At 70.0% G+C, this 55,451-nt stretch carries 45 protein-coding genes, 1 tRNA gene and 1 pseudogene (1 of these 47 cut by a window edge); 26 read left to right on the forward strand and 21 right to left on the reverse strand.

Going from position 1 to position 55,451, the window contains the following annotated elements; genetic code table 11:
- A protein-coding gene (locus HGG74_RS04415; protein WP_168485204.1) for a UPF0182 family membrane protein crosses the window boundary here: on the forward strand, positions 1-2,055 show its 3' portion. It extends 891 nt beyond the left edge of the window; 2,055 of the gene's 2,946 nt are visible here — the last part of the coding sequence; the start codon falls outside the window, past its left edge; its stop codon occupies positions 2,053-2,055.
- A 53-nt stretch (positions 2,056-2,108) separates the two neighbouring features.
- Positions 2,109-2,185 (forward strand) — tRNA-Met (locus HGG74_RS04420).
- Positions 2,186-2,325: 140 nt separating this feature from the next.
- On the opposite strand, the gene HGG74_RS04425 is transcribed toward HGG74_RS04420, so the two are convergent.
- Together HGG74_RS04425 and HGG74_RS04430 are read right to left on the reverse strand one after the other, a co-directional pair.
- Entirely contained in the window at positions 2,326-3,078 is a 753-nt protein-coding gene (locus HGG74_RS04425) for a PspA/IM30 family protein (RefSeq protein WP_168485112.1), read from the reverse strand.
- Between the two features lie 97 nt (positions 3,079-3,175).
- On the reverse strand, positions 3,176-5,296 hold the full coding sequence (locus HGG74_RS04430) for a TPM domain-containing protein (RefSeq protein WP_246262614.1): 2,121 nt from the start codon (positions 5,294-5,296) through the stop codon (positions 3,176-3,178).
- Between the two features lie 203 nt (positions 5,297-5,499).
- Between HGG74_RS04430 and HGG74_RS04435 the strand changes: the two genes are divergently transcribed.
- The 4 genes from HGG74_RS04435 (at position 5,500) to HGG74_RS04450 (ending at position 9,799) form a co-directional block, all read left to right on the forward strand.
- Positions 5,500-7,011: a trypsin-like peptidase domain-containing protein gene (locus HGG74_RS04435; protein ID WP_312856732.1), complete on the forward strand. Its 1,512-nt coding sequence runs from the start codon at positions 5,500-5,502 to the stop codon at positions 7,009-7,011.
- Positions 7,012-7,271: 260 nt separating this feature from the next.
- Positions 7,272-8,063: an electron transfer flavoprotein subunit beta/FixA family protein gene (locus HGG74_RS04440; RefSeq protein WP_168485206.1), complete on the forward strand. Its 792-nt coding sequence runs from the start codon at positions 7,272-7,274 to the stop codon at positions 8,061-8,063.
- Positions 8,064-8,076: 13 nt separating this feature from the next.
- The gene (locus tag HGG74_RS04445) at positions 8,077-9,030 is read left to right on the forward strand and encodes an electron transfer flavoprotein subunit alpha/FixB family protein (protein ID WP_168485114.1); all 954 of its coding nucleotides are present in this window, start codon (positions 8,077-8,079) and stop codon (positions 9,028-9,030) included.
- A gap of 7 nt (positions 9,031-9,037) precedes the next feature.
- Positions 9,038-9,799, forward strand: coding sequence for a PIG-L deacetylase family protein (locus tag HGG74_RS04450; protein ID WP_312856733.1), 762 nt, complete (start codon positions 9,038-9,040; stop codon positions 9,797-9,799).
- 76 nt (positions 9,800-9,875) lie between these two features.
- Here the strand turns inward: HGG74_RS04450 and HGG74_RS04455 are convergent, their stop codons facing one another.
- The 6 genes from HGG74_RS04455 to HGG74_RS04480 form a co-directional block, all read right to left on the reverse strand.
- Positions 9,876-10,466, reverse strand: coding sequence for an anti-sigma factor (locus HGG74_RS04455; protein WP_168485115.1), 591 nt, complete (start codon positions 10,464-10,466; stop codon positions 9,876-9,878).
- Positions 10,467-10,566: 100 nt separating this feature from the next.
- Complete coding sequence (locus HGG74_RS04460) at positions 10,567-11,034, reverse strand: tRNA (cytidine(34)-2'-O)-methyltransferase (RefSeq protein ID WP_168485116.1); 468 nt, start codon at positions 11,032-11,034, stop codon at positions 10,567-10,569.
- A 51-nt stretch (positions 11,035-11,085) separates the two neighbouring features.
- Entirely contained in the window at positions 11,086-12,012 is a 927-nt protein-coding gene (locus HGG74_RS04465) for a J domain-containing protein (RefSeq protein WP_168485117.1), read from the reverse strand.
- A gap of 97 nt (positions 12,013-12,109) precedes the next feature.
- Positions 12,110-12,898 (reverse strand): pyrimidine reductase family protein, encoded by a 789-nt coding sequence (locus HGG74_RS04470; protein WP_168485118.1) that lies wholly within the window; start codon positions 12,896-12,898, stop codon positions 12,110-12,112.
- A complete protein-coding gene (gene folP / locus HGG74_RS04475) occupies positions 12,895-13,800 on the reverse strand; it encodes a dihydropteroate synthase (protein ID WP_168485208.1) in 906 nt (301 codons plus the stop codon). Before folP ends, HGG74_RS04470 begins: the two co-directional genes overlap by 4 nt.
- Before the next feature lie 38 nt (positions 13,801-13,838).
- Positions 13,839-15,065 carry an NAD(P)/FAD-dependent oxidoreductase gene (locus HGG74_RS04480; protein ID WP_168485119.1) on the reverse strand — a complete coding sequence of 409 codons (1,227 nt, stop codon included), beginning with the start codon at positions 15,063-15,065 and terminating at the stop codon, positions 13,839-13,841.
- A 145-nt stretch (positions 15,066-15,210) separates the two neighbouring features.
- On the opposite strand from HGG74_RS04480, the gene HGG74_RS04485 reads away from it, so the two are divergent.
- The 4 genes from HGG74_RS04485 (at position 15,211) to HGG74_RS04500 (ending at position 19,628) form a co-directional block, all read left to right on the forward strand.
- Positions 15,211-16,434 carry a cysteine desulfurase family protein gene (locus HGG74_RS04485; protein ID WP_168485120.1) on the forward strand — a complete coding sequence of 408 codons (1,224 nt, stop codon included), beginning with the start codon at positions 15,211-15,213 and terminating at the stop codon, positions 16,432-16,434.
- Positions 16,435-16,497: 63 nt separating this feature from the next.
- Positions 16,498-17,631: a tRNA 2-thiouridine(34) synthase MnmA gene (mnmA, locus tag HGG74_RS04490; protein ID WP_168485121.1), complete on the forward strand. Its 1,134-nt coding sequence runs from the start codon at positions 16,498-16,500 to the stop codon at positions 17,629-17,631.
- Positions 17,632-18,169: 538 nt separating this feature from the next.
- Positions 18,170-18,565: a chorismate mutase gene (locus HGG74_RS04495; RefSeq protein WP_168485122.1), complete on the forward strand. Its 396-nt coding sequence runs from the start codon at positions 18,170-18,172 to the stop codon at positions 18,563-18,565.
- Positions 18,555-19,628, forward strand: a complete 1,074-nt coding sequence (locus HGG74_RS04500; protein WP_312856734.1) for a uroporphyrinogen decarboxylase/cobalamine-independent methonine synthase family protein — start codon at positions 18,555-18,557, stop codon at positions 19,626-19,628. Before HGG74_RS04495 ends, HGG74_RS04500 begins: the two co-directional genes overlap by 11 nt.
- Positions 19,629-19,639: 11 nt before the next feature.
- On the opposite strand, the gene HGG74_RS04505 is transcribed toward HGG74_RS04500, so the two are convergent.
- The 6 genes from HGG74_RS04505 to HGG74_RS04530 are packed head-to-tail and all read right to left on the reverse strand — an operon-like array spanning position 19,640 to position 25,789.
- Positions 19,640-20,239 carry a DUF4166 domain-containing protein gene (locus HGG74_RS04505; protein WP_168485123.1) on the reverse strand — a complete coding sequence of 200 codons (600 nt, stop codon included), beginning with the start codon at positions 20,237-20,239 and terminating at the stop codon, positions 19,640-19,642.
- Positions 20,240-20,269: 30 nt separating this feature from the next.
- Complete coding sequence (locus tag HGG74_RS04510) at positions 20,270-21,562, reverse strand: DUF58 domain-containing protein (RefSeq protein ID WP_168485124.1); 1,293 nt, start codon at positions 21,560-21,562, stop codon at positions 20,270-20,272.
- 21 nt (positions 21,563-21,583) lie between these two features.
- The gene (locus tag HGG74_RS04515) at positions 21,584-22,615 is read right to left on the reverse strand and encodes an AAA family ATPase (RefSeq protein WP_168485125.1); all 1,032 of its coding nucleotides are present in this window, start codon (positions 22,613-22,615) and stop codon (positions 21,584-21,586) included.
- Complete coding sequence (locus tag HGG74_RS21880) at positions 22,612-23,877, reverse strand: DUF4350 domain-containing protein (protein WP_168485126.1); 1,266 nt, start codon at positions 23,875-23,877, stop codon at positions 22,612-22,614. The genes HGG74_RS04515 and HGG74_RS21880 overlap by 4 nt, the downstream gene beginning before the upstream one ends.
- The gene (locus HGG74_RS04525; protein ID WP_312856735.1) at positions 23,874-24,509 is read right to left on the reverse strand and encodes a DUF4129 domain-containing protein; all 636 of its coding nucleotides are present in this window, start codon (positions 24,507-24,509) and stop codon (positions 23,874-23,876) included. Before HGG74_RS04525 ends, HGG74_RS21880 begins: the two co-directional genes overlap by 4 nt.
- Positions 24,510-24,562: 53 nt before the next feature.
- On the reverse strand, positions 24,563-25,789 hold the full coding sequence (locus HGG74_RS04530; protein ID WP_168485127.1) for a DUF7847 domain-containing protein: 1,227 nt from the start codon (positions 25,787-25,789) through the stop codon (positions 24,563-24,565).
- A 161-nt stretch (positions 25,790-25,950) separates the two neighbouring features.
- On the opposite strand from HGG74_RS04530, the gene mtrA reads away from it, so the two are divergent.
- The 7 genes from mtrA to secA all read left to right on the forward strand — a co-directional run bounded on the left by mtrA (position 25,951) and on the right by secA (position 36,164).
- Entirely contained in the window at positions 25,951-26,628 is a 678-nt protein-coding gene (gene mtrA / locus HGG74_RS04535) for an MtrAB system response regulator MtrA (RefSeq protein WP_168485128.1), read from the forward strand.
- Positions 26,629-26,682: 54 nt separating this feature from the next.
- The gene (gene mtrB, locus HGG74_RS04540) at positions 26,683-28,341 is read left to right on the forward strand and encodes an MtrAB system histidine kinase MtrB (protein WP_246262647.1); all 1,659 of its coding nucleotides are present in this window, start codon (positions 26,683-26,685) and stop codon (positions 28,339-28,341) included.
- 55 nt (positions 28,342-28,396) lie between these two features.
- Positions 28,397-30,106, forward strand: coding sequence for an LpqB family beta-propeller domain-containing protein (locus HGG74_RS04545; protein WP_168485130.1), 1,710 nt, complete (start codon positions 28,397-28,399; stop codon positions 30,104-30,106).
- A 127-nt stretch (positions 30,107-30,233) separates the two neighbouring features.
- On the forward strand, positions 30,234-31,181 hold the full coding sequence (locus HGG74_RS04550; RefSeq protein WP_168485131.1) for a hypothetical protein: 948 nt from the start codon (positions 30,234-30,236) through the stop codon (positions 31,179-31,181).
- Positions 31,182-31,319: 138 nt separating this feature from the next.
- On the forward strand, positions 31,320-32,027 hold the full coding sequence (gene hpf, locus HGG74_RS04555) for a ribosome hibernation-promoting factor, HPF/YfiA family (protein WP_168485132.1): 708 nt from the start codon (positions 31,320-31,322) through the stop codon (positions 32,025-32,027).
- 64 nt (positions 32,028-32,091) lie between these two features.
- Entirely contained in the window at positions 32,092-33,357 is a 1,266-nt protein-coding gene (locus HGG74_RS04560) for a winged helix-turn-helix domain-containing protein (RefSeq protein ID WP_168485133.1), read from the forward strand.
- A gap of 44 nt (positions 33,358-33,401) precedes the next feature.
- On the forward strand, positions 33,402-36,164 hold the full coding sequence (secA, locus tag HGG74_RS04565; protein ID WP_168485134.1) for a preprotein translocase subunit SecA: 2,763 nt from the start codon (positions 33,402-33,404) through the stop codon (positions 36,162-36,164).
- A 177-nt stretch (positions 36,165-36,341) separates the two neighbouring features.
- On the opposite strand, the gene HGG74_RS04570 is transcribed toward secA, so the two are convergent.
- Together HGG74_RS04570 and HGG74_RS04575 are read right to left on the reverse strand one after the other, a co-directional pair.
- Complete coding sequence (locus HGG74_RS04570; protein WP_168485135.1) at positions 36,342-36,869, reverse strand: Rv3235 family protein; 528 nt, start codon at positions 36,867-36,869, stop codon at positions 36,342-36,344.
- Positions 36,870-36,897: 28 nt separating this feature from the next.
- The gene (locus HGG74_RS04575) at positions 36,898-37,614 is read right to left on the reverse strand and encodes a LysM peptidoglycan-binding domain-containing protein (RefSeq protein WP_168485136.1); all 717 of its coding nucleotides are present in this window, start codon (positions 37,612-37,614) and stop codon (positions 36,898-36,900) included.
- Here HGG74_RS04575 and HGG74_RS04580 point away from each other — a divergent pair.
- From HGG74_RS04580 to HGG74_RS04590, 3 genes are all read left to right on the forward strand, one after another.
- Positions 37,599-37,892: a MinD/ParA family ATP-binding protein gene (locus HGG74_RS04580; protein WP_168485137.1), complete on the forward strand. Its 294-nt coding sequence runs from the start codon at positions 37,599-37,601 to the stop codon at positions 37,890-37,892. The genes HGG74_RS04575 and HGG74_RS04580 overlap by 16 nt on opposite strands.
- Before the next feature lie 71 nt (positions 37,893-37,963).
- Positions 37,964-42,796, forward strand: a complete 4,833-nt coding sequence (locus tag HGG74_RS04585; RefSeq protein ID WP_168485138.1) for an NAD-glutamate dehydrogenase — start codon at positions 37,964-37,966, stop codon at positions 42,794-42,796.
- 1 nt (position 42,797) lies between these two features.
- On the forward strand, positions 42,798-44,273 hold the full coding sequence (locus HGG74_RS04590; protein ID WP_168485139.1) for a sensor histidine kinase: 1,476 nt from the start codon (positions 42,798-42,800) through the stop codon (positions 44,271-44,273).
- 104 nt (positions 44,274-44,377) lie between these two features.
- Here the strand turns inward: HGG74_RS04590 and HGG74_RS04595 are convergent, their stop codons facing one another.
- Positions 44,378-44,626 (reverse strand): WhiB family transcriptional regulator, encoded by a 249-nt coding sequence (locus HGG74_RS04595; RefSeq protein ID WP_026818945.1) that lies wholly within the window; start codon positions 44,624-44,626, stop codon positions 44,378-44,380.
- A gap of 358 nt (positions 44,627-44,984) precedes the next feature.
- Here HGG74_RS04595 and HGG74_RS04600 point away from each other — a divergent pair, with 358 nt between their 5' ends.
- Positions 44,985-45,338, forward strand: coding sequence for a hypothetical protein (locus HGG74_RS04600; RefSeq protein WP_168485211.1), 354 nt, complete (start codon positions 44,985-44,987; stop codon positions 45,336-45,338).
- Positions 45,339-45,367: 29 nt separating this feature from the next.
- On the opposite strand, the gene HGG74_RS04605 is transcribed toward HGG74_RS04600, so the two are convergent.
- The 3 genes and pseudogenes from HGG74_RS04605 to HGG74_RS04615 form a co-directional block, all read right to left on the reverse strand.
- Complete coding sequence (locus HGG74_RS04605) at positions 45,368-46,930, reverse strand: hypothetical protein (RefSeq protein WP_168485140.1); 1,563 nt, start codon at positions 46,928-46,930, stop codon at positions 45,368-45,370.
- Positions 46,931-47,096: 166 nt separating this feature from the next.
- Positions 47,097-47,888, reverse strand: a pseudogene (locus HGG74_RS22230) (FtsK/SpoIIIE domain-containing protein); the annotation flags it as partial.
- A gap of 197 nt (positions 47,889-48,085) precedes the next feature.
- Entirely contained in the window at positions 48,086-49,393 is a 1,308-nt protein-coding gene (locus tag HGG74_RS04615) for an FHA domain-containing protein (protein WP_168485141.1), read from the reverse strand.
- A 230-nt stretch (positions 49,394-49,623) separates the two neighbouring features.
- Between HGG74_RS04615 and HGG74_RS04620 the strand changes: the two genes are divergently transcribed.
- From HGG74_RS04620 to HGG74_RS04640, 5 genes are all read left to right on the forward strand, one after another.
- Positions 49,624-50,913: a nucleotide sugar dehydrogenase gene (locus HGG74_RS04620; RefSeq protein ID WP_168485142.1), complete on the forward strand. Its 1,290-nt coding sequence runs from the start codon at positions 49,624-49,626 to the stop codon at positions 50,911-50,913.
- Between the two features lie 63 nt (positions 50,914-50,976).
- A complete protein-coding gene (locus HGG74_RS04625; protein WP_168485143.1) occupies positions 50,977-51,591 on the forward strand; it encodes an acyltransferase in 615 nt (204 codons plus the stop codon).
- Positions 51,588-52,682, forward strand: coding sequence for a DegT/DnrJ/EryC1/StrS family aminotransferase (locus HGG74_RS04630; RefSeq protein ID WP_168485144.1), 1,095 nt, complete (start codon positions 51,588-51,590; stop codon positions 52,680-52,682). Before HGG74_RS04625 ends, HGG74_RS04630 begins: the two co-directional genes overlap by 4 nt.
- Before the next feature lie 3 nt (positions 52,683-52,685).
- Positions 52,686-53,753, forward strand: coding sequence for a Gfo/Idh/MocA family protein (locus tag HGG74_RS04635; protein WP_312856736.1), 1,068 nt, complete (start codon positions 52,686-52,688; stop codon positions 53,751-53,753).
- A gap of 16 nt (positions 53,754-53,769) precedes the next feature.
- Positions 53,770-54,918, forward strand: a complete 1,149-nt coding sequence (locus HGG74_RS04640; RefSeq protein ID WP_168485145.1) for a glycosyltransferase — start codon at positions 53,770-53,772, stop codon at positions 54,916-54,918.
- 83 nt (positions 54,919-55,001) lie between these two features.
- On the opposite strand, the gene HGG74_RS21365 is transcribed toward HGG74_RS04640, so the two are convergent.
- On the reverse strand, positions 55,002-55,451 hold a 450-nt coding region (locus HGG74_RS21365), incomplete at its 5' end, for an Ig-like domain-containing domain (protein ID WP_246262615.1).

Below are 55,451 nucleotides of genomic sequence, written 5' to 3' on the forward strand. Positions count from 1 at the left end.
TGGGTCGTCCAGCGCTTCCAGGTCACCCCGTCCGAGCTGAGCATGGAACGGCAGTACATCGAGCGCAACATTGCCCTCACCCGCCAGGCGTACGGACTGACGAACACCGAGGTCACCCCCTACAACGCGACGGTGACGGCCGAGGCCGGCGCGCTGCGCGCCGATGCCGAGACCACCGCGAACATCCGCCTGCTCGACCCGAACCTGGTCTCGGACGCTTTTGGCCAGCTCGAGCAGTTCCGCCAGTACTACCAGTTCGCCCCCACCCTGAACGTGGACCGGTACCCGGTCGAGGGGGACGTCCAGGACACCGTCATTGCCGTACGCGAACTGAACATTGCGGGCGTGCCGTCCGGCTGGGTCAACGAGCATGTGCTGTTCACCCACGGCTACGGCGTGGTGGCGGCCGCCGGTTCCCGGGTCCAGGCCGACGGCAAGCCGGCCTTTATGCTCTCCGGCATTCCGTCCACCGGCGTGCTGGGCAACGACGAGACCTACGAGCCGCGCATCTACTTCGGCGAGTACTCCCCGGACTACTCGATCGTCGGCGCCCCGGAGGGGACCGATCCGGTGGAGATCGACCGTCCGCAGAGCGAGAATTCCGACACCGAGTCGAAGAACACCTTCGAGGGCAACGGCGGCCCCAACGTGGGCAACTGGTTCAACCGGCTGGTCTACGCCCTGAAGTTCCAGTCCACCGACCTGATGCTTTCGGATGCGGTCAATTCCGAATCGCAGATTCTCTACGACCGCAACCCGCGCGAGCGGGTGGAAAAGCTCGCCCCGTACCTGACGGTCGACGGCAACGCCTACCCGGCAATCGTCAACGGCCGGGTCAAGTGGATCGTGGACGGCTATACCACCAGCAAGCACTTCCCGTACTCCACCCCGCAGCAGCTGGCCTCGGCCACGGAAGACTCCCTGACCGCCGGCGGCCGCACGGTGGCCCTGCCTCCGCAGGACGTGAACTACATCCGCAACGCGGTCAAGGCCACCGTGGATGCCTACGACGGTTCGGTGACCCTCTACGCGTGGGATGACCAGGACCCGCTCCTGAAGGCCTGGCAGAAGGTCTTCCCGACCACGCTCAAGCCCTACAGCGAGATGTCCGCCGAACTGATGGCCCACGTGCGCTACCCGGAGGATCTGTTCAAGGTCCAGCGCGAACTGCTCGGGCGCTACCACGTCACCAACGTCGACCGGTTCTACTCCAACTCCGATGCCTGGAGCGTTCCGACCGATCCGACCCTCGGGGCCCAGACCGATGTGAAGCAGCCGCCGTTCTACCTGTCCCTGAAGATGCCGGGCCAGGACAGCGCGGCCTTCTCCCTGACCACGCCGTTCATTCCCTTCGTGGCCGACGGCGAGGAGCCGCGCAACGTGCTCTACGGCTTCCTGGCGGCCGAAGCCGATGCCGGCACGGGCGAGGACGGGGTGAAGTCCCCGGACTACGGCAAGCTGCGGCTGCTGGAGCTGCCGCGCTCGGTCACCGTCCCCGGCCCCGGCCAGGCGCAGAACCTGTTCAACTCGGACACCACCGTGTCCCAGGCGCTCAACCTGCTGCGCCAGGGTGCCTCGGAGGTCATCAACGGCAACCTGCTGAGCCTGCCGGTGGGCGGCGGCATGCTGTACGTCCAGCCGGTCTACGTGCAGTCCTCCGGTGCCTCGTCCTACCCGACGCTGCGCCGCGTGCTGGTCAGTTTCGGCGAGCAGGTGGGCTTCGCGCCCACCCTGTCCGAAGCCCTGGACCAGGTCTTCGAGGGCAACTCCGGGGCGACTACCGGGGACGAGGGCAACGTTGGCCAGACGCCGGAGGAAACCCCGACGACGGAAGTATCCGCCCAGGAGAAGCTGCAGTCCGCGCTGCAGGCTGCCCGGGCAGCCATCGAAGAGGGCCGGACGGCCCTGGCCGACGGCGACTTCGCGGCCTACGGTGCGGCGCAGCAGAAGCTTCAGCAGGCGCTTCAGGAGGCCCTCGACGCCGAAGCGGAGCTCACCGGAGAGGCCCCGGCCGGCGGCAGCACGCCGTCGCCGTCGCCGACGACCGGAGGCTGAGCCCGGCCCGATTTGCATCCGCTTTCCGCGGCCGGTAAAGTTACTCAGGTCGCCGCGGGGTGGAGCAGTTCGGTAGCTCGCTGGGCTCATAACCCAGAGGTCAGAGGTTCAAATCCTCTCCCCGCAACCAGGGAAGCAGCGCGGTCCCGTCCAGGCATCAAGCCTGGACGGGACCGCGCTGCTTTTGCATGTCCCCGGTGCGGCGCCGGACGGTGCCGTACCCGGGCCGCGGTGTCCGGCCCGGACGGGCCGGACACCGCGGGACGCGTGCTACTGGCCGGACTCCAGCGATGATGCCGCCGACTGCTGGCCGCCCCCGGCCTTGAGGGCAGCCAGGCGGGCTTCGATCTCCGTCTGTTCGCCCAGGTCCTCCAGGCTCTCGAACTGGGCGTCGAGACTGGAAGCAGCGAGCTCGTTGGCCCCGCGGACCTTGGCCTCTTCGCGCCGGACCTTCTCCTCGAACCGGCTGACCTCGCTGGTCGGATCCAGGATGTCGATGCTCTTGACCGCCTCGTGGACCTGCTGCTGCGCCTGGGCGGTCTTGGCACGGGCAATCAGTTCGTCGCGCTTGTTCTGCAGCTCACCGAGCTTGGCCTTCATCTGGTTCAGGCCGGTCTTGAGCTTTTCCACGATCTCGGTCTGCGAGGCAATGGTCGGCTCGGCACCCTTGGCCTCGTTCTCGGCAGCGATCTGCCGCTGGAGCGCCACCTTGGCCAGGTTGTCGAACTTCTCGGCATCGGCGGTGTTGCCGGCGGCCCGGAACTCATCGGCCTTCCGGCTGGCAGCCAGGGCCTTGTTGCCCCAGTCCCGCGCAGTGGCCAGATCCTCGTTGTAGTCGTCCTGGAGCATGCGCAGGTTGCCGATGGTCTGGGCCACGGCACTCTCGGCCTCGGCAATGTTGTTGGCGTAGTCGCGGACCATCTGGTCCAGCATCTTCTGCGGGTCCTCGGCCTGGTCCAGCAGCGCGTTGATGTTGGCCTTGGCCAGTTGTGCGATGCGGCCGAAAATAGACTGCTTTACCACGATGTTGCCCTTCCTTTTGGGTATTCATTGGAAAAGTGGGGTCCCGCAGGCAGGCCGTCCAGGTAGCACCGGACCGGCGGGAGGCTGTCGTGAGCTGCTAGAAGTTGCCGCCGGCGCCTCCGCCGTCGCCGAAACCGCCGTCGCCGAAGCCCCCGCCGAAGCCCCCGTCATCGCCCCCGCCGAAGCCACCGAAGCCGCCGCCGCCGAAAAAGCCGCCGTTGTGGTGGCCGCCGTGCAGGATCGAATCGATCAGGATGCCTCCGAGGACGGCACCACCGAAGCCGCCGCCAAAACCGCTGCCTCCGCGTCGGCCGAAGCCACCCATCCCGGCGAATCCGTCCACGTCCTGCTGTGCCATCCGGCTGGCCTGTTCGGCCAGGACGTTGGCCTGGTGGGCGTAGTTGAGGGCCGTTTCCGGATCCGATTTGGCCAGGCCCATGGCTTGCTCCAGATGGCGTTCGGCCTCGGCCAGCCGGGTGCGGGCCTGGCTGCCGACGCCACCACGGCGGGCCCGGATGTAGTCGGAGGTCCCGGAGATCTGTGCCTGGGCGGACATGATGGCGTGCTGCAGGGCCTCGCGTGCCCGGCGAGTGCGTTCCTGCTGGTCCCGGACGCCGGCCAGGGCCTGGTCCAGCTGCCGCTGGGCCGACTCGAGCTGCTGCAGGATGGCCAGGGGATCGGTCCGCGCGCCTGCCGCGGTCCGCCGTGCACTGGCCAGCGCGGACTCCAGGGCCGCCGCGGGACCGGCCAGCTCGGGAAGCCTCCCGCGGTCCAGCAGGGCCTTGGCCTCGGCCAGGTCCTGGGCTGAGCCGGCCATGGCAGACTCCAGGGATTGCCGGGCCGCGGCGAGGTCCCGGGCGGTCTTGGCGATCGCGTCGAGGAGGACGCCGGCCTGGTGGACGCCTTCCTCGCCGGCACGGATGGCGACGACGGCGCCGCTGCGGTCACCGGCATCCAGTGCTTCCTGGGCGGCCCGTGCCCTGTCGTCGGCGAAGTCGAGCCGCTCCCGGGCCTGGGCGACATTGTCCGCCACCTGGGCCAGCGCTGGTTCTGAGTAGCTGGCCTGCATTTGCGCCAGCTGGCCATCGCCCTCCCGGAGCCGGCCGCGGGCGGTGCGTGCGGCCGCCACCAGCGCCGCCAGTGCCTCCGGTGCCGTCGACTCCAGCTTGCGCAGCGCGTCGAAGTCCGCCTTGTGCCGCTGCAGGGAGGCGTTGACCGCCTCGCACCGCCGGATGATGTCGCCCAGCCAGGCGCGCTGCTGCTGCTCGGTGTCGGGGATGTGGTCGTCCAGCTGCTGCTGGAGCTTGAAGGACTCGCCCATGTGGATTTTGGCGGCGTCGATGTCCTCGCGGAAGGGCCGTACTGCCGCGTCCCCATACTGGGCCAGTGCAAAGCCGATCTCCTGCTCGCTGGACTTGATCGCGTCGTCGGCAGCTATCAGCAGGCTCGAGGCCTTCCGGCGCAGATCCTCGACGCTTAGCGCGTCATTGGGGTTCGGAGGCTGCCCGCCAGGGCCGGCTGCGGCCGGCGCGCCGGGGGCCTGCCGGGAGCGGCGGTTGCGCACATACAGATAGGTGCCGACGCCGCCGGCAGCGACAGCGCCGCCCACCAGCAGCAGCGGCACCAGCGAGCCGGCACCGCCGGAGTCGATCGAACCGCTGCCTCCAGTGGCGGCATCCTCGACGGCGGCCACCGCGTCCAGCCCGGCCTGCGCCCAGTCACTGCGGCTCAGGGCGGGGGTAACGGATTGGAAGATGGCCTGCTCCTTGCCTGCGAGCGGACCGCCTTGACCCGACTGGAAGTGCGCCGCGCGCTGCTCCACGGCCACGGCCAGGATGCTGTCGGAACTGCCCAGGCCCTTCCGGTTGGCGGTATCCACGACCCATTGGCGGGCATTCGCCGGATCGGTGAAGCTGTCGACATAGATGAGGTACAGGCTCAAGCCGCGGTCCTGCTGCAGTCCGCGCACGGCCTGCTCCACTTCACCGGCCTGCCCGCCAAGGACCCCGGCCTTGTCCACCACGAACTGCCCGGGCGGAATGGCCACGGGAGGTTCCGCGCGGGCGGCCGCCGGAACGGCCACCAGGGCTGCCAGCAGGCCGGCCACTGCCGCCAGCCGTGCTGCCAGCGGCACCTGCCGCGCTGCAAGGGGACGGAGCAGAGATCGCATATTCAACCCTTCGGCAGCGATCCGGCCCGCCGGGAGCCGGATGGTCATGGGCGGATGCCTGCATGGCGCGCCTGCACCCGGTTTTGATTCTATGGGCCAGTACTGGGAGCGTCCACCGCAGCCGGCAGCCTTAGGGTGTCCGGGACCCGCCCGATGCTTTCCGGCAAGCTCCCAGATTTCTTCCAGCAAACGTATGCGCACGTCACAGCCTGGGCAGGCATAGTGGAATTAGTTCGATGAAAGGAATGACCATGAGCGAGAACCAGGATCCCGCGGCCCGGCGCGTGCCGCCGCCGCCGCAGAATCCGCCCTCCGCCCCGGCCGGGTCGGGTGCGCCGCGCGTTCCGTCACCGGGGCAGCACGCAACCCAGCCCATCGGGCCGGTGCCGAACCAGACCCAGCCCATCGACCGCCTCTCCGGCGAACGTACAGCAGCGCCGCAGCAGGAAGGGGCATGGTACCGGCCCGAGCCTCCCGCGCACCCGGCCCCGCAACCTTCCCACGGTTCCGCACCCTTCGCGCCGGGCGCCGCCTTCCACACCGCCGGCAACGGGCAGGCTCCCGGCCCGGCCAAGCCGGCGGCCCGGAAGCGTTTTGGTGCCGGCACCCTCGTGACCGGCATGCTGCTGGCCGGCCTGGCCGGCGGCGGCGTCGCGGTGGGAACCCAGGCCCTGTCCGGTAGCTCCACCGTCGCGGTCGCGCCGGCCGGCGAGTCCGGGCAGCTGATCATTAACAACACGGATTCGGTCAACGAAATCACTGCGGCTGCCGCCAAGGCCTCGCCCAGCGTGGTGACCATCTCGGTCAGCGGCGGCGGCAGCGGGGGATCCGGCTCGGGGATCATCCTGGACACCGAGGGACACATCCTCACCAATACCCACGTGGTGACCTTGGGCGGCACCGTGGCCGACCCGTCCGTGCAGGTGCGTACCCAGGACGGCAGGGTCCACCGTGCCTCCATCGTCGGCACCGACCCGCTCTCGGACCTGGCCGTGATCAAGATCGACGCCGGGGGCCTGACCCCGGTGGCGTTCGCCGACTCCGACAAGCTCAACGTCGGCGACACCGCCATCGCCATTGGTTCACCGCTCGGCCTCAGCGGCACGGTGACGGACGGCATCATTTCCACGCTGAACCGGACCATCAGCGTGTCCTCCTCGGCCGTTCCGGAAGATACCGGGGACAGCAGCCAAGGCAACCCCGAGGACCAGTTCAACTTCCAGTTCCCCGGCCAGGAACAGGGCAGGTCGGGCGGCCAGGGCAGCATCTACCTGAACGTGATGCAGACGGACGCGGCGATCAACCATGGCAACTCCGGCGGGGCTCTGGTCAATACTGCCGGCGAGCTGATCGGCGTCAACGTAGCCATCGCGTCTTCCGGCGAAGACAGCGGCAACATCGGCGTCGGCTTCGCCATCCCGAGCAACTACGCCAAGCGCGTGGCCGAGGAACTGATCGCCGACGGCGAGGCCAGCCACGGCTACCTCGGCGTCAGCATCACCGACCAGGCGGCACAGGATTCGTCCCAGTTCTCCGTCGGCGCCGCGGTGGCCGACGTTGTCTCCGGCTCCCCGGCGGACGAGGCCGGGATTCGCAAGGGCGACGTGATCACCGCCGTCGGAAAGCGGGTCATCGAGGACAGCCAGTCCCTGACCGCGGCCATCCGTGAATACAGCGGTGGCTCCAAGGTCACCGTGGAGCTGCTGCGTGACGGTGAGCAGCGCAGCGTCGAAGTGACCCTCAAGGAAGCTTCCGAGAGCTGAGATTGCGGGGCACTCTGCGGTCGCTCCGACGTCCGGGCGGGTCCTGCCGGAGGCAGGACCCGCCCGGCGCCGCTTAACATGTCCCGTCCGAGGGATAACATGCCGTCTTCCTCGTTAACCTGCCGTCTTCCCCGGTCACATGGACGCTGCCGGCGGGCGCGGAGTCCGGGTTCTGCCGCCCAAACGGTAAGGTTAGCTACGTTTGCAGCCTGCGCCAGACCGCGGAAGGAAGACACGCAACGATGGACGATGCAGCCACGCTGAACATTGTGGTCCTGGTCAAATACGTCCCGGACACCCAGTTCGACCGGCAGCTGGACAGTGGAACCTACACCACCGACCGCTCCGAGAGCATCCTGTCCGAACTGGACGAGTACGCAGTCGAGGCTGCCCTGCAGCTGATCGAGGCCCGCGGCGGTGCCAAGGCAGGCAACAAGGTCATCGCATTGACCATGGGCCCGGCCCCGGCTGTCAACGCGGTGAAGAAGGCCCTGCAGCTGGGCGCCACCGAGGGCGTGCACCTGGTGGACGACGCGCTCGCCGGCTCCGATGCCGCCGGCACCTCGCTGGCGCTCGCCGCGGCCATCCGGCGGCTCGGTCCGGTGGACCTGGTGATTGCCGGCATGTCGTCCACGGACGGCGAAACCTCGCTGGTTCCGGCCCAGTTGGCAGAGCGGCTGGGGCTGCCGCAGGTCACCTTCGCCGCCTCGCTCCAGGTCGAGGATTCAACCGTTACTGCCCGCCGCGATGGCGAGCGGCAGGCGGAGACAGTGCAGGCGCAGCTGCCGGCGCTGGTCTCCGTGACGGACCAGATCAACGAGCCGCGGTACCCGAATTTCAAGGGCATCATCGCGGCGAAGAAAAAGAAGATTACCGAACTGGCGCTGGCGGACCTGGGCCTGGAGCCGGCCCAGGTCGGTGCCGCGGGCGCGTGGACGGCGGTGCTTTCCGCCGAGCCCCGGCCGGCGCGCAGCCAGGGCATCATCATCACGGACGAGGGCGACGCGGGAATCAAGCTGGTGGATTTCCTCGCTTCCCGGAAGCTGCTCTAGGAGGACGCGGAACATGACCGATACGGCCCGGATCCTGGTATTCATCGACAACCTTGCCGGTGCACTGCACAAGGTGCAGCACGAACTGCTCACGCTGGCCCGTTCCCTGGGCGAACCGGTGGCAGCCGTCGGCGGTGTGCCGGACGAGGCGTTGCTGGCCGAACTGGGCAGCCATGGTGTGGCCACGGTCTACCGCCCGGCGGCGGACCTGGAGGACAGCCTGGTGGCGCCCAAGGCGGCTTTCCTGGCCAACGCGGTGCGCGCCGCGGCTCCGTCCGCGGTGCTGCTGGAGAACGGTTTCGGAGGAAAGGAAATTGCCGCCCGCCTGGGCATCAAGCTTTCGTCCGGCGTCATCACCGACGCCGTCGCCGTGGCACCTGACCTGTCGGTGACCAAGAGCGTGTTCGCCGGCGCCTACACGGTGGTGGCCAAGGTGACCACCGGCACTCCGGTCATCACGGTCAAGCCCAACACCATTGAGGCCGCTGCCGCCGGCACCGGCGGAGTTCCGCAGGTGGTGGAGGTGGACCCGGGGGATCCCGGTCCCGCTGCCCGGATTATCGAACGCAGCCCCAAGCCTGCCACCGGACGTCCGGAGCTGTCGGAGGCCCGCGTGGTCGTGGCCGGTGGCCGCGGAGTGGACGGGGACTTCGGTCCCATCGAGGAACTCGCCGACGCCCTGGGCGGAGCCGTGGGTGCTTCCCGGGCCGCCACGGACGCCGGCTGGATCGAGCACTCGGCACAGGTCGGGCAGACCGGCACCACGGTGTCGCCGCAGCTGTACATCTCCGCCGGCATCTCCGGGGCCATCCAGCAGAAGGCCGGCATGCAGACGGCCCAGGTCATCGTCGCCGTGAACAAGGACCCCGATTCCCCGGTCTTCGAGATCGCGGACTTCGGCATCGTCGGCGACCTGTTCAAGGTGCTGCCGCAGGCCGCCGAGGAAATCCGGAAGCGGAAGGGCTAAGGCCGGGGTGGAACTGAGCCGTTTCGAGCCCGGTGCGGCAGGCCTGCAGCAGGTGCTGGTCTTCGCCGCCCACCCGGACGACGTGGACTTCGGCGCCGCCGGCACCATCGCCGGCTGGACCGCCGCAGGTGTCAAGGTCACTTACTGCATCATGACCGACGGCGATGCCGGTGGCTTCGATGAATCCCATCGTGCCGGGATCGTCGCCATGCGGGCACGCGAGCAGAAAGCCGCCGCAGGCCTTGTCGGTGTGGAGGACATCCGCTTCCTGGGCCAGCGCGACGGCTACCTGGAGCCCACCCACGACGTGGTGAAGCAGGTGGTCGAGCTGATCCGCGAACTCCGGCCGGACGTGGTGCTGTCGATGCACCCGGAACGCGCCTGGGACCGTATCCAGAAGAGCCATCCGGACCATCTGGCCTGCGGCGAGGCGGTGACCCGCGCGGTCTATCCCGCGGCGGAGAATCCCTATGCGTTCCCGGAGCTGGTCGAGGCAGGACTGACGGCTTACAAGGTTCCCTATCTGTGGTTCTACGGGGGGCCGCGGGAACGGGACAACCACTTTGTGGACGTGACCGACCAGGTCGAAGCCAAGCTGGCGGCCATCCGGATCCATGCCAGCCAGCATCCGGACCTGCCTGCGATGGACGCCATGGTCCGGGCGAACCTGAAGGAGAATGCCCGGCGCTGCGGCCTGGCCGAAGACCGCAGCGCCGAGGTGTTCCACGTCGTGGGGATCAATACGCCGGTGACGTTCGCCGGCTTCTAGCGGCCGGGCAGCTGCCGGAACGTGAGCTGCCCGGGTCCCCGTCCCGAACCTGCAAGGGCGGGGAAGCCACTGAGCGCTACTTCTGCAGCGGGATAGTCACCGCGAAGGGCGGGGTCGGCGACTCCGAGCCGCCGCTGGGTTCCAGCGTGACGGCCAGTTCCTTGAAGCCGCCGATGTGCTCGATCACCACCGGCCGGGCACCGGAGATGTTCTCCTGCGTGAGCATGCCGGCGGAGACCGGCGCCGACCCGTCGGCCGGAATCTTCCACAGCTGGTAGACCCCGTTCCGGCCCGGGGAGGCCAGATCGTCGAACCCGACGACGGCGGCATCCCGGCTGGCGGATACCGCCACCGAGGCGGTGCCGCCGGGGGCCTCGACCGATGTGCTGGCGACATCAGGTGCCTGCCGGACCGCTTCCTCTACGGAACCGCCGCCGAGTGTTTTGACCAGGGCGAATCCGCCGACGGCCAGGACGATGGCGGCCACCACGGCGAGCAGTCCCTTCACCGCCGGGCTCGTCGGACGTCCGGGGGCGGCGGCATCATCGTCGGCAGTGAGCTGGTCCGCGTGCAGGACCGAATTATCCTCGAACTCCGGCTCCTGTCCAGCGGATTCCCCGCTGTTGCGTCGTGCGTTCTTGCTGTCCCGTGATACTGGCGTTTCCATATAGTTCCAGCATACGGGCCGGTCGGACGCGGGTGGCGGAAGCTGGCGGGCGCGGCTCGGGTTCGGGAAGGGCCGGCACGCCGGGCGCGGGGGCCCGCTCCTAGATCCGGGCGCCGGCGAAGCCGTGCTGCCGCCACGCTTCGTAGACGGCAATCGAGGCCGAATTGGCCAGGTTCAGCGAGCGCAGCGACGGCAGCATGGGCAGCCGGACCCGCGCGGTCACATGCGGGTCCTGTTTCACGGCCTCGGGCAGTCCCACGGACTCGGGGCCGAACATCAGCACGTCCCCCGGGGCATAGCTGATGTCCGTGTAGGAGCGTTCCCCGTCCGAGGTGAAGGCGTAGACGTTCTCCGGCTGCAGTGCCTGCCACGCATCCTCGAGGTTCTTGTGGACGTGGACGACGGCGAGGTCATGGTAGTCCAGCCCGGCCCGCCGGAGCTTGGCGTCCTCGAAGCTGAAGCCCAGCGGTTCGACCAAATGCAGTTCGGCGCCGGTGATGGCAGCCAGCCGGATGGCGTTTCCGGTATTGCCGGGGATTTCGGGAGTGTAGAAGAGGATGCGGAACACGGCTTCCATCTTATGCCCGGCCTGGCCGGGCGGCGTCCGGCCCGCTCCCGGTCAGCGGTGCATGCCGGCCAGCAGCCGGGCCAGGGAGGGCACATGGACAGTGTTCGGTGCCGGACCGGAGGAGAGGAACTGCTTGAGTTCGCGTACCAGCCGCGCGGCGTTGACCACATGGACCGGGCCGTATCCTCCCGGGTCGTAGCCCCTGGCATAGTCCACCACCGGCTCGTGCAGGTTGCCGTCCGGGCTGTGGATGACCGTCCAGCCCTGCACATTCAGTTCGGGGAAGAGATCCTGCATGCGCCGGACCGCGGGAGCCAGCCGCGGAGGCTCGACCACCCGGCCGTCCTTGTGCAGGGTGGACCCGTCCCAGCGGAAAATCCCTTTGGGCAGCAGCATCGAATCGATCAGCGCCAGGCGGTAGCCGGCGAGCAGGGCATGGTCGATGTAGCCGTGCTCGCCGGGGGTGTGCAGCCCGTTGATTAGCCGTGCCGACGGCATGACGGCGACGATTTGCTGGGCAAGCAGCGCGACCGTGCGGGCCTCGCGCTGCAGGCGGGAGGTGGCGCCGAAGATGCCGCGCTTGCGCGGCACGCCGTGGATCTGCTGCCGGGCCACCGACAGCGGCACCACGGCGGAGGCCTCGGCCGAATCGTAGGACGGGACATAGACGGCCGGCGCGGCAGCTGCGGCCCGGTCCCCGGCCGCACCGGTCCGGCTGCTGAAGCCGGCCTCCCGCCCGGGTGCCGTGCCCGCCGCCCGCGGCACCTGGGCCGGGGGGCCGTAGGAACGGTCGTACTGCTGGCGCGCCTGCGGGTCGCTGAGGACCTCGTAGGCCAGAGTCACCTCGTGGAAGTGGGCAGCATCGCCGCCGTGGTCTGGGTGGGTGGCCCGGGCAGCCTTCCGGTAGGCGGCCTTGATCTGGCGCACGGTGGCATTCGTGGGCACTCCCAGGATCTCGTAGTGGGACGGGGGAGTCACACTGGCCCCTTTCCATGCGGCAACTGTCGTGCAAGTCTGAGGAATCCAACGTCTGCGCGCCCGCGCCGGTTCCGCGGGCGTCTCCGGGCGGACCGGGTCACGACCCGGGCCGGGCGGCCTTGTAGCGCAGCAGGAGCATGCCCGCCGACTCCAGGATGTGCACCAGTTCCATCCCCTGGAGCGTCTGTTCGGGTCCGCCGTCGGCAATCCGCTTCCCGGTGCCGCCTGCCAGCACCGGGGAGAGGGTCAGGCAGAGCTCGTCCACCAGCCCGGCCGCTTGGAAGGCGCCGAAGAGGACGGGACCGCCCTCGCTGTGGATGCTGTGCCAGCCGCGTCCGGCCAGCGCTTCCACTATGCGGGCGGGCTCGGCGGAGCCGGTGCCGACGTCGATGACGTCGGCGACCTCGCTCAGCGCCTGCCGCCGGGCGGCGCCGGCCCGGGCCGAGGTCAGCAGCACCGGCCGCACCGGGGCCTGCGCGAAGAATCCGCCCGCCGGGTCCAGGTCCAGGGATCCGGAGACGACGGCGATGGCCGGATGGGCGGGCAGGCCCCGTCCGGCGCGCCAGGCCAGGTCTTCTTCGGACAGCAGCGGTCCCGCGTAGCCTTCCGCCCGCACGGTACCGGCGCCGACCAGGATCACGTCCGCCTGGCGGCGCAGCAGGGTGAAGACGTGCTGGTCCACTACGTCGCCCAGGCCGCCGGCGCGGCCTTCGTAGGTGGCCGCGCCGTCGAGGCTGGACACGAAGTTGAACCGCACCCAGGGCCGGTCTCCGTCCGGAACCGCGTACCAGTCCAGCAGTTGCCCGTCGGTGGCATCCGGGATGTGCTCCGGGAAAACCTGGTTGATCGCACGCAGGGCGCCGGAGCCGCTCACGCCTGCGCTCATGCCTGCCCGAAGGGCTCGTTGACGTCCCCCATGTTGTGCTTCAAGTAGGCCGGTTCCCGCCAGCCCAGGGCAGCCTCGGCCAGCCGGACGGCTGAACTGGCTTCGGGGATGTTATGCATCCGGACAATCCGGGCACCGTTCATAATGCACATCACGGCCGCCGCCAGGGACCCGGCCAGCCGGTCCTGCTTGGGCTGGTTCAGCGTCTCGCCGATGAAGTCCTTGTTGGACACCGCGGCCAGCGCAGGGAAGCCCAGGGCGGCGATCTCCGCGAAGCGGCGGGTGATTTCCAGCGAGTGCAGGGTGTTCTTGTTCAGGTCGTGGCCCGGATCGATGATGATCTTCTCCGGCGCGATGCCCAGCTGCACGGCCAGGTCCACCTTCCGGCGCAGGAAGTCGGCGACCTCCCGGACCACATCCTGGTACTGCGGCCGCGGATACACCGTGCGCGGGGCCGCCAGAGAGTGCGTGATCACCAGGTGGGCGCCGCTGCCGGCCACCACCGCAGCCATGTCCCTGTTGTGCAGCCCCGTGGTGTCGTTGATGACATTGGCCCCGGCCCTGATGCTGGCCTCGGCGACCTTGGGGTCGAAGGTATCGGCCGAGATGACCACGTCGGAGGCGGCGCGGACCGCCTCGATGACCGGCACGATCCGCTCCGCCTCCTCGGCCGCCGGCAGCGCCGGGCCCGGGGCAAACGGCACCCCGCCGATGTCGACCCAGTCCGCGCCATCGTCCACCGCCTGCAGCGCGGCGCCGACGGCGGCCTCCAGGGCGAAGGTGCGGCCGCCGTCGTAGAACGAATCCGGCGTGCGGTTGATGATTGCCATGACCGCCACCTGCCGGCTGAAGTCGATCCGCCGGCTCCCGAACGTGTGGACAGGATGCTGCAGGGCGGGCATGAACGCGCCCGGACACCCTTCGGCGGCGGCAGGTACTGTCACAGGCTGGTCAGCTCCTTGGACTCGTCGGACAGCTCCGCAGCACTGACGGGGCGCCCGGAACGGATCAGGTCCTGGATGGCATCCTGCACATCCCAGACGTTTACATTCATACCAGCCACCACCTTCGAATCCCGCAGCCAGAACGCAATGAACTCCAGCTCTGCCGCATTTCCGCGGATCACCGGCTCGCCGGTGGCCCAGGGGAAGAATCCCGAGTACTCCATGCCGATATCGAACTGGTCGGTGTAGAAGTACGGGATATCGTCATTGACCGGCTCCTGCCCGAGCATCGCCTTGGCCGCCGTATTGCCCTGGGCGATGGCATTGGCCCAGTGCTCGCTGCGCAGCCGGGCGCCGAAGACCGGATGGAAGGCATTGGCCGCGTCCCCGGCAGCATAGACGTTGGCTGCGGAGGTCAGCAGCGAAGCGTCCGTGTCGATACCCCGTGAGCAGGCCAGCCCGGACGCCTCCGCCAGCGCCGTGTTCGGCTCGGCGCCGATGGCCACCAGCACCAGGTCGGCGTCCAGCTGCCCGCCGTCGTCGAGCACGACGGCGGCTGCCCGGCCGCCGGAATCGGCGGTAATCCGCGCGGGCCTGCGGCCGGTGCGGAACTGAACCCCTTCGGCCCGGTGCTTGTCGGCGAACAGCGAACCGATCTGCGGCCCCAGCGCGCCGGCCAGCGGGATCCCGCCCGGACCCACCACTGTCACGTCATTGCCCAGCTGCCGCGCCGTGGCGGCCACCTCCATGCCGATCCAGCCCAGGCCGATGACGACCAGCCGCCGGTCCCCGCGGATCAGCTCATCATGCAGGGTGCGGCTGTCATCGATGGTGCGCAGGTAGCGGACCCCTTCGAGGGTGGAACCGGGAATCTCCAGGCGGCGCGGGGAGGCACCGGTGGCGACCAGGAACTTCGAATAGGCCAGTGAGCCGCCGCGGGAGAGTGTGGCCCGGCAGGTGGTGGTGTCGATGAAGTCCACGGACTCGTCGAGCTTGACGTCCACATCCTGCTCGTCGTACCACGCCGGGGTCTCGATCCTGCCGTCTTCGGCCAATTCCTTGCCCGCGAGGAAGGCCTTGGACAGCGGCGGACGCAGGTACGGATAGTGCGTTTCGGCCCCGACCAGGGTGAGTTTGCCGTCGAAGCCCTCCGCCCGCAGCGCCTTGGCAGCGGTCGCACCGGCCAGCCCCGCGCCGGCAATGATGATGTGGTTCGGGCCCATGGTGTGCTCCTTTGTCCGGAACTGCCCCCGGTGGCTTGCTATGACCATAGGAACCGGTCCCGGGCAAGTCAACGCCGCCGCCGGCCCCGGTCCGGCCCGGTTCCCGCCGGCACGGATCGAGCGCACCACCCGGTAAAATGACTTCGTGCCCGTGTATTTTGACCACGCGGCGACCACGCCCCTTTCGGCGCAGGCCCTGGCCGCACTCACCCGTGAACTCAGCCGCTGCGGAAACCCTTCCTCGCTGCACGGCTCCGGCCGGCGTGCCCGCCGGGTGGTGGAGGACGCCCGCGAAACGCTCGCCGCCGCCGCCGGCGCCCACCCCTCTGAGGTGGTGTTCACCTCCGGCGGCACCGAGGCGGACAACCTGGCCGTCAAGGGGCTGTACTGGTCGCGGCGGGACGAGGACCCGCGGCGGCGCAGGATCATCTGTTCACCCGTGGAGCACCATGCGGTGCTGGATACCGTCGAGTGGCTGGAACGGCACGAAGGCGCCGAGGTGTGCTGGCTGCCGGTCGACGGCGACGGCGTGGTCTCCGTGCAGGACGTCCGCGCCGCGATCGAAGCCGGCCCCGGCTCGGTTGCGCTGGTGACGGTCATGTGGGCCAACAACGAAGTCGGCTCGGTGCAGCCGGTCGCCGACATTGCCCGGCTCGCGCACGCCTACGGCATTCCGGTGCACTCGGATGCGGTGCAGGCATTCGGGGCGCTGCCGCTGTCCTTTGCCGGTTCAGGCCTGGACACCATGGCCATCAGCGGGCACAAGATCGGCGGCCCGGTAGGCGTCGGGGCGCTGCTGGTTGGCCGCAGCGTGAAGCTGACGCCGGTGCTGCACGGCGGCGGGCAGGAGCGGGACATCCGCTCCGGCACCCTGGACACGCCGTCGATCGCCGCGTTCGCGGCGGCGGCAGAAGCCGCCGTCGCCAGTCTGCCCGAGGAAAGCCTGCGGCTGGCCCGGCTGCGTGAAAAGCTCATCGCCGGCGTCGCCGCCGCCGTTCCCGAAGCGGTGCTGCGCGGCACCCCCGACCCGGACCTGGCCGGGCTGCGCCTGCCGGGCAATGCGCATTTCACCTTCCCTGGATGCGAAGGCGATTCACTGCTGTTCCTGCTGGACCTGGCCGGGGTGGAGTCCTCCACCGGGTCCGCGTGCACCGCGGGCGTGCCCCGTCCCTCGCACGTGCTGCTGGCCATGGGGCTGACCGAGGAGCAGGCCCGCGGGGCGCAGCGGTTCAGCCTCGGGCATACTTCGACCGACTCCGACGTTGAAGCACTGGTGGCGGCATTGCCGGAAGCCTACGCGCGTGCCCGGAAGGCCGGCATGGCCGGGCATGAGTCGACGATCCGCACCGCCGGCACCCAGGACCTCTAACCCGGCGGCACCTGCAGCACCCGGCCGCACGGCGGGGCATCAACGAGAACACAAGGATTGGTTATGAAGGTACTGGCAGCGATGAGCGGCGGCGTGGATTCGGCCGTGGCGGCGGCACGGGCCGTGGAGGCCGGGCACGACGTCGTCGGCGTCCACCTGGCGTTGTCCCGCATGCCCGGAACGCTGCGCACCGGCAGCCGCGGCTGCTGCACCATCGAGGATTCCCGGGACGCCTGGCGGGCCTGCGACATCCTGGGCATTCCCTACTATGTCTGGGACTTTTCCGAGCGGTTCAAGGAAGACGTCGTCGACGACTTCGTCGCCGAATATGCCGCCGGGCGCACTCCGAACCCGTGCATGCGCTGCAATGAGCGGATCAAGTTCGCCGCTCTGCTGGAAAAGGCGCTCGCCCTCGGGTTCGACGCCGTCTGCACGGGCCACTATGCCAAGGTCATCGAGGACGAACACGGCAACCGGGAACTGCACCGGGCCGCGGACTGGGCCAAGGACCAGTCCTATGTGCTCGGCGTGCTCACGCACGAACAGCTCAAGCACTCGATGTTCCCGCTGGCGGACACCCCGTCCAAGGCCGAGGTGCGCGCCGAGGCGGCGCGCCGGGGCCTGTCCGTGGCCAACAAGCCGGACAGCCACGATATCTGCTTCATTTCCGACGGCGATACCCGCGGCTGGCTGGCCGAGAGGATCGAGATGCAGCCGGGCGAGGTCGTGGACGAAACCGGTGCCGTCGTGGGCGCGCACGAGGGCGCCAACGCCTTCACCGTGGGCCAGCGCCGCGGCCTGAAGCTCGGCCGGCCGGCCGCGGACGGCAAGCCGCGCTTTGTGCTGGAAATCCGGCCGAAGGAGAACAAGGTGGTGGTGGGGCCCGAGGCCCTGCTGGCGGTGGACCAGCTGCGCGGGATCAAGGTGTCATGGGCCGGGCTGCCGATCCCCGCCGTTCAGGCGCAGGCCGAGTTCGACTGCATGGTGCAGGTGCGCGCCCACGGCGATCCGGTGGCTGCCACGGCCCGGGTCCAGCTCGACGGCGGCCGGCAGCAGCTGGTGGTGACACTGGTCGAACCGATGCGCGGCGTGGCTCCGGGCCAGACGCTGGTGCTCTACCAAGGCACCCGTGTGCTGGGACAGGCCACCATCGATTCGGCGCGCTCGCTGGACTGGGACCCGGCACGGGTCTCCTGACCCCGGTCCGCTGACGGCCGGGGCAAAACGGTCGGAGCCGGCCGCTAGCCTGAATCCACTGGAGAGCAGGGGACCGGCGGCTGTTGTGTCGGTAGCAGGCAGTACTGTTCCTGCCAGGACAGTTCCGATGGTGGAGCGTCTGCCCCGGACGGCCGAGGAAGGTGGGCGGTTGTGGAAATTACCCCGGACTATGCCAGGCGCGTGGTGGCTGCCCTTGCCGCCAAATGCTCTTTGCCCGACAGCCCGCCTCCGCCGCAGCGGAAGGCCTCCCGAAAGGTGCCTGTCCCGGCCCGGCGTGCCGCACCGCAGGCCGACCGGGGCAGGCAACCGGACGGTGCGGCCCGGGCCGGGACCGGCCGGGGGGACCAGGGGCGCCGGGAACGCAGCGAAGGGCAGTAGCCGCGCCGGCTGCGGCGGCCGGCCAACGGCAGCGAAGCCGGCCGCAGGCGGGTTCGGACACAGGCCTGCCGTGCCGTGCGCAGCTTCATAGAGGGCAGGCTCTGCGCATCGGACCGCGGCAAAACAATAGACTGGACGCATGACTGAACCGCACGCCGCAGCCGACTTCGACCCCTCAGCCAGTTCCCTTGCCGGGCAGGTGGCTCCGGAAGTAATGGAAGAGCTGCTTGCCGTACGGGGCAGTATCGACAACATCGATGCCACCTTGGTCTACCTGCTGGCCGAACGGTTCAAGGCAACGCAGCGCGTGGGCTACCTGAAGGCCAGGCACAAGCTGCCGGCCGCCGACCCGGACCGGGAAGTGGCCCAGATCGCGCGCCTGCGCCGCCTGGCGGAAGAGGCGCACCTTGACCCTGCCTTCGCCGAGAAGTTCCTGAATTTCATCATTTCCGAGGTGATCCGCCACCACCAGGCCATTGCCGAAAACCACGGGCCGGCCGCGGATCCGGTCGAGGAACCGACAAGTGGCCGCTGAGGCCCCCGCGTCCGTCCAGTGCACCGGGTCTGAACGTCCGCTGCTCGTCTCCGCCACGGCCCTGGGCAGCTGGCCGGGGACGGATCCGGTGGAAGCGACCCGGACGGTGCGCGGCGAACTGGGCGAGCCGAACCTGCCGCACCTAGTGGAGCTGCCGGACCGCGGGACCGGCTCGGACCCGGTGGGCCGGACCGCGGCGATGCTGGTGGAGCTGGCCGTGGACGTCCAGCCGCATGGGTGGCGCCTGGTGGACCGCCCCGGCCAGGACCACCGCCGCGCCGTCTCGGCGCTGGCCACCGACCTGAACGTGCTGGCCGATGTGGCCGGGGCGGAGGAGAACCCGGGCCGGCAGTTGAAAGTGCAGCTGCGCGGGCCGCTGTCCCTGGCCGCCAACCTTTACCTGCACAACGGCGAGCGGGCACTGCTTGATGCCGGTGCCCGCCGGGACCTGGTCCAGTCGCTGGCCGCCGGCGCCGCAGGGCATCTGGCCCGGGTGGCCGCATCGGTTCCGGCTGGAACTCAGCTGGTGGTCCAGCTCGACGAGCCGGAGATCGACCGCGTGCTCGCCGGCTCGATCCCGACAGCCAGCGGCTACCGCACCCTGCGTTCGGTTCCCGGCCCCGAGGTTTCCCAGGCCTGGCAGACGGTGATCGGCGCACTGCGCGATGCCGGGGCCGTCGAAGTCGTGCTGGCCGTTCCGGCTGCCGGCACGGCCCTCGAGGCAGTTGCCGGCGTCGACGTCGACGGTTTCGCTGTCCCGGCGTCCGGGTTGGACACGCGGCGGTGGGAAACCGTCGCGTCGGCCGTGGAAGCGGACCGCAGGATCTGGCTGGGCGCCCTGGACACCGCCGACCCTGCGGCGCAGGTGCCGCAGGTCAGGCAACTGGTCGAAGGGGTGCTGCGCCCCTGGCGCCAGCTCGGCCTGCCGGCAGCCAGCCTGCCGCAGCTGCGCATTACCCCCTCCACAGGCCTGGCCGGGCACACTCCTGCCGCCGCCCGGCAGGTCCTGACCCGGCTCGGCCAGGTGGCCGACGCCCTCAACCAGGTCGTCGCCGACGCCTGAGCCCGGCCCTGTTACCCGGGCCGGTAGCTGAAGGCGCCGTCGTATTCGAGCACCGTGCCAAGCTGGCGCTGGATGACCTTGGTGCGGATCCGGAACCGGCCCTCGGCCCGGTCCCACCACTGTTCGGTGAACGCGGCGGCCTCCAGCAGCCTGGGCACCGGCAGCGGCAGCGGGCCCGCCAGCAGGCGGGCGCGGCGGGAGACCAGGCGCATCCGGCCGCCGGCACCTACGCTGCAGACCAGATCCGTCGCGAGCCGGCCGCTGCGGCCCAGCCGGTCCACCAGCAGGCCGCTGGCGGCATCCCAGGACGTCGTGTCCTCCAGGATCCGCGTGCGGCCGGCGAAGTCCAGCGTGCGCAGGGCGGTCAGCGCCGGCCCCCCGGACCCATCCAGCCGGGCCAGATTCACGATGCTGAACGGCACGTCGCGCCCATAGTCCGGGAAGAGCGAGCGGTCCCGGGCCGTCAGGGCCAGCAGCGGCCGCAGCACCGGCAGGGGGCAGCCGGCGACGTCGAAGGTTCCGCTCCCGGTGCCGCGGGAGCGGGGCCCGGACGGTTCCAGGCCGAAGTACTCCTGAAGTTCGGGTTGCAGCTGGAAGAAGCGGGCCCCCATGGCCTGCCGGTAGATGGACGTGTCCGCCTCCTACAGCCGGCCGGCCGCCTTGAGCTGGATGTATTTATCGGCCAGGGCCGGCGGCAGTTCATGCGGCGTGGCATCGACCACTTCGGCGCCCAGCTGCCGGATGGCGGCCGAAACGGCGGCCCGCTCCAGCAGCGCCCGCTCGGCGGCGGCGGCCCGGAAGGTCTCGGAGGCGGTCGCGCGTGCCTGCCGGAGCTCGTCCAGGTGCGGATCCCTCACCGAGGCCACCAGCACCATGTGCCTCGAGGCCAGCTGTGCCAGCACCGGCAGCAGCCCCTCCTCGGCGGCGCCGGAATCCAGCGCGGTGAGCAGCACCAGCAGCGACCGGTGCGAGGCGACGGCCTGGACCTGGGCCGGGAGCTGGCTCCAGTCGGTTTCGATCAGCTCCGGCTCCAGCGGTGCCATCGCAGTGACCAGCTGGTTGAGCATGTTGGACTTGTCCGAGGACTTCACCCGCGCCCGCACCCGCCGGTCAAAGGCGAGGAAATCCACGCGGTCCCCGCCGCGCTCGGCCAGCACGGCCAGCAGCAGCGCCGCTTCGATGCCGGTATCCAGCCGCGGCTCGTCGTCGATCCGGGCAGCGGACGTGCGGGAGGTGTCCAGCACAATGACCACGCGGCGGTCCCGCTCCGGGCGCCAGGTGCGCACGACGACAGCCTGCCGCCGGGCTGTGGCCCGCCAGTCGATCGAACGCACGTCGTCGCCGCGCACGTAGTCGCGCAGCGAGTCGAATTCCGTGCCGGCGCCGCGGATCTGCACGGCCGCCTTGCCGTCGAGTTCGCGCAGCTTGCGCAGCTTTGACGGCAGATGGCGCTTGGCGCGGAACTCCGGGAGCACGCGCAGCGCGCCCGGCAGCGGCAGCGTGCGCTGCCGGGCCGCCATCCCCAGCGGCCCGAAGGACCTGATGGTCGCATGGTGGGCCCGCAGGTCCCCCCGGCGCTGCGGCCGCAGCCGCACGTACATGAACCGGCGCTCGCCGGCCGGGATCAGCAGCTGCTGCACGGGATCGGCCGCCCCGGCCGAGGGCTGCCAGCCGTCCCTGATCCGGGCGCGCAGGGTCCGCGTGCCGGAGTTGATCAGTTCCAGCCGCCCCGTGCAGTCTTCGCCGAGCCGGACGCTGCCGGGCAGCGTCCGGTGGGCCAGCATCTTGCGCGGGGACGCCGCCAGCAGCAGGTCGGCGGCCACCACCGCGGCCAGCAGCAGCAGCCACCACAGCGCCGTTGTGCCGGAGGGGAAGAGCAGCAGCGGGATGATGCCGGCCAGCGCCAGCAGGATGAATCGTCCGGTCAGTGCCATCTGGATCCCGGAACCGGTCCGTCAGCGGGGCACCGGCACGGTGGCCAGGATGCTCTGCAGCACGTCGTCGGCCTGGACGCCGTCCATCTGGGCCTCCGGCCGCAGCAGCACCCGGTGGCGCAGGGCGGGCAGGGTCAGGGCCTTGACATCGTCAGGGGTGACGAAGCCGCGTCCGCTGAGCCAGGCCCAGGCCTTGGCGGTGTTGAGCAGAGCGGTGGCGCCGCGGGGTGAGACGCCGAGCTGGAAGGACGGGGCGGAGCGGGTGGCCCGGACCAGGTCCACGATGTAGCCGAGCACTTCCGGTGCGATCTCCACGCGGGCCACGTCGGCCCGGGCCAGGGCCAGGTCGGTGGCCGAGGCGACCGGCCGTACCCCGGCTGCGGCCAGGTCGCGGGGATTGAAGCCGAGGCTGTGGCGCCGGATGATTTCGATCTCGGCGCCGCGGTCGGGCAGCGGCATGGTCAGCTTGAGCAGGAAGCGGTCCAGCTGCGCCTCGGGCAGTGGGTAGGTTCCCTCGTACTCGACCGGGTTCTGGGTGGCCGCGACGATGAAGGGCTCGGGTAGCTTGCGGGCGACGCCGTCGGCGGAAACCTGCCGTTCCTCCATGGCTTCGAGCAGCGAAGCCTGGGTCTTCGGCGGGGTGCGGTTGATTTCGTCGGCGAGCAGGATGTTGGTGAAGACCGGGCCCTCCCGGAAGGTGAACTCGGCCGTGTGCGTGTCGTAGACCAGCGAGCCGGTGACATCGCCCGGCATCAGGTCGGCGGTGAACTGGATCCGCTTGGTCTGCAGGCTCAGGGCCGCCGAGAGTGTGCGCACGAGCAGGGTCTTGGCCACCCCGGGCACTCCCTCAAGCAGCACGTGGCCGTTTGCGAGCAGCGCGATCAGCAGGCCCGTGACGGTCGCATCCTGGCCCACCACCGCCTTGGCCACCTCCGCGCGGACATCGAGCAGCGCCTGCCGGGGCCGGTCCCGTCCGCCGGCAGGGGCGCCGGACCCGCCTGCGGCCTCCTCCCGGGCGGCTTCAAGCTGCGGGTTGGGGTGGTGCTCGCTCATCGGCGGATTACCTCTTTCTCTAGGGCCAGCAGGTCCCGGGCCCAGGCGGCCAGCTGGGCCTCGGTTCCGGGGGTGTAGGTGAGCAGCAGGTGCTCGAGCTGCGGGGGGCTGTACCGGGCGGAGGGGCCGGAGGGCCCGGCCGCGCCGGGCTGCCCGGACGGCAAGGACCCGGCGGCGGTCCCCAGGGCGGCGGCGGTGGCATGGACGACGGCGGCCGCGTCGGCTCCGGGACCCAGTCGAAGGTGCGCCGCCAGCCGGGCCAGGGTCCCGGCGCGAAGGTTGGCCGCCGCGCGGGCCACCGCCTTGGACTGCTGGTAGAGCCGGGCCCTGCCCTGCGCGGTTTCCGCGGCGGGGACGACGACGGGCAGCGGCTCGGTGACCAGCGGGCCGAGCCGCCGGCCGCGCCACAGCATGGCCAGCACACCGGTGCCCAGCAGCCAGAGCGAGACCGGGTGCACCCACGCCGGCAGCAGGCTCAGCGGCTCCCGCGGCTGCTCCGTCAGCTGGACGTCATCCGCGCTGGGCTGGTACCAGATGAGCCTTGCGGTGCTGCCCAGGGTGTGCAGGGCCAGCGCGGCGTTGCCCTGTTCGGTGATCCGTCCGTTGCTGAGCACGTGGCCGGCACCGAGGACCACCGTGCTGCCGCCGCCGGTGGTGGCGTAGGCTCCGGCCGGGTCTGCCGGGGTATCGAAGGTGAAGCACAGCGAGTCCGCCCGGTAGGCCAGCCCCCCGCGGGAGATGGCCGAGGCGGCCGCCGGGCCGGGGACGCTGCAGTCCGCCGGCAGCGGTCCGCCGTCGCCGGGGACCAGCCCGGCAGGCAGGACACCGGGGGCAAGCGCGCGCAGCTGCGGCAGTGACGGTTCCACCAGGACCAGCCGGGCGGCCTTGTCCTCCAGCAGTTCCAGCTGCGCCGGCTGCAGGTAGCCGTCGGCGTCGTGCAGCAGCAGCGTGGCAGGTTCCCGGCCGGCCAGCAGCCCGCCGGCTTCCTCCAGGGACTGCGGAACGAGGACCTGCACGCCCTGGGCACGGAGTACCTCGGCCACCGCCTTGGCCCCGTCCGGGGCCGCATTGCCGGGGGAGAGCCCGCGGGTATCGCCGGCCGAGCGGACCAGCTGCAGCACCACCATGCCGGCCAGCAGCAGGAACAGGAGAAACCAGAAGCCCCAGCGGCGCAGCACCTGCCGGAGGGGACTGCGGGTACCGGAAGGTGCGGTGCCGTCGGCCGGTGCCGTGTCCGGCAGGACTCCCGCCGGCGCCGTCACTGCGGCACCGCCGGCTCCGCAACAGCCCGGGGGTCAGCCCCGGGCGGCGATGACGCCAGGGCGGCATCCAGCCCCCGCACGGCGAGGTAGCCGTCTTCGTCCGCGGGAAGGTTGCCGTAGCGGACCGTGTCGAAGATCCCGGCAGCCCGGCGGAGCCCGCCGGCGTGTCCGGGGAAGACGGCGGCGAGCCGTGCGGCGACTTCGTCGGCGGTCCGGCCGGGCTGCTCCTCGAGTACGGTCCGCTCCTCCGCGGCACGCACGAGCGCGCGGAACTGTTCGGTCACGGCGGTGTTCCAGTCGCCGCGGGCGGCGGCAGCTGCCGCCAGGCTGCGGTGCTCGGCGGCGGTCCGGGTGTAACCGGCGTCGAACACCTCGGCCCGGTGCCGCCGCCGGCGGTCCAGCCGCGGCTTGACGATCCAGATCATGGCCGCGATGAACAGCAGGACGGCCAGCCCGATCACCAAGGTGCCGGCATTCGGATCCAGTCCTGCCAGCGAGGAGAGCGTTTCCTCCAGCCACCGGAGGAAGCCCTCCAGCAGCTCTTCCAGGAGACCGGGCTTGGCGTCCTGGTATTGCTGCCTGGCCAGTTCCCGGATCAGCAGCTCGCGCGCCTCATCCGGGTCCGGTGCCACGGGAACGCCAAAGCCGGAAGGTCCGGGGATTGCGGCCGTTGCCAGCCCCTGGATCAGCGGGCCCACGGGCTGCCCGAGGCATCCGGCGGCCCGGCCGGACCCGGGGACAGGCCCGGAATCGTGCGGGTCTCGGATCCTGCCGCCTGCTCATGCTCGTGTGCGAGGATGACGTCGAAGCCTTCGCGGCGGATCCGCAGGTCGATGTACACCAGGGCGATCACGGCGGCCTGGAAGGCGTAGCCGATCGCGGAGAAGATGGATGAGACCAGCATCGACGCCAGGGTGAGCGGCCCCATCACGGCCAGCATCTCCTCGGGCGAAGCAGTTTCCCCCGTCAGCGGGGCCACCAGGCCCAGGGCGAAGGAGATCGGCATGCTGATCACCGAGGTAATGACCGAGACGATGACCGTGCACAGCAGCACGATGCCGAAGGTGCGCCACCAGTTGCCGCTGGTCAGCTGCCACGAGCGGCGCAGCGAACCAGGCAGCGACGCCCGTTCCAGGACCATGGCCGCCGGCGCCAGCATCAGCTTGATGCCGATCCAGACCGCGGCCAGGACCAGCCCGACGGCCACCAGCACGATGATCAGGGCCGACGCCGCTCCCAGCAGGTCCGCCAGGACGACGGCGCCGGCAACGATGGCGGCCAGCACCAGGACGGTCAGCAGCAGGTACAGCAGGCCCAGGACGACCAGCGCCCCGGTCCGGCCACGGGCCAGCGACCACATCAGGGCGAACCCGGTCCGCTGGTTCACCGCCGCCCGGGCGGTGGGAATGGCGAGCACGCCCTGCAGCAGCAGGACACCCACGCTGGAGAGCAGGCCGAGCACGGCCGAGGAAACCAGCAGGGATGCCCCGAGGGACAGCGCCGATTCCTCCGGGAGTTCGTTCCCGGCCAGCACCTGGGTCCCGCCGAGCACGCCCAGCAGCAGGGCGCCGGCCAGCCAGGCCAGCAGGGTGACGGCGACCTGGAACAGCACGGCGGTGCCGAAGACCGCGGCGGCATTCTTGCGGGCGGCCTGGAAGGCGCCGTCGAGGATTTCCCCGACGCCAAGCGGGCGCAGCGGAATGACTCCCGGCTTCGGCGGCGCCGTATAGCCGGGGTATCCGGGGTAGCCGGGATGTCCCGGCTGGCCGCCCGGCCCGGGGCTGGACCCGGGGGGCTGCTGCCAGCCCGGGACCTGCCCCCACTGTGGCTGCTGCCCCCATTGCGGCGGTTGGCCCCACTGAGGTTGCTGGCCCCACGGTGGCTGTCCGCTGCCAGCTGGACCCTGGCTCAAGAAAATCCCCCTGCACTGGTCAAAATGTCAAAGTGTTAGCCTTCCAACAGCCTATAGTTTCCGCCTGACAGTTCATAGGACGCGCACCGGCGGGGTGTGGGCGGCGGGCCGGCGGCAGGGAATACCGGAGGATGGCCGGGTATGCGGAAGAATAGGGAGATATGAAGGCACGCATTCTGGTCGTAGATGATGATGAGGCGCTGGCCGAGATGATCGGCATCGTCCTGCGCAACGACGGGTTCGACCCGGTATTCTGCGCTGACGGCGCCAAGGCAGTCGAGGTGTACCGCAGCACGAAACCGGACCTCGTCCTGCTGGATCTGATGCTGCCCGGCATGGACGGAATCGAAGTCTGCCGCCAGATCCGCGCCGAATCCGATGTTCCGATCGTCATGCTGACCGCCAAATCGGACACCTCCGACGTTGTGCGCGGCTTGGAGTCGGGCGCCGACGATTATGTGCCCAAGCCCTTCAAGCCTGCCGAACTGGTGGCCCGGGTGCGGGCCCGGCTGCGGCCCGGGGACCAGCGCGCCCCCGAGACGCTGCGGATCGGCGACGTCGTGATCGACGTTGCCGGCCATGCGGTGCACCGCGGCGGGGAGAAGATTTCCCTGACGCCCTTGGAGTTCGACCTGCTGGTGGCGCTGGCGCGCAAACCGTGGCAGGTATTCTCCCGCGAACTGCTGCTCGAGCAGGTATGGGGCTACCGCCATGCCGCTGATACCCGGCTGGTCAATGTGCACGTCCAGCGGCTGCGGTCCAAAATCGAACGTGATCCGGAGGCGCCCGAGGTTGTGCTCACCGTCCGCGGCGTCGGTTATAAGGCTGGCCAAGGTTAGTTGGAGCTTGCGCTGGGACGATGGCCTGCGAGGCTGGCGGCATCTGCCGCCGGCCTGCGCCATGCCATCCTGAATTCCGCGGGCACGATTGCCCACAAGTGGCGCCGTTCGCTGCAGTTCCGCACGGTGGCCGCCACCGTGCTGCTGACGGCGCTGGCCTTTACCGGCGTCGGTGCGTTCCTGTCGAGCCAGATCGCCTCGGGCCTGTACGAGGAGCGGGTGCAGCAGGCCGAGGCTGAGGCCCAGCGCGGCCTGTCCCGGGTCAAGAGCATCTTCGAGAATTCCTCGGCCAGCGACCGGGAGACGGTCACCACCATGGTCACCGACACCCTGCAGCTGCTCGAAGGTACCGGGGCGGAGGCTCCCCGGTACTTCCTGCTCACCCCGCTGAAGAACTCGCAGAACCTCTATGTGGCCAGCCTGACGAATTCCACCATTACGGCTGCCACGATTCCCGAAGCCCTCAGCCAGGCCGTCGCCGGCGGGCAGGGACAATACCGCCAGGCGCTGGAACTGCCCGTGGGGGACAAGGATGTGCCTGGCATCGCATTCGGCACCCAGGTGGTCCTGCCGCCGGGCAATACCTATGCGCTCTACTTGATCTACGACCTGTCCTCGGTGCAGCAGACCCTGGACTTCATCCACCGCGTGCTGTGGGTCGGCGGCGGCCTGTTGCTGGTGCTGATCGGCGGGGTTGCCTGGCTGGTGACCCGCGCCGTCGTGCACCCCGTCAGCGAGGCGGCGGCGGCCTCGGAGAAGATTGCCGCCGGCGAGCTGCAGGAACGCCTCGTCGTCAAGGGCGAGGACGAACTGGCCCGGCTCGGTGCTTCCTTCAACCATATGGCCGAAACCCTCCAGGAGCAGATCACCCAGCTGGCGGCCCTGTCGGAAATGCAGCAGCGGTTCGTGTCGGATGTTTCCCACGAGCTGCGCACGCCGCTGACCACCGTCCGGATGGCGGCCGAGGTGCTCTACGACGCGCGCGAGGACTTCGATCCGGTCAACGCCCGGTCCGCTGAGCTGCTGTACAACCAGGTGGAGCGCTTCCAGGCGCTGCTGGCGGACCTGCTGGAAATCTCCCGGTTCGACGCCGGTGCGGCGGTCCTGGATGCCGAGCCGGCCGACCTGCTGGACGTGGTCCGCCGCGCGATCGAGGACGCGCGCCCGCTGGCAGAGAGTTCCGGCTCGGCGCTGGAACTGGTGACCGGCCTGGATCACTGCATCACGGACATGGACCCGCGCAGGATCGACAGGATCCTGCGCAACCTGATTGTCAACGCGCTCGAACATGGCGAGGGGAGGCCGGTGCAGGTCATCGTGGCCGCCTCCGAGGAGGCTGTGGCGGTGGCCGTGCGCGACCATGGCATCGGCATGACGGCGGAAGAGGCGTCCAAGGTTTTCGACAGGTTCTGGCGGGCCGACCCGGCCAGGGCCCGGACCACCGGCGGAAGCGGTCTGGGCCTGTCCATCGCGGCCGAGGACGCCCGGCTGCACGGGGGCTGGCTGCAGGCCTGGGGCAAACCGGGCGAAGGGTCCTGCTTCCGGCTGACGCTGCCGCGGCGCCGCAATACGGTGCTGCAGCAGTCCCCGCTGCCGCAGCCGCCGTTCGCCCCGGGAGGAGCTGGCGAGGCAGAGCCGCATGCCGGCCTTCCTGCCGCGGCCCCGGCCACCGGCCCGGGCAAGGAGGAGGAACGTGCCCAACACCACAGCTAGCAGCCGAGGGCCCCGCCGCGAGCCTGCTAGCGGCGGGAGGCTGCGACGCGCCGGGATGCGGGGAGGAACGGCGCTGCCGCTGCACGCCGTCGCCGTCCTGCTGGCGGTCCTGCTGACCGCCTGCTCAGCCATCCCCACCTCCGGTCCGGTGGCCACGTACCTGGCGGAGGACGGCGGGCGGAACCAGGGGCCGGAGTACACCTTTAATCCGCCGGGACCGGAGGAGGGGGCCACGCCCGAGGAAATCGTGCAGGGCTTCCTCCTGGCCGGTACCGCCACGCAGGACGACTACAAGATCGCCCGCGAGTTCCTGGCACCGTCGCTGGCCGGCGAATGGAAGCCGGTGGAGCGCACGGTGGTGTTCCGCGACGCCGTCAAGATCGTCGGATCGCCGTCCGAATCCGAGTTCGTCCTGCAGCTGGAAGTGGAGTCCGTGGTGGATGAGCGCGGGATCCTGCAGGCGGCGGAGGAGGGGACCACCGAATCCGTTCCGGTGAACCTCGTCCAGGTGGACGGCCAGTGGCGGATCTCCCGGATCCCCGACGGCACCATGCTCTCCGCCGCGGACTTCCGCACTCTTTTCGCCGCCCGCAACCTGTACTTCTACGACGCCACCTACACCTACGCCGTCCCCGATGTCCGTTGGTTCGCCAGCCGTCAGGGCGTCTCCGCCGCCATCGTGTCCGCACTGTTGGAAGGGCCGGCACCCTACCTGGCCGGCGCGGTGCTCAGTGCCTTCCCGGAAGGCACCACACTGGTGCGGCGCTCGGTGCCCGTAGAGTCCGGTGCGGCGACGGTGGATCTGTCCGCCGAGGTGCTGACCGGGACCACCTTCCTGCGGCGCCAGCAAATGCAGCAGCAGCTGGAACTGACCCTGGCCGGGCTGAACACCATCAGCACGGTGAAACTCACGGTGGACCAGCGCGATGTGGACCTGGGCAGCGGGCCGGACCCGGCCTTCCATGCGGCCGTCCGCGATCCGGCCGTCGGTGATACCCAGATCGCCGTGCTGGACGGCGAACTGGTCTACTACGAGGGATCCCGGCCGATGCGCCCGGAGGACCTTCCCTCGGTGGCGCGGTTCGCGCCCCAGGACCCGGCCATGTCCCTGGACCAGCAGCAGTTCGCGTTCCTGAACGGTCAGCGGACCCGGATGCTGGTCATCGGGACCGACCGGTCGGTGCAGGAGGCGGCAACCGGCACGGCCCTGACGGCGCCGAGCGTGGATCCCTTTGACTGGGCGTGGACCGCGGCCGGGGACGGCAGCGGCCAGGTATACGCGGTGGCGCCGGACCGGAGGCGGGGCGCTCTGGTCGAGGTCGGAGCCCAATGGCTGACCGAACGCACGATCAAGGCTCTGGAAATCTCCCGGGAAGGATCGCGGGCCCTGATCATCGCCGTCGAGGGCGGCACCACCAAGGTGTACGTCGCCGGGGTGGTGCGGGACCGGGACGGCCGGCCGAAGAGCATTAACACACCCACCGCGCTGAACCCTTCGGTGCGCGTGGACCGGGGCGTATGGGCCAACGAGGAAACAGTGGTGGTCATGGCGGCCTCGTCCACCAAGGACGTCACGGCGGAGGCGCTGGGACTGGATGCGACGTCGCTGCGGATGGCCCCGCTCGAGGGCATGATCGGGATCAGCGCAGGCAACGGTCCCGAGGACGTCTATGCCGAAACCCCCGACACCCTCTACGTCAGGGTCGGCAACAGCTGGGCCCCGCAGTCCCCGCCGGTAGTCCGGGACCGGGCCTTCCCCGGTTAGCACGCAGCCGGTTCCTCCCCGGGGCACCTGCGCGACACGTCCTGCACAGGCGCGCAACTCCGGGCGGTTGTCCCCCGAACAGCACCGGCTCCTCGCACCGGCAGGACCGGAACGGCAGGCTGGCCGCATGGACAGCAGCGACCGTGCCGCCGCCGTGGCATCAGCACTGGATTCGTTCTACTACCGGCCCGAAGTCCAGCTGCTGCGCCGGTGGTGGTCGGAGTTTGGCCGGCTGGTCCTGCCCACCGAGTGTGCCGGCTGCTCTGCTCCGGATGAGGGGCTGTGTCCGGGCTGCCGGGCCAGCCTGCGGCGGGCGACGGCGCGGCCTTACCGCGCCGAAGCAGGGGCGGCGTCGCTGCCCTTCCTCGACGACTGCCTGGACGGCGCCGGGCCTGGCATGCGGGACCCGCAGGTCCTGCCGGTGGTCGCTGCCGGCCGCTACCGCCACGAGCTGGCACTGGCGGTCCTGGCTTTCAAGAACCACGGCCGGACGGACCTGGCAGCCGTGCTGGCGGCAGCCCTGGGCCGGGCCGTGCACGACGCCGCGGGGCAGCTGCGGGGAACGGGCCCCGGACCGCTGCTGCTGGTCCCGGTGCCGGCACGTCCGCGCGCACGGAACCGGCGCGGCTATGAGCCGCTTGGCCTGCTGCTGCGCCGGCTGGAGCGGGGCAGGCTGCTGCCGCCCGGCGTCGTCGTGCTGCATGCGGCGACGGTCCGGCCGCGTCCCGGGGCTGCCGGGCGGGCGGTCGCAGAAGGCGTTGGGCCGGTCGGCCCGCCGTCGCAACGTCGCCGGGTCCATGCAGGTGCGCCGGCGCTGCCGGGAGGTCCTGGCCGGGCACAGTTGCCTGCTGGTGGACGATGTCCTCACCACCGGCGCCACGCCCGCGGAACTGGCCCGCGCAGTGCGGCAGGCCGGGGGTCAGGTTGCCGGCGGCGTGGTTCTGGCCGCGGCATGCGCGCCGGACGGAGGCACGGCGCGGATCCTGCCTCAGCCGTGAGCGAAACCGGCGCCGGTGTTCCGCAGCAGCACGCGCCGGCCCGCCGATTGTCGCCGGGCCGGGTGAATTTAACCTGACGAAGGGGTGAATAAAGCGGGGGGTTGTTCTAACGTGAAGTATGGGCTCCTGAAGAAGGATGTGGCCCATCTTCAGCGACTGAGAGGAGTATTTCCTGCAGTCGCTGTTGTGTCATCTAAGCAAGTACGGAGGGCACCATGGAATTCAACATCAACGGCAGGAATCTGTCCGTTTCCGACCGTTTCCGTGAGTACGCTGAAGAGAAGGTCTCCAAGATCGAGCAATTGGGGGACAAGGTCCAGCGCCTGGATGCCAAGGTCACCAAGGAGACTAATGCCCGCAACGCTGAGAGTTCCATGACGGTCGAGCTGACGGTCCTCGGACGCGGCCCTGTGGTCCGCGCCGAAGCGTCGGCCGCAGACAAGTTCGCCGCCTTCGACCTTGCCTACGGCAAGCTGATGGAACGGCTTCGCCGCGCCCGCGACCGGCGCAAGGTCCACCACGGCCGCCACGTTCCGAAGGGCGTCCACGAGGCAACCGCCCCGCTGCCGCCGGCCAGCAGCTCCATCCCGCTGCACGAGGAGGCATCCGCCCGGGCCGCACAATCCTCCGCGGCACCCGAGGAGGAACAGACCGGCTATGAAATCGAGAACGACGTACCGGCCGGAGACTCGCCGGTGCTCATCCGCCGCAAAGTCTTCCCGACCCGGCCCATGACGCTCGACGACGCTGTCGACAACATGGAACTCGTCGGCCATGATTTCTATCTGTTCATCGATACCGCCACGGGCTCGCCCAGCGTTGTCTACCGCCGGCGCGGCTGGACCTATGGTGTCATTTCCCTGGACGCCAACTGCGACGAGAAGTCCACTGCCCAGTCCGAACTGCTGGCCTACCGGTCCTGATCCGGACCCCGGGAGCCTGCAGACCCGCAACCAGCGGGGGAGCGGCTGCTCCTAGTATGAGGGTATGAATGCACGGCTGACCCTGTCCCAGGCCCGGCGCATCGCGCTCGCGGCGCAGGGACTGGCCAAGGAACGGCCCACCCGCCCGGCTGCGGCCCGGCAGGTGGGCCGGACCTTTGACCGGCTTCAGCTGCTGCAGATCGACTCGGTGAACGTGCTGGCCCGGGCCCACTACCTGCCCTTCTTTTCGCGGCTCGGGCCGTACGACACCGGCATCGTGGACCGCATGGCAAGCCGCGCGCCGCGGCGCATGGTCGAGTACTGGGCGCATGAAGCAAGCTATGTGCGCCCTGGACACTTCGCGGACCTGCGGGTATGGCAGCGGCGGCCATGGGTCGGCGCCGCGGGCCTGGATCCCCAGTTGCGCCTGGACCTGACCGAACGGATCCTGCAGACCCTGGACTCCTCCCGGCCGCTGACCGCACGGGCCGTGGCCGAACGGATCGGCCACGCGGAAAAAGTCCCGAAGAGTGGCTGGGGATGGAACTGGACAGCGGCCAAGCGCGTGCTGGAGGACCTGTTCGAGCAGGGCCTGGTCAGCGCTGCCGGCCGCACCGCCCAGTTCGAACGGCTTTACGCACCTGCGGCGAAGGTGCTGCCCGCGGCCTGCGGCCCGCTGCACCTGCCGGACCGGGATGAAGCGATGCTCCGCTTGATCGAGGCGGCGGCTGCCGCCCACGGCATTGGCAGCACCAGGTGCCTGGCCGACTATTTCCGGCTCCCGGTGAAGGCCGCCGCGCGGGCCGCCGGGACCTTGGTCCGCCAGGGACGGCTTGAAGAGGTGGAAGTGGCAGGCTGGCCCGGACCGCTGTACCTGCATCCGGCGGCGGCCAGGCCGCGCAGGGCCGGCGGGCGGGCCTTGCTGGGCCCCTTCGACTCGCTGGTCTTCGAGCGCCGGCGGCTCCAGCAGCTGTTCGGTTTCCACTACCGGATCGAAATCTACACCCCGGCCGGCAGGCGCCGGTTCGGTTACTACGTGCTGCCGTTCCTGCTCGGAGAACAGCTCTGCGCGCGGGTGGACCTGAAAGCGGACCGCGGCGCGGGACTGCTGCTGGTGCGCGGAGCCTACGCCGAGCCACAGGCTCCGGTGGAAACCGCCGTGGAACTGGCACAGGAACTGGGCCTGCTGGCACAGTGGCTGGGCCTGGCAGGCATCGTGGTGCTGGACCGGGGAAACCTGGCAGCAGCACTGGCCCGAGCATTGGGCGGGCGGCTGCAGGAGCCCGGTCCCGGACAAGTTCTGGCGCGGCAGGATACTTCTCTCACGTAGACTGAAAAAGCCAGAACTCTGCGCAAACGACTGGGAGCAATGTAGTGCCTTCGATTCTCGAGCGAGTCCTTAGAACCGGCGACAAAAAAACGCTGAAACGTCTAAGGGCCTATGCCGACGCGATCAACGTGCTCGAAGAGGACTTCAGGAGCCTCAGCGATGCCGAACTGCGGGCCGAGACCGACACGCTGCGGCAGCGCCACCTCGACGGCGAGCACCTGGACGACCTGCTGCCCGAAGCCTTTGCTGCGGTGCGCGAAGCCGCCGGCCGCACGCTGGGCATGCGTCACTTCGATGTCCAGCTGATGGGCGGGGCGGCGCTGCATCTGGGCAACATCGCGGAAATGAAGACCGGTGAAGGCAAGACGCTGGTGGCCACGGCGCCGGCCTACCTGAATGCCCTGACCGGCAAGGGCGTGCACGTGGTCACCGTGAACGACTATCTGGCCGAGTACCAGTCCGACCTGATGGGCCGGGTCTACCGCTTCCTGGGCCTTTCCAGCGGCTGCATCCTGTCCAACCAGGATCCGTCCGTGCGCCGCCAGCAGTACAACGCGGACATCACCTACGGGACCAACAACGAGTTCGGGTTCGACTACCTGCGCGACAACATGGCCTGGAGCAAGGAAGAGCTGGTCCAGCGCGGGCACCACTTCGCCATTGTCGACGAGGTGGACTCCATCCTGATCGACGAGGCGCGCACCCCGCTGATCATTTCCGGCCAGGCCTCGGGGGACGTGAACCGCTGGTACACCGAGTTCGCCCGCGTCGTGACCCGCCTGAAGCGGGACGAGGACTACGAGGTGGACGAGAAGAAGCGCACTATCGGCGTGCTCGAGTCCGGGATCGACAAGGTCGAGGACTACCTCGGCATCGACAACCTGTACGAGTCGGCCAACACCCCGCTGATCGGCTTCCTGAACAATGCCATCAAGGCCAAGGAGCTGTTCCGGCGGGACAAGGACTATGTGATCCTCAACGGCGAGGTGCTCATTGTGGACGAGCACACCGGCCGCATCCTTGCCGGCCGCCGCTACAACGAGGGCATGCACCAGGCGATCGAGGCCAAGGAGGGCGTGCAGATCAAGGCCGAGAACCAGACGCTGGCCACGATCACCCTGCAGAACTACTTCCGCCTCTACGAAAAGCTCTCCGGCATGACCGGTACGGCCGAGACCGAGGCTGCGGAATTCATGGGCACCTACAAACTGGGTGTGGTGCCGATCCCGACCAACAAGCCGATGGCCCGCGTGGACAGGCCGGACCTGATCTACAAGAACGAACTGGCCAAGTTCGATGCCGTGGTCAAGGACATTGCCGAGCGCCACGAGAAGGGCCAGCCGGTGCTGGTCGGGACCACGAGCGTGGAGAAGAGCGAATACCTCTCCAAGCAGCTGGCCAAGCAGGGCATCCGGCACGAGGTGCTCAACGCCAAGAACCATGCCCGCGAGGCCGCGATCGTCGCGCAGGCCGGACGCAAGGGCGCCGTCACGGTGGCCACGAACATGGCCGGCCGCGGCACCGACATCATGCTCGGCGGCAACGCCGAGTTCAACGCGGTGGCCGAGCTGCAGAAGCGCGGACTGGATCCTGCCGACAACCCGGAGGAGTACGAGGCGGCCTGGCCGGCGGCGCTGACAGCAGCCCAGGACGCAGTCAAGGCCGAGCATGAAGAAGTTCTGAAACTCGGCGGCCTGTACGTGCTGGGTACCGAGCGGCACGAATCCCGCCGCATCGACAACCAGCTGCGCGGCCGGTCCGGACGCCAGGGGGATCCGGGCGAGTCCCGCTTCTACCTGTCGTTGACGGACGACCTGATGCGCCTGTTCAATGCCGGCGCCGCGGAACGCATCATGAACTCCTCGCGCATGCCCGACGACGTCGCGCTGGAGTCCAAGATGGTGTCCAAGGCGATCGAGAACGCCCAGGCCCAGGTGGAGGGCCGCAATGCCGAGCAGCGCAAGAACGTGCTGAAGTACGACGACGTGCTCAACCGGCAGCGCGAGGCGATCTACGGAGACCGCCGCCGCATCCTCGAAGGGGGCGACCTGCACGAAAAGGTCGGCTACTTCCTGGAGGACGTGGTCACCGCCATGGTCAACGAGGCCACGCTGGAAGGCAACGGCGACGACTGGGATTTCGAACAGCTGTGGACCAACCTGAAGCAGCTGTACCCGATCCAGCTGACCATCGACGAAGTCCTGGAGGAAGCCGGCGGTAAGTCCGCCGTCACCGCGGACTTCCTGCGGGAGGAGATCATCTCCGACGCCAAGGTTGCCTACGCTGCCCGGGAGGCGGCCATCGGCGCCGAGAACATGCGCGAACTTGAGCGCAAGGTGGTGCTCTCGGTGATCGGCCGGAAGTGGCAGGAACACCTCTACGAGATGGACTATCTCAAGGAAGGTATCGGGCTGCGGGCCATGGCCCAGCGCGATCCGTTGGTCGAATACCAGCGCGAGGGCTACGTGATGTTCCAGGCGATGATGGAATCCATCCGCGAGGAGTCCATCGGCTACTTGTTCAACCTGGAGGTCAAGGTCCAGGAGCCGGCGCCGGTTTCCTGGCCGGGCGTGGCCGATGCCCGCGGCCTGGTGCAGCATCCGCAGATCACCGCTGCCGGCCTCGAAGCGCCGCAGCGGCCGGCAGCGCTGCAGTTCACGGCTCCGAGCCCCACGGGCGAGGCCGAAACGCACGTCGAACGCCAGCGCCCCGCCGGTGCCAAGGGCGGCAAGCCTGCCGGCTTGGATGAGGCCGAGGACCAGCCGGCGGGCGGTGGGAACCGCGCCGCCCGCCGCCGCCGCAAATAGCGCCCTAAGTGAAGCGGCAGGGGTCCCCGTCCCGAGCTTGCGAGGGACGGGGCAGCCGCGGAACGGAAGCGGCAGGGGTCCCCGTCCCGAGCTTGCGAGGGACGGGGCAGCCGCGGAACGGAAGCGGCAGGGGTCCCCGTCCCGAGCGAAGCGAAGGCGGGGGACCCCTGCCGGGCATTAGCCGATTTCCAGCGCCGCTTCATAGACCTCGTTGCCGACGTGGCAGACCCGCGCCGAACGTACCTGCGGGCTGGGCAGCAGCCGGAGCCCGGTCCGGCGCGCTGCCCGGCCGGCCGCGCGCCGGTTCCTGAGTTCCTGCGCGAGGGCCGCCCGGTGGACCAGCTTGTCATAGCAGTCCGGGTCCAGCCAGCGGGCCAGCTGCTGGACCGGGCGGGTGCCGCCGATCACCTCCATGCAGGCCTGGGTGATGGAGCGCGCCGTGCCGGTGACCTGGCGCAGTTCGCCGGCGTCGCCTTCTTTCGCCCTGCCGGCAGCGGGCGCGTCCGGGTCTGCGGCTAGTGCCGCCGGTTCGGTGGCCGGCTGGGGACGAAGCCGGATCACGGGTGCGAAATAGCTGTCCGGTTCCGCCGGACGGACCGGCCGCACGGTGAGCGGCCGGGGTGCCCCGCTGGCCGGGGCGAGCAGCTGCCCGCCGAGCTGGACGGACTGTGCAGCCGCGGGATCCAGCCGGCTTGCGTCGCTCATGGTCGTTCCTCTCGTCGTGCTGCTTGGCTCAGCGCTGGGTCGGCGGGGTCAGGAGCTGGCCCGGAAGCAGGAACCCGGGATCGGCCCCGATCGCTTCCCTGTTGGCGGCGTACCAGCGGGGCCAGTGCGCGGCGATCTCGGCGTCGGTGGCCAAACTGCCCAGATCCCGGGCGGCGATCTGCCACAGGGTGTCCCCGGCCCGGACCGTCACAGTGGCGGGCCCGGGCTGCCGGGACGGCGTGGTGGCGCGCCCCGTAACCAGGCCGGGCGAAGGTGCCGGGGCTGCGGGCTGCCAGGTGGGGTCAACAGCCGGACGTTGATGCGCCCCCGGGCCGGGAACCAGGAAGTACGGGTCGGTCTGCCCTCCAGGGGCTGCCGGCATGATGGCCACCGGGCCCGGGCCGCCTTCGGGCAGCGGGGTGGAGGCATGGGCTGCCGGGCCGGAAAGCAATTGCAGGCCGACGACTGCAACCACCAGGCGCCGCAGGAACGCTGGGCTCGCGGCAAGCGGGAATGCCGCGAGGCGGACATGGCCGGCGCGGTGCAGCAAGGTTCCGGCCACTGCCAGCAGCAGGCCGAGGACCCACCACGCGGTGGTGGTCAGCCCGGCCGCGGCCGCGACCAGGCCCAGAAGTTCGGAATATCCTGTCCACCCCCGGCCGGCCCCAGGTTGTGTCCAGTAGTCGCCCGCGATCAGCCAGCCGGGCCCTGGCAGAGCTTGAGCAGGCCGTGCCGTCGGCTGCACCCCAAGTGGTGTTCAACCGGGTCAGGCAAGGGGCGGCGGGACGGAAACCGGAACGGCAGCTGCGCGAAGCCTGGGAACGCTTTGCTCCGGGCCGGGACATCAGGGCCTGCCTGCCGGCTGACTTTACGGCAGCCGACGCGGCGCTGCTCGGCGGTTCCGTGCTGCTGGAGACGGCACCGGGCTCGGCGCTGCGCCAGGCCATCGCACGGCTGGCAGGTCCAGCTGCTCCGGTGCGCCGGGGCCTGTTGCGGCGGCAGGCGGCCAAAGTGAAGTTTTGATGCCGGGGGACTAGGCTAAAGCTGACGGCCGCAACGGGGCGGACCGGAAGCAGCTAGCGGAGGCGTATTCCATGTCGTCTGGATCCAGCAGGGCGGATCTTTTGAGTTCAGAGCATTTCGCGGATGAATTCATCGCGAATTACTACGAGCACCTCGCCCAGGAGGATGCGGAGAACTACAGCCCGGAGGTGCTCCAGCAGCGGGCTTACGCGCACCGGGAGCTGGCCCTGCACCGCGCGGAGGGACAGCCGGCAGTAAGCGTCCTCGATGAAGAGAACTGCAGCGTGGTCATGATCGTCACTGACGATATGCCGTTTCTGGTGGATTCCGTCACGGCCGAAATCGTGCGCCAGGGGGTGGCCATCCGGATGGTCACCCACCCCACCTTCGTGGCCACCCGCGACCGCGCGAGCCACGAGCTGGTCAACCTGAAGCGGGTTCCGGCGTGGGCCGGGATCTCCAGCGGGGATACCGCCGCGATGCCGAATCTGGCGGAATACGTGGCCGGCCAAGGCAACGCCACGTTTACTGAATCGTGGATTGCCGTGGAAACGGAGAAGGTCGGCAGCGCGGAGAAGGCCGAAGAGCTCGTCGCCGGCCTGCTCAGGATCCTCGAGGACGTGCGCGTATCGGTCGAGGACTGGCCGGCGATGCGCCGCAAGGTACACGAAATCGCCGATTCGCTCGAGTCCGTCGTGGGCGCCGAGCAGATCCCGGACCTGCACGAGGCCAAGGCGCTGCTTGACTGGCTGGACGCCGGCAACTTCACCTTCCTGGGCTACCGCGAGTACGATCTGGTAACCCAGGACGGCGAGGACGTGCTGGTGGCCCGCGAAGGCAGCGGCCTGGGCATTATGCGTCAGCTGCCGGCCGGCCGGCAGGTCCAGCACCTCACCGAGGCCGGCCGGGCCAAGGCGCGGGAAAAGCGCGCACTGGTACTGACCAAGGCCAATTCCCGCTCCACCGTCCACCGCGCCGCGTACCTGGACTACATCGGCGTCAAACGTTTCGACGCCCAGGGCAATGTCGACGGCGAACGCCGCTTCATCGGCCTGTTTGCCACCAGTGCCTACAACACCTCGGTCCATTCGGTGCCGATCGTGCGCAAGAAGGTCGAGGAGGCGCTGCGCCGCTGCGGCTTCCCGCCGAATTCGCATTCAGGCAAGGACCTGCTTTCGATCCTGGAAACGTATCCGCGGGACGAGATTTTCCAGATGGAGGCGGAGGAACTGGCTGAGACCGCCCTGGCCATCCTGCGGCTGCAGGAGCGCCGGCGCACCCGGCTGTTCCTGCGCCAGGACGTCTACGGCCGGTTCGTCTCCGCGCTGGTCTTCCTGCCCCGCGACAGGTTCAATACGGCGGTGCGCCTGCGGATCGAGGACGAACTGCGCCGCACCTTCAATCCGCAGGCCATCGACTATGAGACACGGCTGACCGAATCCGCGCTGGCCCGGCTGTTCTTCCGCATCCGGCTGCCGCGCGGGGCCAAGATCGCCCAAGTGGATACTGCCAGCCTGGAGCGCCGGCTGGCGGACGCCGCCCGGTCCTGGGGCGAGGGCATCACCAAGGTGATCCACAGCAAGTACAGCGGCGAGCGCGCCGAGCGGCTGGCCCGGCGCTGGATGGAGGCCTTCCCTGCCACGTACCGGGTGGACTTCGAGGTCGAGGACGCGCTGGAGGACATCGAGCGGTTCGAAAGCTTCGCCACCGGAGGCGGGGCCGCCCCGATCATCCGGGTCTACATTCCCCACGGGGCCGACGGCCTGGCCGAGGACGCCCGGCTCAAGCTCTATCTGACCGAGCCGAAGTCGCTCAGCCAGATCCTGCCGGTGCTGCAGAACATGGGCCTGGAGGTGCTCGACGAGCGCCCCTTCGAGGTCACTACCGCCGATGGCGCCGGATTCTTCCTGTACGACCTGGGCCTGAAGTACCCCGAGCAGGTGGCGCCAGAGGCCACCGGGGAGCTGCTCGAGGCGGCCTTCTCCGCCGTGGACACCGGGCAGAGCGAGTCGGATGGCTTCGACCGGCTGATCCTGCGCGAGCGCATCGACTGGCGGCAGGTGGCGGTACTGCGCAGTTACGCCAAATACATGATCCAGCTCGGGCACGCCAGCTCCTATGGCTTCATCGCCGACACGCTGCTGGCCAACCCCGGGGTGACCCACTCGCTGCTGAAGCTGTTCAATGTCAGCTTCCATCCGGACCTGTCCGCCGATACCCGGCCGGCGCAGATAGCCCAGGCCCGGGCCGAACTGGACGCCGGCCTGCAGGCGGTGCCGACGCTGGATGCCGACCGGGCGCTGCGCACTTTGGCCAATATCGTCGAGGCCACGCTGCGCACCAATTATTTCCAGCACAAGCCGTACATGAGCTTCAAGCTCAGCCCCGGGCGGATCGAGGGCATGCCTTTCCCGCGGCCGAAGTACGAGATTTGGGTCTACTCGCCGCAGGTCGAGGGTGTGCACCTGCGCTTTGGTGAGGTTGCCCGCGGCGGCCTGCGCTGGTCGGACCGGCGCGAGGACTTCCGCACCGAAATCCTGGGCCTAGTCAAGGCCCAGACAGTCAAGAACGCCGTCATTGTCCCGACCGGGGCCAAGGGCGGGTTCTTCGCCAAGCAGCTGCCCGATCCTGCAGCGGACCGGGCAGCGTGGCTGGCGGAGGGGCAGGCCAGCTACCGGACCTTCATCCGCGGGCTGCTGGATATTACCGACAATCTGGTCCGCACCGAGGGCGGCCGGCAGGTGGTACCGCCGCCCCGGGTCATCCGGTACGACGGCGACGATCCGTACATGGTCGTGGCAGCGGACAAAGGCACGGCAAGCTTTTCCGACATCGCCAACGAGATTTCGCAGGAATACCGCCACTGGCTCGGGGACGCCTTCGCTTCCGGCGGCTCAGTCGGGTACGACCACAAGGCCATGGGCATCACCGCCCGCGGAGCCTGGGAGTCGGTGAAGCGCCACTTCAGCGAACTTGGCGTGGACACCCAGACCGAGGATTTCACCGTGGCCGGCATCGGCGACATGAGCGGGGATGTTTTCGGCAACGGCATGCTGCTTTCGGAACACATCCGGCTGGTGGCGGCCTTCGACCACCGGCACATCTTCCTGGACCCGGATCCGGACCCTGCCGTCTCCTATCGCGAGCGCCAACGCCTGTTCGAGCTGCCCCGGTCATCCTGGGCCGACTACGACCAGTCGCTGATCAGCCCCGGCGGGGGTGTGTATTCCCGGACAGTCAAATCCATTCCGCTCTCGCCCCGGGTGCGCCAGGTGCTCGGCCTGGATCCCTCGGTGGAGGCGATGAGCCCGCCGGAACTGCTGCGGGCCATCCTGCAGGCACCGGTGGACCTGCTCTACAACGGCGGCATCGGCACCTACGTCAAGGCCTCGACCGAAACCAACGCCGAAGTGGGCGACAAGGCCAACGACGCCATCCGGATCGACGGCAGGATGCTGCGGGCCAAGGTGGTTGCCGAGGGCGGAAACCTGGGCTTGACCCAGCGCGGACGTATCGAGGCGGCACTGAACGGCGTGATTCTCAATACCGACGCGATCGACAACTCCGCCGGCGTCGACTGCTCCGACCACGAAGTAAATATCAAGATCCTGCTGGACCAGCTGGTGGCCGCGGGCAAGTTCCCGGCCTCCGAGCGCGCCCAGCTGCTGGAGTCCATGACGGACGAGGTAGCCCGGCTCGTCCTGGCCGACAACGTGGACCAGAACGTGCTGCTGCTCAACGACCGCCAAGGCGTCATCGACTGGAGCCCCAGCTACGAACGTCTGATGGACTCGCTGGAGGCCCGGGGCGAACTGGACCGGGAGCTGGAGGCGCTGCCGGATACGGCCCAGTTGCGCGAGCGGATCGCCGCCGGCCAGGGCCTGACCTCGCCGGAGCTGGCGGTGCTGGCGGCCTATGCGAAGATCGAGCTGACCCGGGCGCTGACCAACAGCAGCCTGGCGGATGATCCGTACTTCGACAAGGTGCTGCGCGGATACTTCCCCAGGCCGCTGGTGGAGCGTTTCGGCGACGAACTGCACCAGCATCCGCTGCGCCGGGAGATCATCGCCACCGTGGTGGCCAACGACATGATCAACATGGGCGGCATCACCTTTGTCTACCGGGCGATCGAGGAAACGTCGGTCTCCGCAGAGACCATTGCCCGGGCCTTCGTGGCATTGCGCGAAATCTACGAGCTGGACCGGTTCATGCAGGCGCTCATCGAGCTGCCGGCCAGCTTCCCGACAAAGGTGTGGACCACCGTCAACCTGGACATGCGCCGGCTGCTGGACCGGGCCGTGCGCTGGTTCGCCAACCATGTCGGCCACGGCACCACGGTCTCGGAGAGCATCGCCACCTTCAAGCCACTGATCGATCCGCTGCGGACGCGCCTGGTGAACTACCTGCGCGGCGACGACCTCGCCCGGGTCCGCGAGTGGCTGGCCACGGCCGAGGGCTGGGGGCTGCCGGACGCGCTCGCCCACACCTGGGCCGAGCAGTTCGAAAGTTTTGGCCTGCTCGACGTGGCCCGCATCGCGGCGCGCATCGAGGAGCCGGTGAACCACGTGGCCCACGTGTACTACACGGTCTACGACCGGTTCGAGGTGGACTCGCTGCTGGTGCGCATCACCAACCTCCCGCGCGCTGACCGCTGGCAATCCCTGGCCCGCGCCGCCATGCGTGATGATCTGTACCAAACCATCACGGACATCACGACGGCGGTCATGCACTCGACCCTGCCCAGCCTGCCGGCCGAGGACCGGCTGCACCAGTGGGAAAGTGCGAACGCCGAAAGCATCGAGCGGGCCAGCAATATGCTGGAGGAAGTCAACAAACTGGATCAGGACGACATGGCCTCGTTGTCCGTTGCACTTCGCCTGATGCGCTCGATCGTTCGGAGGTAATTTGGCCATCTTCACGGACCCCATCAAGGACTACGCGGAGTTCGGGCCCGGGGATGCCGAGTGGCTCCACCTGCTCGTGGGCGACTGGCAGCTGATTGCCGACCTGGCGTTCGCGGACCTGGCCCTGTGGTTCCCGACCCCGGACGGCAGCTACATTGCCTTGGCCCATGTCCGCCCGTCCACCACCCACACGGTGTTCCACACTGATTTCGTCGGGGAGCGGATCCGGGCGGACCTGAAGCCGCTGGTGGACCTGGCCCGGCAGACCCAGACCATCGAACGGTCGCGTGAAACCAACTGGACCACCGAAATGGCCATGCGGGTCGAAGCGGTGCCGATGGTGCGCAACGGGCGGACCCTGGCGGTGATCACCTCGCACATGGATCTGTCCAGTTCGCGCATGCCTTCGCGGCTGGAGCTGACTTACCGGCAGTGTGCCTACGACCTGCTGCACATGGGCACGCTGGGGCTTTGGCCGGACTTCGCCTCGCCGACAGGTTCCCGGCGCGGGGCCCCGCGGGTGGGCGACGGGCTGATCCGGCTGGATGCCGAAGGCATCGTGCAGTATGCCAGCCCCAACGGCGTCTCGGCCTTCCGCCGGCTGGGCGACGTCGAGTCACTCGAAGGGCGCTCGCTGGCCGAAGTCACCACCGGCCTGCTCAGGGACCGGCGGATGGTGGACGAGACCTTGCCGCTGGTGGTTACCGGGCGCATGCCGTGGCGTACGGAAATCGAATCGCGCGGCGTCAGCCTGTCCCTGCGGGCCATCCCGCTGCGCAACGAGACCGAACGCTTCGGTGCCCTGGTCTTGTGCCGGGACGTCTCCGAGCTGCGGCGGCGCGAGATGGAACTGGTCTCCAAGGACGCCACGATCCGTGAAATCCACCACCGGGTGAAGAACAACCTGCAGACGGTGGCGGCGCTGCTGCGGATGCAGTCCCGGCGGATGGTCAGCGAGGAGGCCAAGCAGGGGCTCGAGCAGGCCATGCGCCGCGTGGCGACCATCGCCCTGGTGCACGAAACCCTCTCCCAGGGGCTGGCCCAGAATGTCGACTTTGACGAACTGATCAGCCGCCAGTTCCGGCTCTCGGCGGAGGTGGCCTCGCCCTCGCGGAAAGTGCGCACCGAACGCAGCGGGGAGTTCGGGGAGCTGCCCAGCGAGTTCGCCACCCCGCTGGCGTTGGTCATCAACGAGCTGGTGACCAACGCGGTGGAACACGGGCTGCACGACCGCAAGGGCACCGTGTGGCTGACCGCCAACCGGAAGCGGCGTGATGACAAGGCCGAGATCCTCAACGTCTGCGTGGCCGACGACGGCGTGGGGCTGCCGGAGGAGAACCGCAGCGAGGGCCTGGGTCTGCAAATCGTCAGGACCCTGGTGACCAGCGAACTGGGCGGACGTATTGACTGGAAGCCGCGGGAGGGCGGCGGCACCCGGGTGGACATCAGCCTGGTTCTCGACCATCCGCCTGCTTAGGGGTGGAGCCGGCCGTGTCCGGAAATGCCGAAGGCCGCCGCCGGAATCCGGCAGCGGCCTTCGCGGGCTGGGTGCCGCGCATGGCTGGGAGCAGTTGCGCCCGGTCAGGAGGCGCGGCGGGCGCGGGCGGCGCGGCGCTTGAGGGCGCGGCGCTCATCTTCGCTCATGCCGCCCCAGACGCCGGCGTCCTGCCCGGACTCAAGGGCCCACTGCAGGCAGGTGTCGATCACCGGGCAGCGCCGGCAAACGCTCTTGGCCTCCTCGATTTGAAGCAAGGCTGGGCCGGTGTTTCCCACCGGGAAAAACAGCTCCGGGTCCTTGTCGAGGCATGCGGCGCGGCTACGCCAATCCATCTGATCACTTACTCCTTTTGAGGACGCGGCCCGGTCGAACGATTGTGAAGATATTCACGAGCGGGCTCATAGTAAAGGGGGCTGCACAGGCCCCCGGTGGATTCAGAAACCAGCGTTTCATGTTAAATCTGTGTAAACAAGGGCTGCTGCGGACTTAATGGCCCGTAACCGTGAGTCATTCATCACACGGGCCTTCCGGGGTCCGCCGGGCGCGGCGGAGAGGGCCGGCGGCCCGTGCGCCCGGCCGCCGGGGCGGCTGCAAATCGACTATCTAAGGTAGGGTACCGGTGTGTCAATACCTTCACCCGGTTCCGGTCCTGCAAAGCGCCCGGTCGCCGTCACTGTGATTTCCTTGGCAGTGGTTTTCGAGGCGCTGCTGCTGCTGGGCGCGGCGGCATGGTTCGTCGCCGGCCTGGTGACCCAGCAGCCAGTCTCCCTGGCCGGGACGGTATTCCAGCTGGTCCTGATTCTGCTCTTTGCCGTGTGGCTGCTGGCGGTGGGCCATTTCCTCTTCCGTGGCTACCGCTGGACACGCGCGGCCGCCGTTGTCTGGCAGGTCTTCATGATTGTCGTGGCCGTTCCGACGTTGAATGCCGGACAGGTGGTGCTGGGCCTGGTCCTGCTCGTACCGGCCGTGCTGGTTGCGGCCCTGATCTTCGGCAGGCCGGTTACGGAGTTCCTGGTCAAGGGGCCGGCTCCACGCGCACTGTAGCGCCATGGCACCAGCCGGGGCCGGCCGGTTCAGCTGCACAGGGCGACCTGCAGCGCTGTTATCCGGCCATGTTCGACCCGGTAGCACCGGCCGGGCGGGGCCCATCCGGCCTCCAACCGCGCTCCGAAGAAGTGTCCGTCCGCCGGTGACCTGGGAGAAAGCACCAAGCCCCAGGGAGCGCCCCGTGCCTGCAGGGCCAGCGGCACCTGCTGCAGCAGGTTTGCCTCCGGCACGGCGGTGAGGACGGCCGCTGCCCCGTCCGCCCCGAGCCCGCCCAGCCGCCGGTGTGTTTCCGCTCCAAGGCAGTGCGCATCGTCCACGAGCAGGACCGTACGCGGGCCGGCACCGGGCAGTTGTTCCCAGTAGTCCTGCGGCAGGCAGCCGGCTCCGGGCCGGCGGACATCGCAGTCCGCGCCGAGCCGTTCGGCCAGCAGCCCGAGAAGATTGCTTTTGCCACTGCCGCTGCCGCCCAGGACGAGGTGCACCGTACCGGGACGCAGTGGCAGCACGGAGGGCTGCAGCTCATCGCCCTCCACTCCGATCACCGGATCCGCGCCCGGTCCCGCCGTTCGGGCCGGGGCGGCGGCCGGCAGGGCCGAGACCGGCACCAACCGGGGGAGGGCCTCGATCCGGAAGGGCCGCTCCACCGGCGGTACCGGTGCCGGAAGCCGTTCCGGCATGCTGGCCAGCTGGGCCACGGCATCGCGTCCGCCGCAGATCCGGCCCTGGACCAGTGCCCGGCCCAGTACCGGGTCCATCGGAGGAAGGCGCGGCCAGGACAGCTGTGCTTCCGGAGTGGAGCCGGCCGGAAGGAAGCATCTGTTGGGGACCAGCCCGAAGAACCTGGCGGCGGCCAGGTCCCGGTCCCCGGCCAGCAGCAGGCTGACCGCGGTGGTGCCTCCGTCGCGGGCGATGTCCTGCAGGCACTCTTCGGCCCAGGCGAGCCGGCCGCTGCGGAAGCCGGAAAGCCACCGCCCCCAGCCGCTGACCACCAGTACCAGCGGCACCGGCGGCCGCGCCCGAGGTGCCGCCGCATCCGCAGCCAAAGACGGTGCAGCCGGTGCCGCCGCGCCGAGCCGTCCGGCCGTTTCCGCGGCGAGCCGGCGCAGCACCCGGGCACCGCGCGCGGTTTCGCGCGGGCCCGCATAGGCGCCGGTCCGGCCTGCTCCCGCCAGCAGGCCCAGGGAGCCGTCGCCGTCCAGCACATAGCAGTGCCGTTCGGTGCCATCGGCCAGCAGGCCCGACCCCAGCCACTGGAGCACCTCGCGTGCTCCGCCGGTCTCCGCACCGAGCAGGCATAAATGTCCGTCCCGTTCGGGTGCCCAGTACAGCCGCACCTGCCGCTGTTCGTCCGGCAGGTCCAGCAGCCCGAGGAAGACGCCGCACCCCTCGGGCCCGGCACCGCCCGGTGATGCCGCGTCGAGCTTGTGCGGCAGGGGCGGCGTCAGGACCGGGCCGGGCTGCGCGGACCGGGCAGCGGCCGCACGGGCCTGCCCGGCCAGTTCCGCGATCCAGTCCCGTTCCGGCATCCCCGGCGGGGCAGGAACGGACGGGGCGGCAGCTGGTGTCAGCCAGTCGGCGAGGGTCTGCACGGCCGGGCAGCCGGTCCGCGGCTGGTCCCGCTCCGCAGCGGCGGACTGGAACAGGACCGGGGCAGCCCCGGCAATCCGCAGGTAGGCCCGGCCCGGGGTGTCCGCACCGATTCCGGCCGCCGCGGGCGTCCCCCGGGACGTCGGAGGACTCCAGACCGTTCTGGACCCGCAGGGCGATGGCTGCGTTCACATTGGCCCGGATATCCGAGGACACCGCACCTTGGGGGCGCTGCGTGGCCATGACCAGGTGCAGGCCCAACGACCGGCCGAGGGCGGCAAGGCGCATCAGTTCGGGCACCGCGTCCGGCACCGCGTCGACCAGCATCCGGAATTCGTCGACCACCACCAGCAGCCGGGGCAGCGTTCCGGCGCCGCAGTCCGCGATGTCCCTGGCGCCCAGGCCGGCCAGGATGTTCTCGCGGCGCCGGACTTCGGCCTTCAGCCAGCGCAGCGACCGGCCGACATTCTCCACCGAGAGGTCGGTGAGCAGGCCGACGGTATGCGGAAGGTCGGCGAGCGGCCCCAGACCTGCGCCGCCCTTGAAATCCACCAACAGGAAGCCTGCCTGCAGCGGCGAGTAGTTGGCGGCAATGCCCAGCACCAGGCTGCGGAGCAGCTCCGACTTCCCCGAGCCCGTGGTCCCGGCGACGAGCAGGTGGGGGCCATTGGCCGCCAGATCCAGGGACAGTGGTCCTCCCGCTGCCCAGCCAATCACCGCCGCCAGCCCTCGCCGGTGCCTGTTCTGCCGCCAGCGTTCGCCGATGCCGGTGCCGGACAGCGATTTCTCCAGTGGAAACCGTGCCGGGATGTCCCCGGCATCCTCTATGCTTCGGCAGCCGTCCGCTGCGGCCAGCCGTGCGAAGCGGTCCAGCGTGTCGGCAGCGACCAGATCGGCTGTGAACCGGCGGCGCTGCCTTCCCTGCGTGAGCACCGCACCCCCGGGCTCCAGGCTGAGCATTGCCGGTGGCACCGGGGCGGCCTCCGCGGCGGACTGCCGGCCCGAGGGCCCCGAGGGGGAGGGGGCCGCCGGCGGGACAGGAGCCGGCGGGCTGGCCGAGCCGTGGAGGAACCGGATGACGGCCGGCGCGCCCTCGGGTCCCGGCGGAACCGGCAGCGCCGCGGCACTGCCGGTCAGCAGCAGCACGGTGCTCCCGCTCAGGCGGCTCCGGATGATGGCCGGCAGTTGCCCGCCGGCGGCAAGTTCGACGCCCGGTATGAACCGGGCACCGGCCGGCAGCCGTTCCGCCTCGCCGCAGCAGACGACCCGGAGCGCTGCGTCCATGGCCCGCCGGCCCAGCTGCAGCAGGCAGCTGCGGAGCAGCCCGTCCAGGTCGCTGCCGCTGCCGCTGACCACAAGCTCGCGGGCCTCCTGCAGATCGACCAGGACCGGGGCCTGCGCCAGCGTCGGCGGTTCCTGGCCGCCGGCACCGCCAGGCAGGGCAATGTTTGCCGGCTGGTCCGCGGTGCCCAGCCGCAGCCACAGGTGGCCCGGTGGCAGCAGGGGCCGGGACCGGGCACCTCGGCTGGCTCCAGCAGGCCGTAGAGCAGCCGGGCGGCATCCGGTGCCGCACTGTTGCGCCGTTCCTGGTCCGCGGCCGCGGCCGCGGCGACGGCGGTGCGCCAGGTCTGTCGCTGCTTCCGGCCCGCCGCGTAGGGGATGACCGCCGCAGCCATGGATACTGTGCTGAAGGCCAGGAAGAACCACATGCCGGTCACCACGGCGAGCACCAGCCCGGCTGCCAGCGGCAGCCCTGCCACGAGCAGCGCTGTCCGGCCCCGGGCCTCCGGCGGCCGGGCCCGGATTTCCACCGGTTCGGCCAGATCCGTGTCGGGCGTGAACGCTCCCAGGTGCTCGTTGCCGACCAGCAGCCGGAGCCGGGAGCTGCCGGCCAGCACGACCGTTCCGGAAGCCAGTTCCGTGTGCCCGGTCCGCCGGCCAGCGACCAGAAGTCCGTTGGCCGATCCGGCGTCCCGGAGCCGCACGGACTCCCCGGTGACCTCGAGCAGCGCGTGCCTGCGGGAGAGGAGCGGATCGTCGATGCCCAGGTCCAGGCTGCGCCGGCCCAGCACGTGGCGGCCACGGCGCAGCCCAAAGATCCGGCCCGCATCCGGACCGCCGGTGACGGCCAGGGCAAGGACCGGCCGTCCGGGCCGGGATTCCCGCGGGCTGTCCGGTCCGGCAGCCCCGCAGACGATGACGGCGCCGTCGACCAGCGGTGCGGTGCCTGGGACCAGGGCCCGCAGCGGCAGCCCGCCGACGGTCAGCGGCACAGCGTCCTCGGGGTCATCCTGGCCGGGACCTGGCCCGCTGGCTGCGGCGGCCAACCGTTCATGCAGCCAGCGGGCCAGGTCCGCCGAGGTGCATTGTTCCTCGTCCACCACGAGCTCGGCGTGGGCGGCGGCCCACGCCGCGGCCGCCGGCGGCAGCCCCGGGGCGGCGGCCAGGGACAGATGGAGCGGCACCTGGGCTCCCTTCGCCTTTGATCTGGTTCGGGCCTCTGTTCCGGGACTTTAGGCGGGCCCTGCCGCAGGCGCAGCCCGGGCCGGTTTGCCTGTGGATAAGCCGGCCCTGTGGACGACGGTAGGTCCTGCTCCGATCGCTGGCGGTAACCTAGGTGGTGGCCGCTGCGCCCGGATGTCTCCGGCGCGGCCCGGATGTCCCTGCCCCACGTTGAGAAAAGGTCCCCTACCAGGTGAAGATCGCTGTCATTGCCCTCGGCAAGATCGGGCTGCCGCTGGCGGTCCAGTTTGCGTCCAAGGGACACGAGGTCATCGGCGTCGATGTCAATCCCGCCGTCGTCGAGCAGGTCAACGCCGCGGTGGAGCCGTTCCCGGGCGAGGCCGGCCTGCAGGAAAAGCTGGCGGAGCTGGTTCCGGCCGGCAGGCTGCGGGCCACCACCGACTATGCCGAGGCCGTTCCCGGAGCCGGCGCCGTGGTGCTGGTAGTGCCGCTGTTCGTCGACGCCGAGGCCCGCCCGGACTTCGGCTGGATGGACGCGGCCACGGCGGAGCTGGCCCGGCACCTGACTCCGGGCACGCTGGTGTCCTACGAGACCACGCTGCCGGTGGGCACCACGCGCACCCGGTTCACGCCTATGCTCGAAGCGGGCTCGGGTCTAACCGAGGGGAGCGATTTCCATGTGGTTTTCTCCCCGGAACGGGTGCTGACCGGGCGCGTGTTCGCCGACCTGCGCAAGTACCCGAAGCTCATCGGCGGCCTGTCGCCGGCCGGGGCCGCGGCGGCGAAGGCGTTCTACGAAGCGGTGCTGGACTTCGACGAGCGGCCGGATCTGGCCCGTCCCAATGGTGTCTGGGACCTCGGCTCGGCCGAGGCCTCCGAACTGGCCAAGCTGGCCGAGACCACCTACCGCGACGTGAACATCGGCCTGGCCAACCAGTTCGCCCGCTACGCGGCGACCGCCGGGATCGACATCTACCAGGTGATCGAGGCATCCAACTCGCAGCCTTACAGCCACATCCACCAGCCAGGCATCGCCGTGGGCGGCCACTGCATCCCCGTGTATCCGCGGCTCTACCTGTGGAACGACCCGGAGGCGTCAGTGGTGCGGGCCGCCCGCGAGGCCAATGCCGGCATGCCCGACTACACCATCGGCCTGCTCGAAGGCGCCTACGGGGATCTGTCCGGGGCCCGCGTCGTGGTGCTCGGGGCAGCTTACCGCGGGGGAGTGAAGGAGACGGCGTTTTCCGGGGTGTTCGGTGCCGTGGCAGCGCTCGAGGCCCGCGGGGCCGTCGCGCTGGTGCACGACCCGCTCTTTTCCGATGCCGAGCTGAAGGCGCTGGGGTTCGTGCCCTACCAGCTAGGCGAGCCGGCCAACGCCGCCGTCGTCCAGGCCGACCACGCCGAATACCGGCAGCTGGGACCGGCGGATCTGCCGGGGATCAAGGCCTTCATCGATGGCCGGAGGGTCAGCTCGGCCGAACGCTGGCCGGGTACGACCTACCGGGTGATCGGCAAGCCCTGAACGTCCGGAAGGGTCACCTGAAGGGACCATCCGGCAGGACAATACCGAGAGGAACGTACTTCATTGAGCTTCATCGCTGATTCGGCCGATGTGTCGGAGCGGGCGCGCCTGGGCGAAGGCACGAAAATCTGGCATTTGGCCCAGGTCCGCGAGGACGCCGTCCTCGGGGCCAACTGCATCGTCGGCCGCGGTGCCTACGTGGGCACCGGCGTGCAGATCGGGGAGAACACCAAAATCCAGAACTATGCGCTCGTTTACGAGCCGGCGCGCCTGGGCCGCGGCGTGTTTATCGGCCCGGCGGTGGTGCTGACCAATGACACCTACCCGCGCTCGGTCTCCCCGGACGGCACGCTCAAGAGCGCCGAGGACTGGACCCCGGTGGGAGTCACGGTCGAGGACGGTGCCTCCATCGGGGCCCGCGCGGTCTGCGTCGCGCCGGTGCGGATCGGCCGCTGGGCCACCGTGGCAGCCGGCGCCGTGGTGACCAAGGACGTACCCGACTTCGCGCTGGTGGCCGGTGTCCCGGCCCGGCGGATCGGCTGGGTCGGCGAGGCCGGGCAGCCGCTGGCCGACGACGGCGGGGGCAGGTTCAGCTGCCCGGCCACCGGACGTACCTATATCGAAGAGCACGGCGCCCTGCGCGCCGAAGGCCGCGCAACTGACAGGGAGCAGGCATGAGCAAGGACTTCATTCCGGCGGCCAGGCCGATCATCGGTGAGGAGGAGCGGGCAGCGGTCGACGCCGTGCTGGCCTCGGGCATGCTCGCCCAAGGCAGCGAGGTGGCGGCCTTCGAACAGGAGTTCTCCGCCGAACTGCTCGACGGCCGCCACGCCGTGGCGGTCAACTCCGGCACCTCCGGCCTGCACCTGGGCCTGCTGGCGGCAGGCATCGGACCCGGCGACGAGGTCATCGTGCCCTCCTTCACCTTTGCCGCCACCGCGAATTCGGTGGCGCTGACCGGAGCCACCCCGGTCTTCGCGGACATCGAGCCGCAGCATTACTGCCTGGACCCGGCCTCGGTGGCGGCCGCCGTCACGGACCGGACCCGGGCCATCATGCCGGTGCACCTGTACGGGCACCCGGCCGACCTGGACGCCCTCGGCGCGCTCGCCGCCGGGCGCGGGCTGCAGCTGTTCGAGGACGCCGCGCAGGCCCACGGGGCCTCGCTCAACGGCCGGCCCGCCGGCACCTTCGGCGAATTCGCCATGTTCAGCCTGTACCCGACCAAGAACATGACCTCCGGCGAGGGCGGCATGGTGTCGACCGCGGACGACGCCGTCGCGCGCCGGCTGCGCCTGCTGCGCAACCAGGGCATGGAGCGCCAGTACGAGAACGAGCTGGTCGGGTTCAACGCGCGCATGACCAACCTGCATGCGGCCATCGGCCGGGTGCAGCTGCGCAAGCTTGCCGGCTGGACCGCCGCCCGGCAGGCCAACGCGGCGTTCCTGAGCGCCCACCTCGAGGGCGTAGCCACACCGTCGGTGGCCGCCGGGGCCGTCCACGTCTACCACCAGTACACGATCCGCGTCGCGGCCGGAGAGCGGGACCGCTTCGCCGCGGCGCTGAAGGACGAGTACAGCATTGGCTCCGGGGTGTACTACCCGGTGCCGAACCACCGCCTGCCCTCCTTCAACCGCAGCATCGACCTTCCCCACACCGAGTCCGCGGCCCGGGAGGTCCTGTCCCTGCCGGTGCACCCCTCGCTGGACGCCGAGGACCTGGACCGGATCGTCACCGCCGTGAACGCCCTCGCCAAGGCGGGTGCCTGAACCGTGGCACCGGCAGGGGCACCGGCCGGCGGCCCGGGACAGGGGAACCTCCTGCGCGCCGGCCTGATCGGACTGGGCATGATGGGCCGGCACCACGCCCGGGTGCTGCGCGAAACCCCCGGGTTCCAGCTGGTGGCTGTCGCCGACGCCTACGGGGATCCGCACGGCGCCGCCGGCCCGCTGCCGGTGCTCGGCAGCGTGCAGGAACTGATCGCCGAGGGCATCGACGTCGCGGTCTGCGCGGTGCCCACCGGGCTGCACGAGGAAGTGGGCCTGGCCCTGGCCGACGCCGGCATCCACACCTTGGTCGAGAAGCCGATCGCCGCCAGTGTCGAGGCCGGCCTGCGCCTGGTCGAGGCCTTCGAATCCCGCGGACTGGTCGGGGCGGTCGGACACATCGAACGCTACAATCCCGCGCTGCAGTCCCTGCGTGCCCGGCTCGCCGCCGGGGACCTGGGGCGCGTCTACCAGATCGCCACCCGCCGGCAGGGTCCGTTTCCGGCGAGGATTGCCGACGTGGGGGTGATCAAGGACCTGGGCACCCACGACATCGACCTGAGCGCCTGGCTGGCGCAGAGCACCTACGAGTCCGTCGACGCCCGGACCACCTTCCAGTCAGGCCGCGAGCACGAGGATATGGTTGCCGCCACCGGGCGGCTGGCCAACGGGATCATCACCAGCCATCTGGTGAACTGGCTCTCGCCGATGAAGGAACGCGTCACCGTGGTTACCGGCGAGAAGGGCGCGTTCGTGGCCGACACCCTGACCGCCGACCTGACCTTGTTCGAAAACGGCACGGTCACCACCCAGTGGGATTCGGTGGCCAACTTCCGCGGCGTCTCCGAAGGCAACGTCACCCGGCTGGCCATTGCCAAGCCCGAACCGCTGCGGGTTGAACACGAGGCCTTCCGCGACGCGGTCCTGGCCGCCCGCGGGCAGCTGCAGTCCGCGGCCGCGCCGCACGTGGGCGTGGTGAGCATGCGCGAGGGCCTGCAGACGCTGCGCGTGGCCGAAGCCATGATCGCCTCGGCCCGCGAAGGCCGCACCGTCCGGCTCGACGCCGGCAGCTGAACCGGCGGGACAGTACGTGCGCATCCTCGTTGCCACCCGCATCTATGCCCCGGAAGCCGGCGCCGCCGCCTACCGGCTGGCCGCAACGGTCCGCGCGCTGCGCCGGGCCGGGCACGACGTCGAAGTCCTGACCACCCGCGTGCCCGGCACGCCCGGCTCCGCCGACGGGATCAGCCGCTGGCCGGTACTGCGCGACAGGTCCGGAGCCGTCCGCGGTTACGTGCAGTACGCCAGCTTCGACATCCCGCTCATCTTCCGCCTGCTCGCCCGGCGCCGGTTCGATGCCGTGCTGGTGGAACCGCCGCCGACTACCGGTGCGGCCGTGGCGCTGGCCTGCGCGCTGCGCCGGCGGCCGTACATCTATTTCGCCGCCGACGTCACCTCCAATGCCGCGGCCGGCATCGGCGTGCATCCGCTGGTGGTCGCCGTGCTGCGCGCTGCGGAGAAACGGATTCTGGCCCGCGCGGCGGCGGTGCTGAGCATCTCCGCCGGGGTGAGCGCGGCCGTCCGGGAACTGACCGCGGGCCGGGCGAGAGTGGCCGAGGTCGGGACCGGCATCGACACCGGCACCTTTTCCCGGTCCGGCCCGGCGGCTCCGGCTGGACCGGTGTTCGTCTATGCGGGCACGATGTCCGAAATCCAGGGCGCCGGCGTGTTCGTGGACGCCTTCCTGCAGATCATGCACCGGGTTCCGCAGGCCCGGCTGCAGATGTACGGGCAAGGCGTGGAACTGCCCGCGCTGCGGCGCCGGGCGGCCGCAGCCGGGGACCGGATCCGTTTCATGGGAGTGGCCGGCGGCGCCGAGATCGCGCGCGTGCTGCGCGGGGCGGCGGCCGGCCTGGCCTCGGTCCGCCCCGGGCGCGGCTACGATTTCGCCTTCGCCACCAAGGCCCTGGTCAGCCTCAGCTGCGGCACCCCGGTGATCTACGCCGGCGTCGGACCGCTGCGCACGCTGGTGGCCGAGCACGGCCTGGGCCACAGCGTGGACTGGGACGCCGGCCAGGTGGCCGAGGCCATGCTGGCCGTGCTCCGGCAGCCGGCGGGCGAGGCGGAGCGGGAACGCCTGGCACAGTGGGTCCAGGCCAACTACTCGCTGGACAGCGTCGGAAGCCGGGCAGCGGCCGCCATCGGCTCGGCCGCCGGCCAGGCGCCGCCGGCCGGATAGCGGCCTCCACGCACGGACCGCCCGCGTACACCTGCAGGTGTACGCGGGCGGTTCCTATGCGCCGGGAAGGCGGCGGAGGGTGGCTAGAGGCTGCCGGTGGTGAACGTCCAGCTGGTGGTGGTCAGCCGGTTGCCCGCCAGATCCCGGATGGCGGTGGTGCCGCCGGTGAGCGTGACCGTGTACCTGGTGTTGGCCGCCAGGGTCACGCCCGGGTTAAGGATCCACTGGTTGGTGGTGCCGTTGCGGGTGACCGCAGAGGACACGACCGCTCCGGTCGCGGTGTTCCGGATCGTGAAGGTCGAGGCCGAGACACCCTGCACCGCCTCGCTGAAGGTGGCGGTGATGTTGTTGCCCCGCCGGACTCCGGTCGCGTTGGCGGCCGGCGTGCGGGTCGTGACCGTCGGAGCCGGTCCGGTGGTGAAGGACCAGCTGGTGCTGGCCAGCGGATTGCCTGCCAGGTCCCGGATCGCCGTTGTGCCGCCGGTCAGGGTGGCGGTGTACCTGGTGTCCGCGGCCAGGTTGGCGCTCGGGTT

This window comes from Arthrobacter mobilis, assembly GCF_012395835.1.
Lineage (GTDB): Bacteria > Actinomycetota > Actinomycetes > Actinomycetales > Micrococcaceae > Crystallibacter > Crystallibacter mobilis.

What these genes read in the sequence shown, in the direction of transcription:
- HGG74_RS04430 (WP_246262614.1), bottom strand. Translation starts at nt 5,296, where the DNA reads ATGACCATCCGGCTCCCGGCGGGCCGGATCGCTGCCGAAGGGTTGAAT.
- HGG74_RS04480 (WP_168485119.1), bottom strand. Translation starts at nt 15,065, where the DNA reads ATGGGCCCGAACCACATCATCATTGCCGGCGCGGGGCTGGCCGGTGCG.
- HGG74_RS04585 (WP_168485138.1), top strand. Translation starts at nt 37,964, where the DNA reads ATGTCGTCTGGATCCAGCAGGGCGGATCTTTTGAGTTCAGAGCATTTC.
- HGG74_RS04550 (WP_168485131.1), top strand. Translation starts at nt 30,234, where the DNA reads ATGGACAGCAGCGACCGTGCCGCCGCCGTGGCATCAGCACTGGATTCG.
- HGG74_RS04515 (WP_168485125.1), bottom strand. Translation starts at nt 22,615, where the DNA reads ATGAGCGAGCACCACCCCAACCCGCAGCTTGAAGCCGCCCGGGAGGAG.
- mtrA (WP_168485128.1), top strand. Translation starts at nt 25,951, where the DNA reads ATGAAGGCACGCATTCTGGTCGTAGATGATGATGAGGCGCTGGCCGAG.
- HGG74_RS04595 (WP_026818945.1), bottom strand. Translation starts at nt 44,626, where the DNA reads ATGGATTGGCGTAGCCGCGCCGCATGCCTCGACAAGGACCCGGAGCTG.
- HGG74_RS04505 (WP_168485123.1), bottom strand. Translation starts at nt 20,239, where the DNA reads ATGGGGGCCCGCTTCTTCCAGCTGCAACCCGAACTTCAGGAGTACTTC.
- HGG74_RS04470 (WP_168485118.1), bottom strand. Translation starts at nt 12,898, where the DNA reads ATGAGCGCAGGCGTGAGCGGCTCCGGCGCCCTGCGTGCGATCAACCAG.
- HGG74_RS04495 (WP_168485122.1), top strand. Translation starts at nt 18,170, where the DNA reads ATGACTGAACCGCACGCCGCAGCCGACTTCGACCCCTCAGCCAGTTCC.
- HGG74_RS04570 (WP_168485135.1), bottom strand. Translation starts at nt 36,869, where the DNA reads ATGAGCGACGCAAGCCGGCTGGATCCCGCGGCTGCACAGTCCGTCCAG.
- HGG74_RS04445 (WP_168485114.1), top strand. Translation starts at nt 8,077, where the DNA reads ATGACCGATACGGCCCGGATCCTGGTATTCATCGACAACCTTGCCGGT.
- HGG74_RS04435 (WP_312856732.1), top strand. Translation starts at nt 5,500, where the DNA reads ATGAGCGAGAACCAGGATCCCGCGGCCCGGCGCGTGCCGCCGCCGCCG.
- mnmA (WP_168485121.1), top strand. Translation starts at nt 16,498, where the DNA reads ATGAAGGTACTGGCAGCGATGAGCGGCGGCGTGGATTCGGCCGTGGCG.
- HGG74_RS04630 (WP_168485144.1), top strand. Translation starts at nt 51,588, where the DNA reads ATGAGCAAGGACTTCATTCCGGCGGCCAGGCCGATCATCGGTGAGGAG.
- HGG74_RS04510 (WP_168485124.1), bottom strand. Translation starts at nt 21,562, where the DNA reads ATGGCACTGACCGGACGATTCATCCTGCTGGCGCTGGCCGGCATCATC.
- HGG74_RS04560 (WP_168485133.1), top strand. Translation starts at nt 32,092, where the DNA reads ATGAATGCACGGCTGACCCTGTCCCAGGCCCGGCGCATCGCGCTCGCG.
- folP (WP_168485208.1), bottom strand. Translation starts at nt 13,800, where the DNA reads ATGCCCGCCCTGCAGCATCCTGTCCACACGTTCGGGAGCCGGCGGATC.
- HGG74_RS04545 (WP_168485130.1), top strand. Translation starts at nt 28,397, where the DNA reads ATGCGGGGAGGAACGGCGCTGCCGCTGCACGCCGTCGCCGTCCTGCTG.
- hpf (WP_168485132.1), top strand. Translation starts at nt 31,320, where the DNA reads ATGGAATTCAACATCAACGGCAGGAATCTGTCCGTTTCCGACCGTTTC.
- HGG74_RS04455 (WP_168485115.1), bottom strand. Translation starts at nt 10,466, where the DNA reads ATGGAAACGCCAGTATCACGGGACAGCAAGAACGCACGACGCAACAGC.